The organism is Pedobacter sp., assembly GCF_045627485.1.
In the GTDB taxonomy this organism is placed as follows: Bacteria; Bacteroidota; Bacteroidia; order Sphingobacteriales; family Sphingobacteriaceae; genus Pedobacter.
In genome coordinates this window covers 1-40,622 of record NZ_JAZQNU010000037.1, presented here as the reverse complement: position 1 = coordinate 40,622, position 40,622 = coordinate 1, and the positions used below count along the sequence as shown (strand labels likewise).

Genomic DNA, 40,622 nt, shown 5'->3' with positions numbered 1-40,622 from the left:
AAACAAGGACAGTCTGATGAGAAAATTGATGGCTTTACCCCTGATCAGCGCTTCTTCTTGTCGTGGGCACAGGTATGGCGCGGTAATATCCTGGTCGACAGTGCTGCGGAGTTGATTAAAACTGATCCGCATTCTCCTGGTCCGTATAGAACGATTGGCGCGCCTGTGAACATGGATGCCTGGTATGAGGCATTTGATGTGAAACCTGGTGATAAATTATACAAAAAACCAGAAGACAGAATCAGAATGTGGTAATTACCACGATGACATAAAAATGGGTTGTACCGAAAGGTACAACCCATTTTTTTAGACTATTTATTTTGAGCAGTTTAAAACCCTGCTTTTCTACCATTGCACCTCAAAAAGCGGTAATTACCGCTAAGCATATAAAGCCTGTATTTTTTTAGGTAATTTCCTGATAACTAATACCCTGGAAGCTGCGATAAGTTCACCCAACTCCCCGTCGGAAAGCACATCAAGTGAATCAATAGTAACCCATTGTTTCTTGGCGAAATGGGCGGCCTGCGCAATACCATCACGGGCAACAAGTTCATCAAAATTTTCAGGGTCAATTTTAAATGAAACATTCCCATCATCAAGGGAAACAATAACATATATTTTCTCTTCAATCATAAAACAGAGATGTTCGCCCCACTTCATACCTTCAGTGGTTCCCGGCAGGTTAAGGCAATATTCCCGAAAGCTTTCAATATCCATAAACAATGTATTATTTCTTAAAGTTAAGCCAGTTTCTGCTAAATTTGAAGAAATGAATAAAATTATCCAGACTGCCGACGGCTCTAATACTTTATATAATGAAACCATCGGCGAGAACTACCATTCAAAACACGGTGCCCTGCAGGAAAGCCTGCATGTCTTTGTGACCGCAGGTTTAAAAAAAGCAATGGAAATTGCCGAAGGGCAACCGCTGGCAGTGTTAGAGGTTGGTTTTGGTACCGGACTTAACTATTTACTTAGCCTAAACCATTGTGTAGCTACGCAACAAGCCATGACTTACACCGGTATTGAAGCTTTTCCGATCAGTTTGACTGAATTGAAGAGCACCGAGTACGGGCAGTATGTTCCTGAATCCATATGGGAAGCTTTGCTTCACCATTATGAACCTGCCATTGGCCATCAGGTGACCTTATTTGAAAATCAGCAGCTGGAAATAGCGCATACCACCTTGACTGAATTCCACAGCAGCACAGCATTTGATTTAATATATTTTGACGCCTTTTCTGTGCAGCATCAGCCAGAAATGTGGACAGATGAGGTGATTGCCCATACCTGCAGTTTTCTAAAAACCGGCGGCATTTTTGTTACTTACGCCATTACCGGCAACTTAAAAAGGGCGCTTAAAAAAGCGGGGATGACCATAGAAAAACTTCCCGGAGCCCCCGGAAAACGTGAGATGCTGCGTGCAACCAAGCTTTAATTGACCTGGTAACGACAGTATAAAAACACCCAGCGCCTACATTTGTTATAACAGCTACCTTAAAGATTTATCATGGAAAAAAGAAAATTAGGAAATTCAGACTTATTCGTATCGCCAATTACTTTTGGAGGCAACGTTTTTGGGTGGACCATTGATGAAGCCAGGTCGTTTGAAGTATTGGACGGCTTTGTAGAAGCAGGATTCAACTTCATTGATACCGCTGATGTCTATTCAAGGTGGAAACCGGGAAATCAGGGCGGAGAATCTGAGACCATTATTGGTAACTGGATGGCATCGCGCAATAACCGGCAGCAAGTGATTATTGCCACTAAGGTAGGCTCAGACATGGGAGACGGCAAAAAAGGTCTGTCTAAAAAATACATTACCCAGGCTGTGGAGGATTCTTTAAAGCGACTAAAAACAGACTATATAGACCTATATTTTTCACATTATGAAGATCCCGAAACACCGATTCTGGAAACCTTAGAAGCTTACGACAGCCTGATCCGTGCTGGTAAAGTACGCTGGATCGGCGCTTCCAACTATACTGCAGAATCTTTATTGGACGCTCTGGAAACCAGCAAAAAGCATAGCCTGGCCAAATACCAGGTGTTTCAGCCTGAGTATAACCTTTACAAGCGGGAACAATTTGAAACGGAGTACGAACAAATTTGTTTAGAACATCAGTTAGGCGTAACCAATTATTATGCGTTAGCCAGTGGTTTCCTAACAGGAAAGTACCGTTCTGAAGCAGATTTAAACAAAAGCCAAAGAGGTGGAGGCATGAAAAACTACCTGAACGAACGAGGATTTCGCATTCTTAAGGCTTTAGACCAGGTGGCCGAACAATATAATGCCACTCCGGCCAGCATAGCACTAGCCTGGTTAATTGCACGTCCTTCGGTAACTGCACCGATAGCCAGTGTAACCAGCCTTGAACAATTAGCAGACTTCAGTAAAGCCGCATCGATCAGCCTTCGAAATGAAGACATTGCAGTGCTTGATGAAGCCAGCAACCCATAAGTAAAACTTACACCATATAAATAACATTTATAATGCCCAATAACATTCCACCAGTCACCGCACCTGATCCAGCATCCGCTTTTTTAAGGTTGTTAAACGTGCTCGACACTTTACGTACACAATGCCCATGGGATAAAAAACAGACCATGGAAACCTTAAGGCACCTGACGATCGAAGAAACCTACGAACTATCGGATGCAATACTGGAAGGCGACCAGCAGGAGATTAAAAAAGAGCTGGGTGATGTGATGATGCACCTGGTGTTCTATGCGCGGATAGCAGCAGAAAACAAGGAGTTTGACATTGTTGATGTGTTGAACGGAGTTTGCGACAAACTCATCCACCGCCACCCGCATATTTATGGCGATATAGTGGCCGAAGACGAAGCAACAGTTAAGCGCAACTGGGAAAAGATAAAACTGAAAGAGGGAAATAAATCTGTATTGGGTGGTGTACCTGCGGGACTTCCTTCCCTGGTAAAAGCCAGCCGTATTCAGGAAAAGGCTCGTGGTGTAGGTTTCGACTGGGAAGATAAAACTCAGGTATGGGAAAAAGTGGAAGAGGAACTACAGGAGTTTAAAAACGAGTTTAATGTAGCGGATAACACGGCTATAGACCATGATAAAGCAGAAAGCGAATTTGGCGACCTGCTGTTCTCTTTAATCAACTACGCACGCTTTATTAACATCAACCCGGAAAATGCGCTGGAAAAAACGAATAAAAAGTTCATTAAACGCTTTCAATACCTGGAAGAAAAAGCCAAAGAAAACGGCAAGGCCCTACAGGATATGACACTTGCCGAAATGGATATTTATTGGAATGAAGCGAAAACCAGGTAATTAGCTGTGTTTTTTCTTCATCGTCATTTTTGCCTTCTGGCCTATCCCATAATTATAATCTTTGGTGTTGCCTTCCTTTTTATCATGGTAGGCACCACCACCTTTGGGTAGGTCGGTTGTTTCTTTTACAATTCTACTTTTATCGATAGCGGCTTTTTTCTTCACCATCTTTTCTACCAACACTTCTTCTGGCAGCTCCATCACCGGAATCTTGGCACCTATTGCCTGTTCGATTTTACGGATATCAACCAGCTCCGCATCTGTAGCAAAAGTAATCGCCACCACTTCTTCATCTGTTGATTTAACCACCCTACTCAGGAAAGTTTCTTTTTGTTCGGGAACTTCCATGTGGAAGATAAACGGAATACCAGAGAGATCCAGGGTACCAGAACCTTCATTCGCTACAATCAGTACGCGTGCTTCAGGAATAGCCTTAAAGTCCTCGATATGGTCAAATCCGTATTCCTCATCAAAAAACAATGGATTTAGAACACTCACCTCTCCTGGCCTGCGGGAGGTTAAGCTTTTACCTAACTTTTGGGCAGTTAAACGGGTGTTCACGAAAACAACGACTTTGTCAAACACTTCGTCATCACGCAACAGGTGGTTTAATAAATTGATTTTAGTTTTAAAATTTTGCACCTGATACAACAGCAACTCATGGGTAGCAGCTTTTGCATCCCCTAACTCTTCTACCTCGATCAAGGTTGGAAAATTAAGGAAACGGTCCGTCATCACCTGCAATTTTTCATGGTACACCGTTGTAAACACCAAATGCTGGCATTTTCCGGCACTTCTTGCCAGTTCGTTAACAGGTAACTGCATACCTTGTTTCACGATCTCTTCAGCATCATCTACAATAAACATTTGCAGTTTACTCAGGTTTAAGCCAAGCTTTAAATAAATGGCCCTTGCCCTTGTTGGCGTAGCTACAACGATATCCACACCATCAAGGAGGTCACTGATTACCTGGTCTGTACCCCCATTACCATAAAGACCCATGATACGCAGATCACGATTTTTACTAAGCAGCATAAACTCGGCGATAACCGCCTCCACCCTTTCTGCATCGGGAACAAGAATAAGGAATTTAGGCGCCTCGTCAGTACCATATTTTAAACGCATTAAAACCGCAAGCACGTAATTTGTGGTTTTACCACTTCCTTCGGGGGCTACGGCAATAATATCTTGACCGCCTAAAATACGGGACATGGTTTTAGCCTGAATTTCTTTTGCTGAAATATATCCGGCATCAGTCATAGCACTTACCAACGACTTGCTTAGTTTTAATTTATCTAACGACACAGTTTCTCAATTTAAATATTGCCGCAAATTTACGCAAATTAGAAGGTTCTACACACATAAATCAGGTATAGTTTTTGTAACTTTAGGGTATGGGCATACGGGCAGAGAAGAAGAAAGTAATACAGCAAGTCGTAAATAACGAAGACAGCGGACTGCCTTTGGTTCCCGATGCCTTGTTAACGCCTACCGATTTGCATTGGTTCCAGGCCGTTACCCCTCAGCAAAATTCTGAAGAAAAAGACAAAAAGGAAGATATGTCTCCGAAAAAACAGGGGGAGTAGTCTTAAGTCTACACAGTTTCAAAAAGCACAAAACCATTCTGTACAGTCGTTGTTAATTAACCACAATCATGTAGTTAATTAAAATATGTTAAAAAAACAATGCACATGCTAAATGTAATTTTGGCTGACGATGACACGCTGGTGCGTGAGGGTTTAAAAATGCTGCTACTATCAGATAACTCTTTTCAAGTTGTTGGCGAAGCTGGTAATGGTCAAGAAGTACTGGATTTAATTAATGGAGGTTTGGCTGTTGATATCGTGCTTACTGACGTAAATATGCCGGTTATGGATGGCATAGCTTTAATAAAACCACTTAGGGCATTAAATGAAAAAATCAAGGTGATTATTCTTTCGATGGTTGATACTAATAAATCGATTGAACAGGCTTTTACAGCGGGTGCTTCAGGTTACCTGCTTAAAACGGTAAGCCCTGAGGAACTTCTTTTTGCCATCAAGAAAGTAAACCAAGGCAAAAGATACTTATGTTCAGACCTCACCCTGAAATTATTGGAACGTTCCATGGAGGCAGTAGCTGTGCAAAATACGGACGATGAGCTACCATTAGATTTAACATCCAGGGAAAAAGAAGTGTTATTTTTAATTGCAGAAGGTTTAACAAATAATGAAATTTCAGACAAGCTTTTTCTCAGCAAAAGGACCATCGAAGGACACCGGCAAAGTTTAATTGAAAAAACCGGCTGCCGCAATACGGCATCACTAATCAAATTTTCCATTTTAAATGGAATAATACAGTAATATACTTTAAAATCTTTTATCTTTAGGAGAGTGGAGCGATAAACTAAGCGTTTCACTTTGTGCAACATGAACAATCCTGAGTCTATACTTCTTGCACTTGCCAACCATGATTATAGGGCATATTTTGCCTTCAACATAACTACTAATACTTTCGTATATCTAAATCCAGCCTTTCATTCTCTTTTCCAGCTTCCAGAAGAGGAAACAACGCCAGAAATGCTTTTTTCCATGGTAAACCTGCAAGACAAGCATTACCTAAAATCTGTTTACAGCAACATGAAAGCTGGCGACTTTGTCGATAACATCGAGTTTAGAATCCTAGTAAACGATGGTAAAGAATACTTTTTGCGGTCAAGCATGCTACTAAAGGAACAGCCCCAGCAGGAACGCGTATTAACTGGCTACATTGAAGATATCACGGATCGCAAAGCAAATATCGAGAAAACACTGGCCCTGACGAGTAAAAAAAATGCCATCCTCAATATCCTTTCTCATGATCTGGCAGGCCCTTTAACCGCGGTTCAAAACTTTGCTTACCTGCTTGGTAAAAGAACAATGTCTCTGGAAGATCAGCGTGTCAATAAAATGGTTACCTCTATTGAAAGGATCAGCAAAAGATGCATCAATATGATCCAGGACTTCATCAAAAAGGAGTTTATTGAAACCGTAGGTGTGGACCTGGTAAAAAGGCGTGTCAATTTAACGGAGCGCATTAAGAATTTTATGGTGGAGTATTTCCAAATCGACAACGAAACAGGAAAGCGCTATTATTATGAGTACAACAAGGAAAACATTTTTGCTGAAATAGACGAAGATAAATTCATGCAGGTACTCCATAACCTGATCTCCAACGCCATTAAATTTACACCTGACGGTGGTTCCATCACCCTGAATATGCAGGAGGAAGCCGGGAAAGTTTTAATTGCCGTAAGTGACACCGGTGTGGGCATACCTGAAAAATTTCATGCCACACTTTTCGAAAAATTCTCTGATGCCAGAAGAACAGGATTAAAAGGCGAACCTTCAGTAGGCCTGGGCATGTCTATCATTAAAACCATTGTAGAGTGGCACGAGGGAAAAATATGGTTTATAAGTAAGGAAAATAATGGCACTACCTTTTATGTGGAAATACCTGCCAGCCTGTAATTTTATCCGGAATAAGTCGTATAAATAACAATTCTTTCGCGTGAAAACACGTATTTAAAAAATCAAGGCTGGCATGGAATAAATATTGTTCTTTTCCAGAAATGAAGAAAGAAGACATTAAATGGGACGACTGGCACCGAATTTTAATTGGCTCTGCGCCAACAGATTTTCTTACCGAAGTCCTATTCAGAACCATTATCATGTATATCGTGTTATTGGTCATTCTGCGCTTATTGGGCAAGCGAATGGGCGGTATGCACACCAATTCAGAACTAGCCATCATGGTTACTTTGGGGGCAATTATATGTGTTCCTATGCAAATTCCCGACCGTGGTATAATCCAGGGCATATTCGTTTTACTTTTTGCCCTTGCTTTTCAAAGAGGGCTCAACCTTATCGGCTGGAAAAGTGAAGGCATGGAACGCCTCATCCAGGGAAAGGAATCTATGGTGCTTAAAGATGGCGTGATCCTGGTTGAGGAACTTGAAAAAACTAAAATAACCCGGCAGCAGCTTTACGCGGTGCTTCGAAGTCAGGGCATAAGAACCCTGGGTGAGGTAGAAAGGGTGTATATTGAAGCATGTGGCTTATTCAGTGTGTTTAAATATGAGGAGCCAAAACCAGGGTTATCCATTCTTCCCCCCAAAGACCCCAACATTAACCAGGTGCAACCTGCCCCTGATCAGGAAGCACTGGTATGTGCTAATTGTGGAAAGATCATTTCCAGTTCTGATGAAGAGGAAATAAATTGTGAAAACTGCCATCACCATATTTTCCAGCATGCAATTCTCTAACCATTAATGTCAACCTATGAAACCTGAAGAAATCCATCTTGGTGACCTCAACCGTATTTTAATAGGCGAAATACCTGCCAGTTTTTTTGTTGAGTTATTGCTCCGGGCCTTACTCATTTATGTCTTACTCATTGTATCCATGAGGTTGATGGGTAAACGCATGGCCACACAGATTGGCAGAAATGAGATGGCTGCTGTAACTTCCCTGGCGGCAGCTGTAGGTATTCCACTGATGAATCCTGACCGGGGTATTTTGCCACCAATTATAATTGCGGGTGTTATCATTTTTTTCCAACGAATCATCTCCACAGCCACCGTAAAGAACCAATGGTTTGAGTCCTTAACCCAGGATGATTTAAGTATTCTGGTACGAGATGGCGTGATGGACCTCAAGAAAATGAAAAAAACCAGAATCTCGAGGGACAGGCTTTTTGCGCAGCTGCGTGCCATGGGTTTAATGACATTGGGCGAGGTAGACAGGCTATATCTCGAATCAAACGGGCTATATAGCCTGGTACCCCGTAAAGAAAAACAAAGGGGTATATCAGTTATCCCCCCATGGGATGATGAATTCAAAGCGAAGTTAAAGGTGAGCGACGTTGACTGCGGATGTTATGAATGTGGAAAGCTCCACCCGAAAGCCTTTCAAAATACGCCCCTGCGGTGCGAAAACTGTGGTGCTTCCAGGTGGACCGATGTGCTCGGGTATTCTGATAGATAAGCTATGGTATCATAAACATTCTCGGCGTTGACGAATATCCAGCTCCCTTTTTGGACTTGGTCTATGGCCTTTTTAATGGCCTCAAACTCGTTAGAAATTACCTGCACGGGCAGGCTTTCATGAGTCTGCCTGATACCTTGCAGCAATAAGGACGTCATCTTTTCTTTCGTGTCTTCGTTCAGGTCCCTGTCGTGACGAATAATGATCTCGTCAAAAATCGCAGCAGCAAGTTTTCCCAGGTTTACCATATCCTCATCTACCCTATCTGCTACAGCAGCAATAATCCCAACTTTAACCGATGCCTTTAATTGATCAGCATACTTTTTAAGTTCCTGGTAACCGGCCTCATTATGCGCATAATCAACCAGCACAGTAAAACCTTTAAATCTGAAGGAATTCATTCGACCAGGTGTAAAACGTGGAGAGGGAATAAATTTCTTTAAAGCAATACGCATGTCTTCTAAAGGCATCTTTAGAAAAAATCCTGTTAATAAAGCTGGCAATATATTTTGTGTCATGCAGTCAGATTTGCCTTCGAAGGTGAGCGGCACATCTTTTACTTTAATCAAGGGTATTTTCTCCCTGTTTTTATACAACACAAAATGACCGTTTTCGACCGTTGCACCAAGTTTACCACGTTCAACATGCATCCGGAATCGCTTACTTTCAGCATGCATACTAAATAACGCAACTTCACAGCATAAACGCTCCGCCATTTGATACACCAACTCGTCATCAGCGTTTAATACCGCACAACCTGTCGGGAAAGTTGTTCTGGGAACAACCGCCTTCACACTGGCTAGTTCCTTTATAGTATCGATATCATCCATACCCAGATGATCACGGGAAATGTTAGTTACCACACTTACATTGCAGTAATCAAAGCCTAACCCTGCGCGCAATATGCCACCACGGGCACATTCTAAAACAGCAAAATTAATATCTGGATTTTTTAACACCACCCTGGCACTCTGCGGGCCGCTGCAGTCGCCCACATCCACCAGCTCATCTTGTATATATATACCATCTGTGGTGGTCATGCCAACCTGGTAGTTGGCGTAGGAAGCGAAATGTGCAATAAGGCGGGTGGTCGTGGTTTTACCATTGGTACCGGTTACGGCAACCAGGGGAATCCTTGCGGGTAAGGGATCTGTAGGGAAGCGATTATCTATACCCCGGCGGAAAACATGCTGATTGGCACCGAAACCAAAAAGCAGCGTATCACGGTCCAGCTGTGTAACTGGAATCCCCCTTTTGATGGCATCATAAACAATAACCTGTACCTCTGGGCTTATGCTATCACGTTCATGAATCTTTTTCAAACGATGAACAGCGGTAGACAATTGAAAGGGCTGCTCTTCCAGTAAGGCGTTAACTAAATTCACGGCGGTCCGCCCGGCATAAATCCCTGCACGTTCGATGGTATAAGAAAAGATGACTTTAGCTACCAGGGGTTGAGCAGTGGATTGTACTACAGTATGTGCACAATCCATTCCTGCTAAACATTGAATTTCTATGGCTACCTGTGCTACCACATCCAATACGGATTTGTATGCTTTCAGGTGATATAGAGAAGGCTTCAATTTTTCTAGCTTGTTACCTAAGCCATTAAGAGCTGTTGCCTCCAGTGCTTTTTCTTTTTCTGTGAGTTGAATGGTTAAGACAATAAGCCGATGTCTGTGGATCGACCAATAGTTTGGACCCCTCATGACACGGGTCTTTATAATTTCCATATTTAATGAACAGTTTGCTATGATAAGAACAATAAGATAGCCAACTCGTTCTCCATTAAATACGGTATTTACAGAGATAAACCACAGATATTTGCAGCGATCTACGCAGCCCTTAACGCTTCGAACTTCCTGAACGCGAAAGCAAGGTATAGGCTACAGTAGCCAACGCCACGGTAACCAGCACCTTTGTTGCCAGCCCCTTTGGATTATGCTTAAAATCTGCCTTTATGCCTTTCTCAGCAAAGATATTGGGAATATGCCCATGTTTAAAGTCATCTATAATTCCTTCCACCACATTCACCCGGTCGGCAAGTAACAACGGCAGCCAATGTCCATAACTTGATTCGCTGTATTTAAATGCATAACGACGCAGTGCACCACTCAAGCCAGACAATGGAACAGACGTGCCATAAACTGCCGACAATGAAGGCCGCTCATTGGACTTTAAAATCCCGGCGATCTCAGGCTGTAACGGTGGGCGCTCCCAATTGATGCGTTGATGGTCATCGCCGGTATAATGTTTCATTGGGTAGGTAGGCTCATTTTTAGGGTCTGCATCCACGCCCCAGCCTTTTATTTGTGAGTAATCTGTCTTTTTGTTTTCCATGGTTTCTTAGTTTTACATTCTTGCCGATGGCGGTATTAATATGGGTTTAATACAATTGTCGAGTTTGGCCGAAAACATATGATACGCATCAGACACCTCTTCTAAAGGAATGCGGTGCGTAATCAACTCTTTTGGATTCAGGTGCCCTGCACGTATATGTTCAATTAATCTTGGAAGTAACCTTTTCACTGAAGCCTGGTTAGCACGGATGGTTAAGCCCTTGTTCAACACATTTCCAATGGGCACCAGGTTATCTGTAGGACCGTAAACCCCTACAATGGATACGATACCCCCTTTTTTAACGGAGTTTACCGCCCAGTGTAAAGCCGTTGCCGACCCCGCCTGTAACAACAGTTTCTTTCCAGTAATGGTTTGCATGGCGTTACCCGATGCATCACCACCAACAGCATCAATGCAAACGTCGGCACCAAACCAGTCTGTAGTCTTTTTAAGGAACAATACCGGATCTCCGATCTCTTTGAAGTTATAAGCTTCGCAATGCGCATATTTACGCACAAAATCAAGTCTGTATTCTAAATGGTCGATAACAATCACCCTTGCTGCCCCAAAAAGCCAGGAACATTTGGCCGCCATAATTCCTATCGGACCAGCGCCAAACACCACTACAGTATCGCCTTTTTTTATTCCACCCATTTCAGCAGCCTGGTAACCCGTAGGCACAACGTCAGTTAGTAGTACGGCATCATCCGGATGCAAATCCGGTGGGATCACCATTGGACCAACATCAGCATAAGGCACACGAACGTATTCTGCCTGTCCGCCGTCGTAACCGCCTGCTGTATGTGAATATCCGTAAATGCCACCTACAGCAGTGGCAGATGGGTTTGACTCGTGGCAGTTACCAAAAAGACCTTGTTTACAAAAAGCACATTTGCCACAGGCAATATTAAAAGGCACCAGCACATGGTCGCCTACTTTTAAGTTTTCTACACCCGCACCAACATCTTCGACCACGCCAATAAATTCATGTCCGAATGTGGAACCTACACGCGTATCCGGCACCAGGCCATGATAAAGGTGTAAATCTGATCCGCAAATACAGGACCTGGTAACCCGAACAATCGCATCCTGTGGATGCAGAATCTCCGGTTGTGGTTTTTGAGCTGCACGGACCCTGAAAGGGCCCCGGTAATTCATTGCTAACATACAATTGCGTTTAAGTTCAAATAATTACTTTAATAAACCCCCGGTGCCGTTTAAAAGTTTGAGTGATTAATACTTAATCTATAGCCATAAATACGGGAATGTATCAAAAATTTGATACAGGAAACAACTCAGGGGGTATTCTAATCACTATTTTTACCATGGAATAAATCCAATTATATGAAAAAACTTTTCCTTCATCTTTTCCTATTAACCTGCACAACTGCAGCAATTGCACAGGATGCGGCCAGCTATCAGGCACCACCCCAGGAAATGGCAGACTTGCTATTAGCAAAACCTACGCCGGGCGTCAGTATTGGCAGCAAGGCACAGTGGATGCTGTTAAGCGATAGAAATCCTTATCCATCTGTAGAAGAGCTTGCAATGCCTGAATACCGCATTGCCGGACTTCGCATAAACCCCGAAAATTATAGCCTGAGCCGCCAGACCTATATCAACGGTTTTACGCTCATCCAGGTGAGCACCAATAAAGCAACCGCCTTAAACGGACTTCCATCACCACTCTTTGCCGGAAACGTACAGTGGAATCCAACAGGCACCAAAATTTCTTTTACCAATACCACAGGTACGGGTGTGGATCTGTATGTTATAGATATTGCAACTGCACAAGTAACAAAAGTGAATAAACAACCTTTAAACGTTGTTCTCGGTAATGGCATCAGCTGGATAGACAACCAGACGCTTCTGTACCAGGTAGCGGTGCAACCAGCCTCCGCAGCACCTAAAAAACCTTTAATGCCAAAAGGTCCTACTACACAGCAGAATCTGGGTAAGGCAGCACCAAGCGCCACCTACCAGGATTTAATTAAATCGCCTTACGACGAGACGTTGTTTGAGTTTTTCGCCACCTCGCAACTGGTTAAAAATACTAACGGTGTAGAAACGCCAATCGGCAAGCCAGCAATTTACCTGAACGTAAGCGTGTCGCCAGATAAAAACTACCTTTTGCAGCGAAAACTTAGAAAACCATTCTCTTACCTGGTTTCAGCATATGGCTTCCCGTCGTCAGTAGAAATTACAGACCTGAATGGCAAATCAGTTAAAGTATTAGCAGAATTGCCTTCGGCCGAAGGCAGACCTTCTGGCTATGACAACCTGCAAAACATTGCCCGCAATTTCGACTGGCGCGATGATGTAGCGGCTACTGTAACCTGGGCACAACCATTGGACAGTGGTCTCATCAAAAAAGACGTGGAATTTCATGATGCGGTATTTGCCCTTGCAGCACCATTTACGGGAAAAGCCAATACCTTGTTTAAAACCAAAACCCGTTTCCGCAGTGTCATATGGGGTGATGAAAACATCGCTTTGGTGCAGGAAGGGCTGCGTAGTAAACAAAGCACCAAATTAAGTCGCCTTAATCCAGCTACCGGAAAATTGGAAACTTTATATGAAGGTAACCAGACCGATGCCTATAACAACCCTGGCTTTCCGGTAATGGCTAAAAACAAATATGGCCGTTACGTAGTAAAAACGGTAGACAATGGCAAAAAACTATTGATGAATAATACCACTGGCTCTTCTGCTAAAGGTGATTTACCGTTCCTGGCCAAGTTTGACCTCAAAACAAAGAAAAACGATATCATCTGGCGGAGTGCCGAAGGAACTTACGAATTTGTAGCCGATGTACTTGATGCCGATAAACTGGTGTTGTTAACCCGCAAAGAATCACAACAGGATGTGCCGAACTACTACATTAAAAACTTAGTACTTCGCATTGCCGACCAGAAATTAACCAGCTTTGAGAATCCTTATCCAGCAATGGTGGGCGTAATCAAAGAAAAGATTTCGTATAAACGTTCTGATGGTATTGACCTTACCGGCGACTTGTATTTACCGAAAGGTTATGACAAGGCTAAAGATGGTGCACTGCCTTTAATCATCTGGGCCTACCCTAGAGAATTTAACTCGGCAGCAGATGCTGCACAAATCAGGGGTTCGAAACACCGTTTCACCACCATCAGCTGGGCATCGCCGATCTATTGGGTTACTCAGGGTTACGCTGTATTAGACAATGCCGAAATGCCAATTGTTGCCGCAAATGGCAAGAAGCCAAATGATACTTTTGTAGACCAGTTGAAGATGAATGCTGAAGCCGCCATTAATAACCTGGCCGGACAGGGCATTGCCGACAAAAACCGCGTAGCTGTTGGTGGACACAGTTACGGTGCATTTATGACCGCCAACCTATTGGCCCATACAAATTTATTTAAAGCAGGCTTGGCCCGCAGTGGTGCCTATAACCGTACACTTACGCCTTTCGGTTTCCAAAATGAAGACCGTACCTATTGGGATGCACCTCAATTATATTTTGAAATGAGCCCTTTCAGTTATGCAAATAAAATTAAAACACCCTTGTTGTTAATTCATGGTGATTCTGACGATAACCCAGGAACTTTTCCTATTAACAGTGAACGTTTGTTTAATGCAGTAAAAGGTTTCGGTGGTACTACACGTCTTGTATTCCTTCCTTATGAAGCACACAGTTATAAAGGCAAGGAAAACATTTTACACATGTTGTGGGAAATGAACGCCTGGTTAGACACCTATGTAAAAAAAGCTAAATAAATTAATGTAACATTTTTAAAAAGACCCACTCCTAGCATTATGGAAGAAACGAGAAAATTCATTTCTAATAATGCAATATGGTTGTGGGTCTTTATTTTACTAAAATTCACCATACAATACTTTCTTGTTCATCCGGATTTCGATTTACACCGCGATGAATATTTACACCTCGATCTTGCCAAACACCTGGCCTGGGGTTATACCTCAGTACCACCGGTTACCTCCTGGATATCTTACGTAATCGGTTTATTAGGTAACGGCTTATTTTGGGTTAAGTTTTTCCCGGCATTATTTGGTGCCCTGCTCATGCTTACCGTATGGAAGATTACCGAAGCATTAAATGGAAGTTTATATGCCCGGATCCTGGCCGCAACAGCAGTAACCTTTTCCGTAATTTTCAGGATTAACACCCTTTACCAACCTAATTCTTTAGAATACCTGTGCTGGGCATTACTGTTTTACGCGTTGATCAAGTATGTTAACAGCGGCCACCAGAAATGGCTTTGGGCACTAGCTGTTGTGTTTGCCCTAGGCTTCCTCAATAAATACAGCATTGCCTTCCTGGCCCTGGCCATGGTGCCTGCCATGCTCCTTACAGAACACCGTACACTATTGGTTAAAAAACAATTCTTGCTGGCTGTTTTACTCGCCATTCTGCTTATCTCTCCTAATCTCTACTGGCAATACCAGCATGGATTCCCCGTGTTTACCCATATGAAGGAATTGCAGCGTACGCAGCTGGTTAATGTGAACCGCCTTGACTTCCTTAAAGACCAGCTGTTATTCTTTTTTCCTGCATTTTTTGTCCTGCTGGCAGGGATAATAGCCCTGTTGATTAATAAAGCCTTTTCCACTTACCGCTTTATATTATATGCTGCCATTTTCACTTTGGCATTATTTACCTATTTCCAAGCCAAAAGTTATTATGCCATCGGATTACACCCGGTATTTATGGCCTTCGGTGCGGTTTACCTAGACCGGCTGCTTCGGCAACCCTGGACAATATATGTCCGGGCCGCTGCTTTAACCTTACCGCCACTCTTATTCTTCCTCACCATCAGGATTGTTTACCCAATCGATAAACCAGAAACCATGGTGAACAACCAGGCCCTCTATAAAAAATATGGGATGCTACGTTGGGAAGATGGCAAGGACCACCACATGCCGCAAGATTTTGCAGATATGCTGGGTTGGAAAGAGCTGGCCGAAAAAGTTGACCGCGTGTATGCGGCCATCCCAGAAAAGGAAAATATATTAGTCATCTGTGATAACTACGGCCTGGCAGGTGCCATCAACTATTACAGCAAACATAAAAATATGGCAGCGGTATCTTTCAATGCCGACTATAAATACTGGTTTGACTTATCGAAAGAAATTACCACAGTAATCACTGTAAAAACGGATCATAATGAAGATGCGGCGAATGAAGAAGAACATAATTTGTTTGAGCATGTCACCTTTAAAGGGAAAGTCGAAAATCCATACGCCAGGGAACATGGTACCGTGATTTATTTGTTAGAAAAGCCGAAAATGTCGATCAACACTTTTATTGCAGATAACCTGGATAAAAAATAGCCAGAACTAAAAAAGAGCTTCCATGGCTATCTGACTACCGGCATCTGGAGCATTATTTAAAGCGTATAGCCTTAAGCGGTGATATTTTACTCACCAATAACGAAGGGATAACCAGCACGATCAAACAAATAGCCAGTGTGGCAATATTTAACAAAATGATATCCATTAAATGAAACTCGATGGGTACATAAGTAAGGTAATACGAACCCTGGTCTAAATGAAAGATATGGGTGTAATATTGCAGAAAGCCAAGTCCTAAACCCAGGATGTTACCTAATAGCAATCCTATACCAACCAGGTATGCGGCATTATAAAGAAAGATTTTGATGATACTGTAATCAGTCATTCCAAATGCCTTTAACATGCCAATCATATTGGTACGTTCCAGAATCATAATCAACAAGGCCGTAATCATGTTAATTACACCAACAATTAACATCAGAATTAATAACACTTGGGTATTAACATCCAGCAGGGATAGCCATGTGAAAATATTAGGAAAATAAGACCTCACCGACTCGGAACGCAGATTGGGGTCGAGTTTATCGTACATCTGGTTGGCTGCCTGATCCAGCTGTGCGAAATCGTTGATGCGTATTTCAATACCCCCAATTTCGTTAGGTTTCCAGTTGTTTAAGCGACGAATGATGTTGATGTCGCCAATCACAAAACTTTTATCGATCTCCTGTACGCCAACATCATAGATACCAACAATTTTAAATTTCCGCTTACGCGGTGGGTCCTGCACAAAATGCATGATAAAATCGTCGCCTAATTTTAGCTTTAGACGTTTTGCGGTATAATCAGAGATCATCACCTGCTGTGTGGCCTTTGTACTGTCGGTAAAATCGATGGTGCGACCGCTAATCAGGTGTTTGTTAATATAATCCCAATTGTAAGTTTTATCAACGCCTTTAAAGTTGATTCCCTCCACCTCATCATTAGCTGAAATAATAGCAGGTTTGGTAGAATACGGCGAAAAGAAAGCAATATTGGGATTGTTACGCAGGTAGGAAAGCGTTTGGGCGCTCGGTTCAAAAGGCGCCAGCTCAAACGAATTATTAATATCGAGCTTAAATACCCTTACATCCCCAACAAAACCCCTTACCTTATCCTGAATCTCTGTTTTAAATCCTTTAATGATGGCCACAGAAAGCATCATCACAGCCAGACTCAGCATAACACCTGCAATAGCGATACGCACAATGAGTTTGGAGAATGTCCTTTCTGACTTTACAGAAATCCTTTTGGCGATAAAATATTCTATATTCAAATGTTTTGCAATAAATTGTACCTTAGCAAAAATGCTATTTTGAATTGGATAAAGCATATTTATTTAAAAAGAAACACATGAAATCTACTTATTCTCTCTTGTTGCACCTTGGTTTAGGTGTTATCACTTTACAGGCTTGCGGGGCAACAAAAACGCCCGCCCTACCCCCTACTGTTCAAACCAATCAAACGACCTTCATAAATACACCAGACCAGCCAAAACAACAAAAAATGTTAACCGGTGCAGAGCAAACCGACAAATACCTGCCTTTGCTTAAAGGAAAACGTGTGGGTATGGTGGTTAATCCAACCTCTATCATTGGCAACGAAACAGCTGTTGACAGCCTGCTAAGTTTAGGTGTTAACATTGTGAAGATATTTGGCCCGGAGCATGGTTTTAGGGGCGATGCAAGTGCAGGAATTCATGTGGCCGATGACGTTGATGCCAAAACAGGTATCAAAGCGGTTTCTTTATATGGCAAACATTCTACACCAACCGCAGCTGATTTAGCAGATGTGGATGTTATGATTTTCGATATACAGGATGTAGGCGTTCGTTTTTACACGTATATCAACACCTTGCAGCATGTAATGGAAGCCTGTGCGGTAAACAATAAACAATTGATCATTTTAGATCGCCCTAACCCTAACGGCTTTTACATTGACGGCCCAATACTTGACCCGAAATTGGCTTCGGGCATCGGTTTACAACCCATTCCAATTGTTCATGGTTTAACTGTTGGCGAATACGCGCAGATGTTAAACGGCGAGGGCTGGTTAAAGGACAAAGTAAAGTGTGACATTAAGGTAATTACCATGGCAAACTATAACCACGATATGCCTTATAACTTGCCGGTTAAACCATCACCTAATTTAAATACAGATCAGAGTATATTATTATACCCTACACTTTGCCTGTTTGAAGGAACCTATGTGAGCCAGGGCCGCGGCACGCAATATCCATTTACTGTACTTGGTGCACCTGCTTTAAAAGGTAAATACGCTTTTAATTTCACACCAAAAAGTATCAAAGGCATGGCCGAAACGCCACTCCACCAGGATCAGGCGTGTTATGGTTTAGACCTAAGAAACTACGATGTGGCAAACATTAGAAGAGATAAAATGTTAAACTTAAACTGGTTAATTGAATTGTACCAGGCTTATCCTAATAAAGCTGATTTTTTCAACTTTAAACTAAGCAAGCAAATGGGCAATTTCGATAAACTGGCTGGTGTTTCGACTTTAAAGCAACAGATTATGGACGGAAAAACGGAAAAAGAGATTCGTGCCAGCTGGGAACCAGGTTTAACCCAGTATAAAACGATGCGCAAGAAATACTTGCTGTATCCTTAAAGATCAGCCCATGAACTCTGAACCAAAAAAGAAAAATGAAAGCCCTAGCAGCAACTTTAAGGAAGAAGTTCCAAAAGGTAAAGTTCCTGCGGGAGAAAAAGTGGTAAAACAACCTGAAGATGAAGATTATCAGGCCGAAGAACCAGAATTTGACGATATGGTTCACCGCAAAACGACTGATGAACAACCTGTTCAACCCATTAACAAACCACCAGCAAAAGGTTAAACTAAATCTTTCTGCGCCTTTTTCAGGAATTTCATGAGTACTTTCTCATCATTTTCCATTGCAAATTGTGTATGTGGTTTCTCCGTATTAACCTGTTTGAGGTATTTTGAAAGCCTGTCGCTTTCAAATGCCTCAAGCAATAACGGGTAAACATAAGAACTTTTACATACCGCCCTGGTATTGCCTAACTTACTGGCCACACAATCTAATACTTCTACTACAACCTTCTTTTTAGGTTTTTCAAGTGCTTCGGGATCTACGAAACATTTGGCTAACTGCCTTAAAGCCTCTAAAGTACCACCCCAGGTTCTGAAATCCTTGGCTGTGAAATCGCTCCCTGTAATTTCCTTGATGTAATTATTGATCTTGCCCGAATCAACCGCCCTCCGTTCGTTATTTGTGGTATAATATTGAAACAACTCCTGCCCTGGAATGTCCCGGCATTTCTTTACGAGCCTGGCAAGCGTTTTATCATTTAAGGTGACCTCATGGTGCACCCCCTTTTTACCAATAAAATCAAGTGTTAAGGTATTACCGTTAATTTTTGCGTGTTTATCACGCAGCGTACTTAGGCCATAACTGCCATACAATTGTTTATACGATTCGTTACCTACCCTGATTAAGGTTTTTAACATCACCTGCACGCATATGGCCAACACTTTTAGTTCGTCAAGTTCTTTGCGGCGCAAATCTCTGGCAATACGCTTACGCACCTGTGGCAGCACTTTACCAAACTCTAAAAGCCGGAAGTATTTACTTTCCGAACGCCTGGTGGTCCATTTATGATGGTATCGGTATTGTTTTCTACCGGCAGCATCAATACCGGTAGCCTGCAGGTAAGCATTATTTTTAGGGGCAATCCACACGTTTGTCCAGGCAGGGGGCAGCACAAGGGCCTTGATTCGCTCCATGGCATTTTCGTCACTTACCCGTTTACCTTTGTTATCTACATAATAAAAAGCGCCAGGTTTACCTTTTCTATAAATTCCAGGCGTACTGTCGCTCATGTATATTAATCCGCTTAATTTAATTTCCTCGGTTGTCTCCATTTATTAGAAATGATTTTACCATCAGCGTCATACGAATTCATGTGGTCGGAAAAAAGCTTCTTAAACCTTTACAGCTGATAAATACTCGCTGTTGAAATGAAGATATGCGTTAATTTTTTAGTTATTTTTGCTAATTAAACACAGGACAATGAGAATAGTTTTTATGGGAACCCCCGATTTTGCAGTAGCCTCTCTGGCAGCTTTGGTTAATGCCGGATTTGAGATTGCTGCAGTAGTAACAGCCGCCGATAAACCAGCGGGCCGCGGACAAAAACTAAGTGAAAGTGCCGTTAAAAAGTATGCGGTTGAACATGGCCTTCCGGTACTGCAACCCATAAAACTGAAAGACCCTGAGTTTGTTGCCGCGCTTAAAGCCATTAATGCTGATTTGCATGTGGTGGTGGCCTTCCGTATGTTGCCTGAAGTCGTGTGGAGCATGCCACCGAAAGGAACAATCAACTTGCATGGGTCATTGTTACCTCAATACCGTGGGGCAGCACCAATTAACCATGCCATTATTAATGGCGAAAAGGAAAGTGGGGTAACTACTTTCTTCCTGAAACAGGAAATCGATACAGGTGATATTATTGACAGCAGGAAAGTTAGCATTGCCGACGATGATACTGCCGGAGATCTTCACGATAAATTAATGGCCGTTGGCGCTGATCTGCTGGTAGATACCGTCAAAGCGATCGAGACTGGAAATTACCAGGAAATCCCACAGGATCTGTCGGCGGAAATTAAACATGCCCCTAAAATTTTCAAAGATTTTTGCAAGATAGACTGGAACCAACCGGTTGATGTGGTATACAACCTGGTACGCGGGTTAAGTCCGTACCCTACTGCCTTTACAACCCTGAACGGTAAAAATCTTAAAATTTTCAAAGCAGAAGCAGAGCACAAAGAACCTGGAATTGCAGCCGGCGGTTTTCTCACAGATGGAAAAACCTATTTAAAATTTGCCACAAAAGATGGTTTTTTAAAGCTGACCGACGTGCAATATGAGGGAAAAAAGAGAATGACTGTAGAAGAGTTTCTTCGCGGAATCCGCTTATAACTGGTTCAGCAATGCACTCATATGTTTAGATATTTCATTGAAATAGCGCTTGCGACCATAGCCCATTACCCAGCGGATACCACCAATAGCATTGGTGATAAATACCTCTTCAGCCTGTCGTAAAACCTCAGGATTAAGTTGAGCTTCGATAATGGAAATATTATTGGCTTTAGCCAGTTGCATCACTACCCTGCGCATGACGCCTGCAATACAGCCTTCAGATAATGCAGGCGTATAGATCTGTTTATCGTACACTACAAAAATATTGGAGCTGATGGTTTCACAGATAAAGCCATGCTGGTTTAAGATGATGGTTTCGTCAAGCTTATGCTGCTTTTTATAAAGGCCAGCCATCACATATAACAAGGAACTGCTGGTTTTACAGTTAGACAACAAATTAACCGGTTTTGTTAACTCGTTATACACATCTACAATGAGTCCCTTTTTATTAAGGTCATACTGGTTGCTGTCCATTGGGGTAGCTTCCAGCACATAGCCGTATTTATTAATTTCCGGGGTATATAGCCCTTCACCACCGCGGTAAATAGAAAGGCGAAACTTTACATTGTCTTTTAACTTGTTTTTTTTACAAAGCTCAGCAGTTTTTTGCTTCAGAAAATATTCATCGAGTAAAACACTCCCCTCTATTTTAAGGGCCTTCATTCCCGCTTTCAGGCGGTCGACGTGATATTCCGGGAACTGCAATTTACCATTGCTCATGCGGATGGTTTCGAACAGGCCGTCGCCATAACGAAAGCTACGGTTGCTGGCTGTAAGTACCGGATGAGTTGTAGTAAAGAATTCGTCGTTGTGTAATAGGTATTGTAATTGCATTGATCTCTTTGGTATCGGGTTATTGCGGCTGTCCTACGTAATTTCTCCATTTATGAAGCACGGCTTCAAAATCACTTGGAAGAGGCGCTTCAAATTCCATGTACTTTTGTGTAGTAGGATGAATAAAACCTAAGGTCTGCGCATGTAAAGCCTGCCGGGGGATCAAATCAAAACAGTTTTGAACAAATTGTTTATATTTAGTAAAGGTCGTTCCTTTTAAAATTTTATCACCTCCGTAGTTGGTGTCACTAAACAATGGATGTCCAATATGCTGCATATGTGCTCTGATTTGATGCGTCCGGCCTGTTTCCAGCTGGCAGCTAATTAAGGTTACATATCCTAAACGCTCTAACACGGTATAATGTGTTACTGACCACTTACCTTTTTCCTCTTCGTCATAAACATCCATGATAATACGATTCTTGGCACTGCGGCCAATATAACCACTTACGGTTCCATCATTTTCCACATCGCCCCATACCAAAGCGAGGTATTTACGGGTGATGGTATGGTCAAAAAACTGTTTGGCCAGTTTAGTCATGGTGATCTCGTTTTTACTGATCAACAGCAAACCTGAGGTATCTTTATCAATACGGTGAACTAAGCCCGGACGGCCTTCATTGCCTGGAAGTTCGGGCAATTGCTCAAAATGGTAAGCCAGCGCATTAACCAGTGTTCCTGTATAGTTATTGTATCCAGGATGTACCACCATACCGGCTTCTTTGTTCACTACCAAAAGGTCTTTATCCTCGTAAACGATATCAATAGGGAGGTTTTCCGGGTAAACTTCCGTATCGCGTGGAGGGTGTGGGAAAACAATGGAAATTTCATCAGCAGGCTTAACCTTATAGCTTGATTTAATTACTTTCTGGTTTACTAAAACGTTACCCGCATCTATCGCATTTTGTATACGATTGCGTGATGCATTCTCCAAACGATGCATTAAAAACTTATCAACCCTTAATAACGACTGACCTTTATCGACAACAATATTAAAATGTTCATATAAATCCTGCTCCTCTAGTTCCGGTCCTGCATTGGTATTTTCCATGCTACAAAACTAATCTTTAACAATTACATATTTAAAAAGAAATTGGCTTACTATTTGTTGACTGCACCATAGGTGTGAAATATTTTGAGCACACCTTAAGCTAGCGGTAGCATCATGTCCAATAGAAAACTATAATCAGATGAAAAAATTAAAACAAAACGTTGTTATCATTCTCAATTTCTTCCCTTATTTAATTAGGAAGATTTACTTTAAGGCTTAATTAGCGGATTTCGATTCTATATTTGCATTAATGTTTGCAAATTATAACAGTCCTCTCCAGCAATTAAGTGATTATGATGCCCTTCGTCTCTGGGTTAAAAGAGACGACTTGATAGATCCCTACATATCAGGCAATAAATGGCGCAAGCTAAAGTACCTCATTCAAAAGGCTATTCGCCTCAACAAATTACACCTGGTTACCTTTGGTGGTGCCTATTCTAACCACCTCGTTGCTACCGCAGCTGCAGCAGCCCGTTCGGGATTTCGCGCTACAGCATTTGTGCGTGGAGAACCTGTAGATAACGAAATGTTATTACTTTGCAAACTCTATGGCATGAAGCTTATTTTCACCAACCGTGAAGAATATAAAAATAAAGCTGCCCTTTTCCAGTCCTTTTTTAAAGATGATCCTGAAGCTTTCTTTATTGATGAAGGTGGCGCATCTGCCGAAGCAGTAAAAGGTTGTGCTGAGATTCTGGATGAATTACCTCCAGATATTGATCACCTGTTTTGTGCTGCAGGTACCGGAACTACCGCTGCCGGATTACTGAAAGGAATAAAGCAACGGAAACTAAAAACACAGCTACATGTGGTGCCTGTGTTACGAGGTGGCGACTTTATTGCCAATGAGATTTATCATTACACCCAGGATGTGGAACAATTACACCTACACACCGACTACCATTTTGGTGGTTATGCCAAAACGCAACCAGAACTGCTAAACTTTATGAAAGCTTTTATTGCCAGGGAAGGTATACTGATTGATCCGGTGTATACCGCTAAAATGTTCTATGCCATTTATGACCTGGCAGGAAAAAATTACTTCCATAAAGAAGAAAAAATTGTTGCCCTGCATACTGGTGGACTACTCGGCATTTTTGGGAAAAAGGAAAAGTTGGAAGAGATTCTTTAAGAATCCAGATTAGGTTTGACATCAGTTGAGCCCATTGTCTATTGCCCGCAGGGCTAAGCAATTTAGCTGGTAAAACTAACATGAAGGGCATTTTACAAACCAATCTCCCACTGCATTTGATTCCTTACCTGTTTTTAGTACATTTGGTTATAACCAAAATAACCTATGTATAAGCTAAACATACCACCGGGAGAAGTTAAAGAAGTACTAAGCAGGCATATTTTAGCTGACGGCTACGACCTTACCTATGATATTGACAAAAGTGAAGGTGCCTATATTTATGATTCAAAGTATGATCGCAGGCTACTTGACTTCTTCACTTGTTTTGCATCGGTTCCATTAGGTTATAACCACCCTAAAATGATCAATGATGAAGCGTTTAAGCATAATTTATTGGCAGCTGCTTTAGCTAACCCATCAAACTCTGATGTTTACACCCAACAATATGCGCAATTTGTAGATACATTTTCAAGGGTGGGGATTCCCTCTTACCTTCCACATGCATTTTTTATTGCAGGAGGTGGTTTAGCGTTGGAAAACGCCATTAAAGTAGCTATGGATTGGAAGGTTCAGAAGAACTTTGGAAAAGGATATAAGGAAGAAAAAGGATTTAAGGTATTACATTTTGAAAAAGCCTTTCACGGACGCACGGGTTACACCTTAAGTTTAACCAACACCCTTCCTGATAAGACTAAATGGTTCGCCAAATTCGACTGGCCAAGGGTATCTGTACCTACGGTAAAGTTTCCTTTAGAAGGGGAGAATTTAAGTGTTGCTGAAAGTACCGAAGCGCATTCCATTGATCAAATCAAAGCGGCATTTGCTAACCATAAAGACGATATTTGTGCCATACTTGTAGAACCGATACAATCGGAGGGTGGTGACAATCACTTAAGAGAAGAGTTTCTTATTCAGCTGAAAAGGCTTGCTGATGAGAATGACGCTTTCTTAATTTACGATGAAGTACAAACAGGCGTTGGCTTAACAGGAAAATTCTGGTGCTATGAGCATTTTAGTGAAAAAGCACGACCGGATATTGTGGCATTTGGTAAAAAAATGCAGGTTTGCGGTATCCTTGTTGGAGATAAAGTAGACCAGGTGGAAAACAATGTATTCCGTGTTCCGTCCAGAATCAACTCTACCTGGGGAGGAAACCTGGTAGACATGGTGCGGGCCACTCAGATATTGCAGATTATAGAAGAAGACAAGCTTTGTGAGAATGCGGCTAGTATGGGAGCATACCTAAAAAAGAACCTGGAAACACTTGCTCAGAAATACGATATTATGGGAAATGTGCGTGGTAAAGGATTGTTGTGTGCATTTGACTTCCCTGAAAAGAAAATGAGGGATGCATTTCTACAAAAAGGGATGGAAAATAATGTGATGTTTTTGGGCTGTGCAAATCAGACTATCCGGTTCCGTCCGGCGTTATGTATTGAAAAAAAGCATATAGACGAAGGAATGGCGGTTATGGAAGATATATTACCTACATTATAAAAGAAAGAATAAGTAAATAAAAATGAGTAGAACAAATGTGATCCTGGGTTTGGGGGTGTTGTTATTAGTGGGCTGGATGTTAAAGGGAACATTTTTTCAACCGGGTATCGACGATTTGAAGGGTGAATTTAAAGAAGTAACCCGTTATAGAAATGGGAATAACACAGGCCCCGTTCAATATGTATTTATTGTAACGGTGAAAGATCCTGAAAACGCAGAAATGGAGAAATACGGTAACTTTATGCCTCACCATAAAGGTGGAAACACCAAAGTGTATTATTTCCTTGAGGGAGGACCCACTCCTGCTGAAGCCTTCCCAGGCGATGTTAATTTTGATCCGTCGTACAACGAGGCATGCATAGCTCTATATGAAAAAAGTGCTATGGGCAACACCAGCCTGGTTAGCAACCCATTTAACGAGCATTAAACAAAGGCAGAGAACCCCGTAATGGCTCTGCCTACAATTAAAGAGTTTATTTCTTTTGTTCCTTCATAGGAATAAATTGCTTCTGCGTCGGCCACGAAACGGGCTACATCATAATCCAATAAGATACCGTTACCGCCCATCACTTCCCTGGCCCTGCTTACCACGTCTCTGGTTTTCATGGAACAAAACACCTTCGCCAGAGAAGCATGTTCATCGGTTAACAGCCCCTGGTCCTGAAGCTGCGACAATCGGAAACATAGGGTTTGCATGGCGGTTAGATTAGACAACATCTCGACCAGGTGATTCTGAATTAGCTGGAAGGACGCGATGGGCCTTCCAAACTGCTTACGGGTTTGTGTATAAGCAAGGGCACTTTCATAGGCACCCCGTGCACATCCCACTGCTTGCCAGGCTACACCTGCACGGGTCATCTGTAATACTTTTGCGGTATCTTTAAAGGAATTGGCTTCCTGCAGACGGTCCGCCTCGTCTACTTCACAGTTGGTTAAAGTAATCAGACCGTTCTGCACAATTCGTAGCGCCATTTTATCCATCATCTTTTCTACGGCGATGCCTTTATTACCTTTACGCACCAGAAATCCCTTCACCTGATTATCATCCAAGTCTCTTGCCCAAATAATTGTTACGTCTGAGAATGTAGCATTACCTATCCATTTTTTCTGCCCGTTTAAAATCCATTTGCTTCCCACCCTTTTGGCCGTTGTTGTTAATCCGCCCGCAGCGGCAGATCCCACTTCCGGTTCTGTAAGACCAAAGGCGCCAATGGTTTTAAACTGTTGCATGGAAGGCAGCCATTCCTGTTTCTGCGCTTCTGAGCCTAACAAATAAATTGAGCCCATGGCCAGGCCACTTTGCACACCGAAGAAGGTAGAAATGGAAGTGTCTACCCTGGCCATTTCCATGGCCAGCATGCCCTCCATTAAATTGGAACGGTTAGGGCAACCGTAACCTCTGTAGGTAAGGCCGCAGATATTTAATTCGGCAATTTTTGGGATCAGCTCAAACGGAAATTCTGCTTTAAGCCAGTATTGATTGACTATCGGTTTAACTTCTTTTTCCAGGAAGGCACGCACCTTTAATTGCAGTGCGCGGTCCTCGTCTTTGAGCGCTTCATCACCGAGATGATAAAAATCACCTTCCACAGGAGGGAGCACACGTTCTTTAGGTGTACGGTCCAGCATCTTCATTAATCCCTGGAGTTGATTGTCGTCAAGGTGGGCAAAGGAATTGACAACTTTAGGTAAATCAACTTTCTTTGAGAGCGCACCCAGGGTATCGAAATCAATGCTCCTGAAGAGGGTAATGGCGTTTTTAATATTTGAAAATATATTAGACATAGTTTGCTGTTTAGTTTAAAAACAGCAAACACGCATTTTTGTTAGGTATTTAACGCAAATACTGGGCTATCTAAGCTGAAACAAGTCATCTACGCCCAAAAGCTTTCTCGAGGTAAAACCTTCGCCAAAAGTAGCACCAATGGATTTACCAAATTCCCTGGCTCTACCAATAACACTTTCAAAAAATTCGGGCGAAGAGATATAGGTCTCCTGTTCATGTACATCAGGGTTATAAAACTGCGTTTTAAATGCTTTAATAGACGCCAGTTTAGTATCCATGTGTTCAGTGATGTCAATAATAATATCGGGCTTGATATAACGGTCCTGAATGAACTGGAATATCAATCTTGGGCGAGTGGCAATTTGTTGTACCCCGTCTAACTCAGTTTTTACTTTTGGTAAACCCGCTAAAAAACAAGCGTCGTTGACTAAATCTCCGGAGCGACCATGATCTGGATGCCTGTCGTGCAGGGCATTGCTTAAAACAATTTCCGGCTGGTATTTACGAATCATCTTAACCACCTCCAGTTGATGTTCTTCGTCATTTCTGAAAAAACCATCCTTAAACCGCAGGTTCTCCCGGGCATGTACGCCTAATAATTTGGCCGAAGCCATGGCCTCTTCGTCTCTGGTTTCCGCAGTACCGCGGGTACCAAGTTCTCCCCTGGTTAAATCGACGATACCGACTTTTTTGCCAGCTGCAATATGTTTTAATATGGTGCCTGAACATCCTAATTCTGCATCATCAGGATGTACAGCAAACACGAGTAGATCTAATTTCATTGTTTAAGGTAGATTATAGCAAGCGTTGTATCCTCTTTTTTACTTTAGAGGACAATGGCTTGGTAAATGGGAAGAAATAATCGACGACTTCTCCCCTTTTGTTAATTAAATATTTATGAAAGTTCCACCTGGGGGTAGACTTTAAATTACCGTTCAGCTTAATATCACTTAGGAATTTGTATAAAGGATGAGCCATGTCGCCCCGTACCATAATCTTCTCAGATACCGGAAACTCTACGCCATAATTCAACTTACAAAATTCTGTGATCTGATCACCGTCCAAAGGCTCCTGGCGGCCAAAATCGTTAGATGGAAAGGCAAGGACCTCAAATCCCTGATCTTTAAACTCTTCTCGAAGTACCTGAAGCTCGTTCAGTTGGGGCGCGAATCCACAACCGGAGGCAATATTTACAATAAGCAAAACTTTATTCTGGTATTCGAACAGGTTCTTCTCGGAACCGTCAAGGAATTTCACCTTAAACTGATGGATACTTTTAGGGTTTTTTGTCATTAGTTTTATTGGTAATACCCGGATGAAATGATAATCGACTCTATATCCCGTTCTTCACGGGGATTATACGTGCTCTTTAAGTCATGGCCTACAACCCTGGCAACAGATTGATACAAAAACGCCTTCACCCCCCCTTTGTTTTGCTTAACTATATCATACGTTGTCCTTCCAAGCTCCCGATCAACTAATTTGGTTAATATCCTACCCTGGGTAATGGTAAGTTCCTTGATTTCTTTATTAAACATCTGCTTAATCTCTTCATCGCATTGTTTAACAAGCTTCTTTTGTTCTTTTTTATCAGCTGTTACAGCCAGATCGCGCTCCAATTGCTCGTAACGTCGTTTTGCATACATGGCATAGGGCATTACCTTGAGTACATTATAGCGCAGACGGTTAAAGGCAGCCCTTTCTTGTGGAGACTTAAATATCCGAGCCCCATAAATGACCACCTCATTCAATGGAATCCAGGGAATCAACTCCCCGTCAACATTTGTTGAAGCGACCCTTATGGTGTCATTTTTTCCCATCTCGGGTAATTTATAGGGTTTATCCTGAGCATAAACTTGAACTCCCACAATAATGACATTAAGCAGAATGATTAACCTATAAAATTTCATAAATTTATACCGCCGCAAAGTTAAAGCATTTTTATATATTCGGATCCATCCGAACTGCCAATTTTGTAATTGGAATATCAGATAAAACGCTATTAAATTCAATATAGCGCTTTAACGCAAAGCAAGTTATATTATTACGAAAATAATACAAATGAAGAACACATTGGTCATTGATCTGGAAGCAGAAAAGCAGGAAATATTAAAGCGTTACAGGGCGCTCTTGCGGGCTTGCAAGCCAACTATGCAGAAGGGGGATAAAAAGGAAATCAGAAAGGCATTTGACATGGCTTTAGAAAGCCATAAGAACATGAGGCGTAAATCTGGTGAACCTTATATCTACCACCCTATTGCTGTGGCGCAAATTGCCGCCGAAGAGATTGGCCTGGGTACTACTTCCATAGTATGCGCCCTGCTGCATGATGTGGTTGAAGATACCGACCTTACCCTGGAAGATATTGAGAGAGAGTTTGGAAAGAAAACCGCGAAGATTATAGACGGTTTAACTAAGATTTCGGGGGTTTTCGATTATAACAGCAGTTTACAAGCTGAGAACTTCAGAAAAATGCTGCTTACACTGGCTGATGATGTCAGGGTAATTCTGATTAAACTCGCCGACCGCTTACATAACATGCGGACCATGGATTTCATGCCTAGACACAAGCAGCTTAAGATTGCGTCAGAAACGATTTATTTATACGCTCCACTGGCTCACCGTTTAGGCTTATATGCAATCAAGTCTGAATTGGAAGACCTTTCCATGAAATACTTAGAACCAGACACGTACAAGTATATTGCCACCCAACTTAATGAGAAAAAGGCGGAACGAAACCTGTTTATTAAACAATTTGTAGAGCCTATTAAAGAAATATTAGCAGAGCAAGGCCTTACCGCCGACATCTTTGGACGTCCGAAATCAATTCATTCCATTTGGAACAAAATGAAAAAGAAAAATATACCTTTTGAAGAGGTATACGATCTTTTTGCCATCAGGATTATCCTGGATAGCCCACCGGAACAAGAAAAAGCGGATTGCTGGAAAGCTTATTCCATTGTAACGGACCTGTACCGCCCAAACCCCGACCGCTTACGTGACTGGGTTTCATCGCCAAAAGGGAATGGTTACGAGTCATTACACACTACCGTAATGGGACCAAAAGGCCAATGGGTGGAAGTGCAGATTCGCACGCAACGCATGAATGAAATTGCAGAAAAGGGTTTTGCCGCACATTGGAAGTATAAAGAGTCCAGTAACGACAATGGTTTGGACCAATGGATTATGAAAGTGCGTGAGATGCTAAACAATCCCGAAGCCAATGCATTAGACTTCCTTGACGACTTTAAGATGAACTTGTTCTCTGATGAGATCTTCATCTTTACCCCCAAAGGCGCTTTGTTGCAATTGCCTTTGGGTGCAACTGCATTAGATTTTGCCTTTGAAATCCATACCGATGTAGGTGCCCATTGTATCGGTGCAAAAGTGAACCATAAACTGGTGCCTTTATCGCACAAGCTTCAAAATGGCGACCAGGTAGAAATCATTACATCAGGTAAACAAGTTCCAAAAGAAGATTGGTTAAATATTGTTGTAACGGCAAAAGCGAAGTCGAAAATTAAATCTTCTTTAAAAGAGGAAAAAAGAAAGATTGCTGAGCAGGGCAAAGAGATTCTGGAACGCAAGTTAAAATCACTAAAAATAACATACAATACTGATAACCTGAATAAGTTAAGCTACTTCTTTAAGTTGCCTTCTACGCAGGATTTATTTATTAGTATCGCCCAGGGAAAGATTGAATTAAAAGACCTGAAGGATTACCTGGCGGCAGAAAAAGAAATTGAGAACCGCAGCAGTACAGAGAAAACTGAGCAACAGCAGATTGATCACTTATTGAGCCGGGTAAAGGGCCCTGAATCAGATACTTTACTTATTGGCGAAGATTTGCAGAAAATCGATTACACCCTTGCTGCATGTTGCAACCCAATACCTGGCGATGATGTGTTTGGATTTGTTACAGTAAGTGAGGGCATTAAAATCCACAGGACCAATTGTCCGAATGCGGCGCAACTTATGGCCAACTATGGCTATCGCATAGTTAAAGCAAAATGGAACAGTCAGAAAGAAGTAACTTTCTTAACGGGACTTCATATTATCGGTATAGACGATGTGGGCTTAATTAACAACATTACGAAAGTAATTTCTAACGACTTTAAAGTAAACATGCGTTCTATCACTGTAGATACGGATAATGGCATTTTCGATGGGTCAATAATGATATATGTGAATGACAAAGATCATTTAGACAAGCTGATTGAAAACCTGTTGGAAGTGCGTGGTGTAACCGGAGTGACACGATTTGACGCCTAAATGTTGGATTTTGTCACAAGGTTAATTTAAAAAATGGTACCTTTGAAAGGAGTTTGAAAACTATGTCTACAAATCACAACAGCGAACTGGTTAGAAAAATATTTGAGGCCTATCTGGAAAATAAAGCCCTTAGGAAAACACCCGAACGTTTTGCTATACTGGAAGAAATCTACTCAAGAGATGATCATTTTGATGTAGAGACTCTTTATATCCATATGAAAAACCAAAAGTACCGCGTAAGCAGGGCTACGGTTTATAATACCTTGGAATTATTGGTATCCTGCGACCTGGTAACAAAACATCAGTTTGGGAAAAACATGGCTCAGTTTGAGAAATCATATGGCTACCACCAGCATGACCACATCATCTGTATCGATTGCGGCAAGGTAGTGGAGTTTTGTGATCCTCGTATTCACCAGATACAAAGCATGGTAGGTGAATTGCTTAAATTCGACATCAAACACCATTCTTTAAATCTTTATGGCGTTTGCTTTGACTGCAAAGCGAAGTCTACGGCCAATCAAAACGCAGAAATACAACATGCAAGTTAATCTATTCAATTATAATCTTTCTTAATATAACATAATGACGCAAGTAGATGTGCTTCTTGGCCTACAATGGGGCGACGAGGGCAAAGGTAAAATTGTTGACGTTTTAAGTCCGCAATATGATTTGATCGCTCGTTTCCAGGGTGGACCAAATGCTGGCCATACTTTAGAATTTGATGGCAAAAAGTTTGTTCTTAATACGATTCCATCAGGTATTTTCAATGAAAAAACCATGAATCTGATCGGCAATGGAGTAGTGATTGATCCAATTATCCTCAAAAGGGAACTTGATAATTTGAAAGCTGCAGGACATGATCCAGTGGCAAAAGGAAAACTGGTACTTGCCCGTAAAGCGCACCTGATTTTACCAACACACCAATTGCTGGATGCTGCCAATGAGCAGAAAATGGGTAAAGATAAAATCGGTTCTACGTTAAAAGGTATCGGACCGACTTATATGGATAAAACCGGCCGTAACGGTCTCCGTGTTGGAGATACAACATTACCGGACTTTAAAGAACGTTACAACAAATTGGTAGAGAAGCACAAGGAAATGCTTTCTCACTTTAATTTTGAATTTGACCTTGCCGAAAAAGAAGCTGCTTTCTTCGAAGCGATTGAGTTTATCAAATCAATCCCTCATGTAGATAGCGAGCACTTTGTAAATGGGTATTTAAAAGAAGGTAAAAAAGTTTTAGCAGAAGGTGCTCAGGGAACCTTATTGGATATTGATTTCGGTTCTTATCCTTTTGTTACCTCGTCTAATACGACAACAGCTGGTGCTTGTACTGGTTTGGGTATAGCTCCAAATAGAATTGGCCATGTATATGGTATTTTCAAAGCTTATTGCACCCGTGTAGGTGGCGGACCTTTTCCGACAGAACTTGATGATGAAGTTGGCGAAAGCCTTCGCCAGATAGGTCATGAATTTGGTGCTACTACTGGAAGAGCACGTCGTTGTGGTTGGATCGACATACCAGCCCTTAAATATGCCATTATGCTTAATGGCGTAACTGAGTTGATTATGATGAAAGCAGACGTACTTGATGGTTTTGATACCATTTATGCCTGCACACATTATGAATATAACGGCGAAACCATTGATTATATGCCATATGACATCATTTCCGTTAAACCAACGCCGGTTTTAAAAGCGATTGATGGCTGGAAAACTGATGTAACTAAAGTAACTAAAGTGGACGAAATTCCTGCAAACTTAAGTGCTTACATCGCATTCCTTGAGAAAGAACTGGAAGTTCCGGTAAAATACCTATCTGTAGGGCCGGATCGTACGCAGACTTTAGAACTTAATTAAGCAAGCTCCTAGTTTAACAGATCATATAAGGCGGCTAAAACCGCCTTTTTTGTTTTATGAACATCAACGATCCAATTATTAAGGCTAAAGCACTGCAGTGGGCGGATGGCTTTGACGTCTGTTGTATATTGGATAACAACCAATACGAAGGCAACCCCTACCATGCTTATGACCTCCTGATAGCAGCCGGTGTAAAAACTGACGTCCAGGCCTCCTGTGGAAATGCATTCAGCACCCTGAAAGCTTTCTATGAAGAATCTCCTGACTGGATGTTTGGCTTGTTGAGTTATGAACTGAAAAACGAAACCGAAGCCCTCCAATCTAATAATCCTGACGAACTCCACTTCCCCGACCTCTATTTTTTTAGACCTTTATACCTTATTGCGTTTAAAGATGGGGTCACAGAAGTTTTAATTGGTCATCCTGCCGTTCTGGAAGATATTACTGCAACCGTTTTAAGCTCAGAAGAGCCACACAACGATATTTACATAAGGCCAAAAATGAGCAAGGAAACTTATTTGCGGCAGGTAGAGATGCTGCAGGAACATATTCAGAAAGGTGATTGTTACGAAGTGACTTTCTGCCAGGAGTACCGTGCATCTTCAGTAAAAATTAACCCTTTAGCCACCTTTAAACGGCTTAACGACATCTCTCCCGCCCCCTTTGCCAGTTATTTTAAAATCAAAGACCGGTACATTTTATCCGCCAGTCCGGAGCGTTTCCTTTGCAAACGCGGACAGCAACTCATATCACAGCCCATTAAAGGAACTACCAGGCGAAGTACAGACCCTGTAATAGACGAACAACTACGTCAGCAGCTGAAAAACAACCTCAAAGAGCAAACAGAAAATGTAATGATCGTAGACCTGGTGCGTAATGACCTGACAAAGAGTGCCAGACGGGGGACCGTGAAGGTAACCGAGCTTTTTGGTATTTACAGCTTTCCTCAGGTTCACCAGATGATCTCTACGGTTCAAAGCGAATTACAAACTGGTGTCCATTTTATAGATGCTTTAAAAAATACCTTTCCGATGGGATCAATGACCGGTGCACCAAAGATAAGGGCCATGCAGCTTATCGATAAATATGAACACAGTAAGCGAGGGGCTTATTCAGGCTCAGTAGGTTATATTACACCAATGGGCAACTTCGATTTCAACGTTCTAATTCGCACACTTTTATACCAGGCAAGCAGCGGATACCTTTCTTTTCAAGTAGGCGGTGCCATCACTTATGGATCTGATGCAGAGAGTGAATATAATGAATGCCTGCTCAAAGCGTCAGCATTGTTGCAAACGCTAAAAGGGCTGCCTAAGCAACCCTTTTAAGTATATATCTAGAAATAAAGCGAGGTTATTTTACCGGTTTGCCAGTTGTCGATTTAAAATATTTTTGAGCTTCTGGCAGATCTCTTTGAATCTGTGCGATCCGCGTGGCATCAGCAGGGTGAGTACTTAAAAACTCAGGTGGTTTCTGGCTTCCTGAACTGGCCGCAGCCATACGTTGCCAAAATGCTACTGCGTTGGTAGGATCGTATCCGGCCATAGACATAAAAATTAACCCAAGGTGATCGGCCTCTAATTCCTGTGTTCTGGAGTTAGGTAATATCGCTCCAGCCTGTGCACCTATACCATAAATCGTATTGATCATTTGTTGTGTGCCTGCTGATTTGCCTGAAGTGGCTACACCAATCAAACCACCACCTAATTCTGCTGCAGCAGCTCTCGATGCACGTTCAGACGAGTGCTTAGCTACCGCATGCGCAATTTCATGGCCCATAACCGTTGCTAAACCAGCATCATCCTTTGTGATAGGTAGAATCCCTGTATAAATAGCTACTTTCCCACCTGGCATACACCAGGCGTTAATGTCTTTACTATCTATTAAATTGAATTCCCAATTGAATCCTTTAATATCATCACCATAACCGTTTGCATTCATGTATTTTGTTACGGCAGCGGCTATTTTTTGCCCAACTTGTTTAACCCTAGTGGCATCGGCATTATTAATCACCTTTGTGGAAGGATCTTTAAGCAGTGCAGTATAACTTTGCGCTGCAGCATTCTGCATTTCGCTTTCACTCACAATACTTAATTGTCTACGACCAGTTAAAGGAACGGTAGAACATGAATGCAGGGTAACCATAGCTACAACAACACCCAATAACTGAATTTTTTTCATGGATAGTTTATTAATCTTTTTTTCTTTTAAACAGGTATACCTTAGATTCTTTGCCTTTTAAAAGTCGTTCGAGGTTTTTCTGGTGAGTAACCAATACGAGTACACATACGCACATACTGTATAAAACCTCTGACCTGATGGTTGAATGAAACAGAAATACAATTCCCAGCGGGAACGCGAAGCCAGCACAAATGGAGCTTAGCGAAACGTATTTCGTAGTGAGCAAAACAACCAAAAAGACAAGAACACAAAGCATCGCTGCTGGAAAGTTAACTGCTAAAATCATTCCAAAAAGAGTAGCGACCCCTTTTCCCCCTCTAAAACCGGCAAAAACAGGGAATAAGTGCCCAAGAACAGCCGCTAAACCTAAAGCAAGCTGGTAGTTAATAAACTGGGAAGAATTCTGAGGTCCGGTAACTGAAAGACCTATAAAATAGGCAAGTTTCGTTGCAGTAAAACCTTTCAGGATATCGATTGTCATTACCGCAATGCCCGCTTTTTTACCTAAAACCCTGAATGTATTAGTTGCGCCAGCGTTACCGCTTCCATATTCGCGTACATCAACACCATAAAAAGCTTGGCCGAGCCAAACAGCTGTAGGGATGGAACCAAACAGATAGGCTAAAATAACCGCCGAGATAGAATAGATAGACAACATTCTAGTAAGCCTTTAAACTCATATCTAAACTTTTTACGGAATGCGTTAATGCACCCATGGAAATGTAATCCACGCCACACGATGCATACTGCGTGATATTTTCTTCAACAATACCTCCGGAAGCTTCAGTTTCGTAACGATGGTCGATAAGTCTCACTGCCATGGTCAAATCATCGAATTTAAAATTATCCAGCATAATTCGGTTAACGTTTCCTGTATTCAGTACCTGTTGGAGTTCGTCAAGATTTCTTACTTCTATTTCAATTTTCAAATCTCTTGCTGTCTCCTTTAAATAAGAATTTGCTGCATTTATAGCAGCTGCGATACCACCTGCATAATCAACATGATTATCCTTAATCATGATCATATCATATAAGCCTATGCGATGATTTACCCCCCCGCCTATTCTTACAGCCCACTTTTCCAGATAACGTAGTCCGGGTGTTGTTTTACGGGTATCGAGAACCTGTGTTTTATAAGGTTGCAGTAATTTAACAATGCGCTGTGTGGTGCTGGCAATGCCACTCATACGCTGCATGCAGTTTAGAATCAAACGTTCAGCTAATAAGATCGAATGCGTACTACCGGATACCGTGAAGGCGATATCGCCATAATTAATTGCGGCACCGTCTTCCAAGAATATTTCTGTCTGTAAAGTCGGGTCTATGTGATTGAATATTTCCTGCGCCAATGATACCCCGGCGAGGACTCCCGGTTCCTTAATAAGAAGCTTTGCTTTACCTTGAGACCCTGAGGGAATGGTAGATAAGGAGGTATGATCTCCATCGCCTAAGTCTTCTGCTATTGCATTTTTTATAAATAGATCTATAAGTTGCTTGTCCAAATCTTCAATTTTAAACCAAAAATAGCATTTTTACCGCTAATGTTTAATTATTTCTCGGGATCAATTCTAAGTTCAGTAATTAAAAAAGCGTTGTTGGCCTTTTTTGAAGTAATGGACACCCTGTATCTACCTTGACGGGTTTCCAGGTTCAATATTCCAAACCTAAGATTCGGATTGGTATTAATTTGGTGAACTATTGTAGCGTTAGTAGCATAATGTTTTACAAAAAAATCTCTCAGAATTTGTTCTGCCTGTGCTTTTGAATACACATCTCCGTTATTAGTGATGCTTAACTCTACAGTAGAGTTAAAATTTTTAGCGATCTCCCTGGAATTTCCAGACTTGAAAAACATCGACATATCCGCTATGAAATCACCCTGGATGATACCTGGGGGAAGAAAAGGAGATATGATGATGAGAAGCGGAAACAAAAATCTGAACATGACTAAAAATATTTAAAAATATATAACATAAAGTATGCCACTTACAAACGATTAATTATAATTAAGTGGCCTGAGAAAGGCTAATACGCTTATATTTGTTTATTACTATACAACAATTTAAAACACGTTTGATGGAAGATAAAAAAGTAATGCTCCTTATTCTGGATGGATGGGGATATGGTAACCGCGATGAGTCGGATGCCGTTTATATGGCTAACACACCTTTTTTTGATAGTTTACTTCAGAAATATCCTAATTCGAAGTTAGAAGCATCGGGTGAAGCCGTAGGCTTGCCTGTTGGCCAAATGGGGAATTCAGAAGTTGGACACATGAACCTGGGTGCCGGCAGAGTGGTTTACCAGGAATTGGGCCGCATCAACAAGGCCATATCTGATCGTTCTCTCTTCAGTAACAATTCCTTATTAGCTGCTTTTAATTACGCCAAATCAAATAATAAAGCCGTTCACTTCATTGGTTTACTTTCCGATGGCGGTGTACATGCGCATATTAATCACCTTAAAGCCCTTTGTGATGCCGCCGATGAACAAGGACTTAAAAATGTATTTGTTCATGCTTTTATGGATGGTCGCGACACCGATCCCAATGGTGGTGTAGGTTATGTAAATGACCTTCAACAACATTTGCAGGCGAAGCAATCTTCGGCTCAACTGGCTACATTAATTGGTCGCTATTATGCCATGGATCGTGATTCTCGCTGGGAAAGGGTTAAAAAAGCTTACGACCTGCTTACAAAAAACGTAGGTGAGTTTGTACACAGTGCAACTGAAGCATTACAAAAATCATATAACGATGGCATCACAGATGAATTTATTAACCCACTGGTGTTAACAAAAGCCGATGGAAGCCCTATTGCTCATATACAAGATGGTGATGTAGTTATCTGCTTTAATTACCGCACAGACCGTGGCCGTGAAATCACCTCAGCCTTATGCCAGAAAGACTATCCGGAGTATGGTATGCATAAATTGAATTTACATTACCTCACCATGACAGCATACGATGAAAACTTCGAAAATGTACAGGTGATGTTCACCAAAGATGATCTTACAGACACATTGGGTGAAGTACTTGCTAAACACCATAAAAATCAAATTAGGATAGCAGAGACTGAAAAGTATCCTCATGTTACATTTTTCTTTTCCGGAGGCAGAGAGCTTGTTTTTGAAAACGAAAAACGTATCATGATCCCTTCGCCCAAAGTGCCTACTTACGACCTGCAGCCAGAGATGAGTGCTTATGGCATTACTGCAGCCATTCTAGAAGAACTGGAGATTGGATGGGCTGATTTCATTTGTTTGAATTTTGCTAACCCCGATATGGTGGGTCATACTGGTGTATTTGACGCCGTGGTAAAAGCGGTGGAAACCACCGACCGTTGTGCCGAAGCGGTTGTGACTAAAGGGCTGGAACATGGCTATGCTTTTATTATTCTTGCCGATCACGGGAATGCCGAATATATGTTAAACAATGATGGGTCAATAAATACAGCCCATACTACCAATCTGGTACCCTGCATCTTAGTAGGAACAGCGTATAAACACCTGGCTGATGGCAAATTAGGCGATGTTGCTCCTACCATCCTCAAGATCATGGGCATCGAGAAGCCTGAAATCATGACTGGTAATTCTTTAGTATAATGCATAGAAATTTTGGTTTATTTATCACGGTTCTCCTTTTTTCATCCTGTGAGCCTTCTGTTCCGAAAGGGATGGCCCCAGACCCATACTTTGATTTAAAAGGTTATATCGAAAAGGAAGTAAACCGGTTACAACAAATTAACCCAACGGTAGACAAAACCGTTACGGTAAATAACCAGTCGGAGCGTAAAGAATTAAAAATTGCAAACTGGACAGATGAACTTGCGGTATTTTCAGACGCAGACATTAATAAGTCTGCCTGGCAGGGGTTATTTGAAGTGACGAAGAATGACTCCCTTGAAACTTACCGCAGCAACGACGACAAGGTGTTTGTGAAATTGCTTCAAGTGGAACGTAAAAATAAGGAAGTAACCGGAATAACCATCTTGCTAAGGACCAAGAATTACCTCTATCAATCCACCGATACCCTGAGTTATTATCCCGATAGCTCGTATGAAATCAGGAAACAACAGCATATCAAATTGCTGAACCCAAAACAATACCGCATTAGCGGGAAGCTTTAAAAACAACAGCCTGCATTGACTTATGATGCAGGCTGTTTTGTTTCGTTACAATTGTTATTAGTGCTATGTAGCGGTAATAATCGCCTTGGTTAACCTGCATTTTAGTTTACAAGTGATATTACAAAGCAGATTGAGAAGTTCAGATAATAAGCTATTTAAAACTTATATTACTTTAAGCTGGTTACCTGCGCCTTCACATAGTCCATAAGCGAGATAATGTCTTTACGTTGAGGCTGGATCACTAGAATTTTCTGGAAATCGCTCAGTGCATTGTTAAATAACGAAATGCAAGCTGTTTTTTCTGCTTTCTTTTTAATTTTATAAGATTTAAAGATTGCATAATCCTTGTACGTAATCCCCCTGTTTTGCAACAGTTGCGCATCTTCTTCGCCATTTAACTCAATAGCTTTGGAAAAATCCTTAATCGCCGACATGTAGAAATTGTCGCGCATTGTATTTAAACTTCATCTGCTGGTAGCTGGTTCCATAACGCATCAAGGTTTCCAGAAAAGGTTCTCCCTTAGGGCCCGGCACAAAGAACTGTTCGCGCCGGATGCCGGGAGCAAAGCAGTCGAAGGCTCCACTCATGGCCAGACATTCCATTCCACTCCTCTTCAGGGCATTCATAGAAACCCTTTGTACGAAATCGTAGATGGAGGTAAATTCACCATTCTGTTCGCGTTCCAGGATTACGGCTTCTGCGGCTGCCGACCCCAGTCCCTTTATGGCTGCCAATCCGAAACGGACATCCCCTCCGGGGTCCACACTGAACTTGCGTCGACTATGGTTGACATCCGGTCCCAGACAGGAGATGCCCATCGCCTTGCACTCGCTCATCAGCTTCGTGATTTCCGTTATGTTGTCCAGGTTTCGACTCATATTCGCCGCCATGTATTCCGCGGGGAAGTTCGCTTTCAAGTAGGCCGTCTGATAGGCCACCCACGAATAGCA

Annotated in this window: 42 protein-coding genes; 23 read left to right on the top strand and 19 right to left on the bottom strand. The window is 41.9% G+C overall.

Features of this window, described 5'->3' with window-relative positions; genetic code table 11:
• Positions 1 to 255, top strand: a 255-nt coding sequence (locus ACR2F3_RS03045) for a M13-type metalloendopeptidase (protein ID WP_432708507.1), incomplete at its 5' end; no start/stop codon positions are given.
• A 123-nt stretch (positions 256 to 378) separates the two neighbouring features.
• Here ACR2F3_RS03045 and ACR2F3_RS03040 read toward each other — a convergent pair.
• Positions 379 to 717: an MmcQ/YjbR family DNA-binding protein gene (locus ACR2F3_RS03040; RefSeq protein ID WP_432708506.1), complete on the bottom strand. Its 339-nt coding sequence runs from the start codon at positions 715 to 717 to the stop codon at positions 379 to 381.
• Positions 718 to 769: 52 nt separating this feature from the next.
• On the opposite strand from ACR2F3_RS03040, the gene mnmD reads away from it, so the two are divergent.
• The 3 genes from mnmD (at position 770) to mazG (ending at position 3,300) form a co-directional block, all read left to right on the top strand.
• Complete coding sequence (gene mnmD / locus ACR2F3_RS03035; RefSeq protein WP_432708505.1) at positions 770 to 1,438, top strand: tRNA (5-methylaminomethyl-2-thiouridine)(34)-methyltransferase MnmD; 669 nt, start codon at positions 770 to 772, stop codon at positions 1,436 to 1,438.
• A gap of 72 nt (positions 1,439 to 1,510) precedes the next feature.
• Positions 1,511 to 2,461 (top strand): aldo/keto reductase, encoded by a 951-nt coding sequence (locus ACR2F3_RS03030; protein ID WP_432708504.1) that lies wholly within the window; start codon positions 1,511 to 1,513, stop codon positions 2,459 to 2,461.
• Between the two features lie 32 nt (positions 2,462 to 2,493).
• Positions 2,494 to 3,300, top strand: coding sequence for a nucleoside triphosphate pyrophosphohydrolase (mazG, locus tag ACR2F3_RS03025; protein WP_432708503.1), 807 nt, complete (start codon positions 2,494 to 2,496; stop codon positions 3,298 to 3,300).
• On the opposite strand, the gene ACR2F3_RS03020 is transcribed toward mazG, so the two are convergent.
• A complete protein-coding gene (locus ACR2F3_RS03020; protein WP_432708502.1) occupies positions 3,301 to 4,605 on the bottom strand; it encodes a DEAD/DEAH box helicase in 1,305 nt (434 codons plus the stop codon).
• Between the two features lie 89 nt (positions 4,606 to 4,694).
• Between ACR2F3_RS03020 and ACR2F3_RS03015 the strand changes: the two genes are divergently transcribed.
• From ACR2F3_RS03015 to ACR2F3_RS02995, 5 genes are all read left to right on the top strand, one after another.
• Positions 4,695 to 4,886: a hypothetical protein gene (locus tag ACR2F3_RS03015; RefSeq protein WP_432708501.1), complete on the top strand. Its 192-nt coding sequence runs from the start codon at positions 4,695 to 4,697 to the stop codon at positions 4,884 to 4,886.
• Positions 4,887 to 4,991: 105 nt separating this feature from the next.
• A complete protein-coding gene (locus ACR2F3_RS03010; RefSeq protein WP_432708500.1) occupies positions 4,992 to 5,642 on the top strand; it encodes a response regulator transcription factor in 651 nt (216 codons plus the stop codon).
• Between the two features lie 66 nt (positions 5,643 to 5,708).
• Positions 5,709 to 6,788: an ATP-binding protein gene (locus ACR2F3_RS03005; protein WP_432708499.1), complete on the top strand. Its 1,080-nt coding sequence runs from the start codon at positions 5,709 to 5,711 to the stop codon at positions 6,786 to 6,788.
• A gap of 101 nt (positions 6,789 to 6,889) precedes the next feature.
• A complete protein-coding gene (locus tag ACR2F3_RS03000; protein ID WP_432708498.1) occupies positions 6,890 to 7,582 on the top strand; it encodes a DUF421 domain-containing protein in 693 nt (230 codons plus the stop codon).
• Between the two features lie 16 nt (positions 7,583 to 7,598).
• A complete protein-coding gene (locus tag ACR2F3_RS02995) occupies positions 7,599 to 8,303 on the top strand; it encodes a DUF421 domain-containing protein (RefSeq protein WP_432708497.1) in 705 nt (234 codons plus the stop codon).
• On the opposite strand, the gene ACR2F3_RS02990 is transcribed toward ACR2F3_RS02995, so the two are convergent.
• From ACR2F3_RS02990 to ACR2F3_RS02980, 3 genes are all read right to left on the bottom strand, one after another.
• Positions 8,228 to 10,036, bottom strand: coding sequence for a Mur ligase family protein (locus tag ACR2F3_RS02990; RefSeq protein WP_432708496.1), 1,809 nt, complete (start codon positions 10,034 to 10,036; stop codon positions 8,228 to 8,230). The two genes, ACR2F3_RS02995 and ACR2F3_RS02990, sit on opposite strands and share 76 nt — an antisense overlap.
• A gap of 112 nt (positions 10,037 to 10,148) precedes the next feature.
• Positions 10,149 to 10,643, bottom strand: a complete 495-nt coding sequence (locus ACR2F3_RS02985; protein ID WP_432708495.1) for a hypothetical protein — start codon at positions 10,641 to 10,643, stop codon at positions 10,149 to 10,151.
• A gap of 12 nt (positions 10,644 to 10,655) precedes the next feature.
• On the bottom strand, positions 10,656 to 11,810 hold the full coding sequence (locus ACR2F3_RS02980) for a zinc-dependent alcohol dehydrogenase (RefSeq protein ID WP_432708494.1): 1,155 nt from the start codon (positions 11,808 to 11,810) through the stop codon (positions 10,656 to 10,658).
• Between the two features lie 177 nt (positions 11,811 to 11,987).
• Between ACR2F3_RS02980 and ACR2F3_RS02975 the strand changes: the two genes are divergently transcribed.
• Both ACR2F3_RS02975 and ACR2F3_RS02970 read left to right on the top strand, forming a co-directional pair.
• Positions 11,988 to 14,396: a prolyl oligopeptidase family serine peptidase gene (locus ACR2F3_RS02975; protein WP_432708493.1), complete on the top strand. Its 2,409-nt coding sequence runs from the start codon at positions 11,988 to 11,990 to the stop codon at positions 14,394 to 14,396.
• Between the two features lie 39 nt (positions 14,397 to 14,435).
• Positions 14,436 to 15,971, top strand: coding sequence for a glycosyltransferase family 39 protein (locus ACR2F3_RS02970; RefSeq protein WP_432708492.1), 1,536 nt, complete (start codon positions 14,436 to 14,438; stop codon positions 15,969 to 15,971).
• A gap of 52 nt (positions 15,972 to 16,023) precedes the next feature.
• Here ACR2F3_RS02970 and ACR2F3_RS02965 read toward each other — a convergent pair whose 3' ends face one another.
• A complete protein-coding gene (locus ACR2F3_RS02965; RefSeq protein ID WP_432708491.1) occupies positions 16,024 to 17,244 on the bottom strand; it encodes an ABC transporter permease in 1,221 nt (406 codons plus the stop codon).
• 77 nt (positions 17,245 to 17,321) lie between these two features.
• Here ACR2F3_RS02965 and ACR2F3_RS02960 point away from each other — a divergent pair, with 77 nt between their 5' ends.
• The gene (locus ACR2F3_RS02960) at positions 17,322 to 18,596 is read left to right on the top strand and encodes an exo-beta-N-acetylmuramidase NamZ family protein (RefSeq protein ID WP_432708490.1); all 1,275 of its coding nucleotides are present in this window, start codon (positions 17,322 to 17,324) and stop codon (positions 18,594 to 18,596) included.
• A gap of 10 nt (positions 18,597 to 18,606) precedes the next feature.
• A complete protein-coding gene (locus tag ACR2F3_RS02955; protein ID WP_432708489.1) occupies positions 18,607 to 18,822 on the top strand; it encodes a hypothetical protein in 216 nt (71 codons plus the stop codon).
• Here the strand turns inward: ACR2F3_RS02955 and ACR2F3_RS02950 are convergent.
• Positions 18,819 to 19,871 carry a DNA topoisomerase IB gene (locus ACR2F3_RS02950; protein ID WP_432708488.1) on the bottom strand — a complete coding sequence of 351 codons (1,053 nt, stop codon included), beginning with the start codon at positions 19,869 to 19,871 and terminating at the stop codon, positions 18,819 to 18,821. The two genes, ACR2F3_RS02955 and ACR2F3_RS02950, sit on opposite strands and share 4 nt — an antisense overlap.
• A gap of 148 nt (positions 19,872 to 20,019) precedes the next feature.
• Here ACR2F3_RS02950 and fmt point away from each other — a divergent pair, with 148 nt between their 5' ends.
• The gene (fmt, locus tag ACR2F3_RS02945; protein WP_432708487.1) at positions 20,020 to 20,928 is read left to right on the top strand and encodes a methionyl-tRNA formyltransferase; all 909 of its coding nucleotides are present in this window, start codon (positions 20,020 to 20,022) and stop codon (positions 20,926 to 20,928) included.
• On the opposite strand, the gene ACR2F3_RS02940 is transcribed toward fmt, so the two are convergent.
• Both ACR2F3_RS02940 and ACR2F3_RS02935 read right to left on the bottom strand, forming a co-directional pair.
• A complete protein-coding gene (locus ACR2F3_RS02940; protein WP_432708486.1) occupies positions 20,923 to 21,762 on the bottom strand; it encodes an aminotransferase class IV in 840 nt (279 codons plus the stop codon). The genes fmt and ACR2F3_RS02940 overlap by 6 nt on opposite strands.
• Before the next feature lie 19 nt (positions 21,763 to 21,781).
• Positions 21,782 to 22,813: an RluA family pseudouridine synthase gene (locus ACR2F3_RS02935; protein ID WP_432708485.1), complete on the bottom strand. Its 1,032-nt coding sequence runs from the start codon at positions 22,811 to 22,813 to the stop codon at positions 21,782 to 21,784.
• A 250-nt stretch (positions 22,814 to 23,063) separates the two neighbouring features.
• Here ACR2F3_RS02935 and ACR2F3_RS02930 point away from each other — a divergent pair, with 250 nt between their 5' ends.
• From ACR2F3_RS02930 to ACR2F3_RS02920, 3 genes are all read left to right on the top strand, one after another.
• Positions 23,064 to 23,945 (top strand): 1-aminocyclopropane-1-carboxylate deaminase/D-cysteine desulfhydrase, encoded by an 882-nt coding sequence (locus tag ACR2F3_RS02930; protein WP_432708484.1) that lies wholly within the window; start codon positions 23,064 to 23,066, stop codon positions 23,943 to 23,945.
• Between the two features lie 165 nt (positions 23,946 to 24,110).
• Positions 24,111 to 25,442 carry an L-lysine 6-transaminase gene (gene lat / locus ACR2F3_RS02925; protein ID WP_432708483.1) on the top strand — a complete coding sequence of 444 codons (1,332 nt, stop codon included), beginning with the start codon at positions 24,111 to 24,113 and terminating at the stop codon, positions 25,440 to 25,442.
• Positions 25,443 to 25,464: 22 nt separating this feature from the next.
• Positions 25,465 to 25,869 carry a hypothetical protein gene (locus tag ACR2F3_RS02920; RefSeq protein ID WP_432708482.1) on the top strand — a complete coding sequence of 135 codons (405 nt, stop codon included), beginning with the start codon at positions 25,465 to 25,467 and terminating at the stop codon, positions 25,867 to 25,869.
• Here ACR2F3_RS02920 and ACR2F3_RS02915 read toward each other — a convergent pair.
• The 4 genes from ACR2F3_RS02915 to ACR2F3_RS02900 all read right to left on the bottom strand — a co-directional run bounded on the left by ACR2F3_RS02915 (position 25,866) and on the right by ACR2F3_RS02900 (position 29,138).
• The gene (locus tag ACR2F3_RS02915) at positions 25,866 to 27,227 is read right to left on the bottom strand and encodes an acyl-CoA dehydrogenase family protein (RefSeq protein ID WP_432708481.1); all 1,362 of its coding nucleotides are present in this window, start codon (positions 27,225 to 27,227) and stop codon (positions 25,866 to 25,868) included. The two genes, ACR2F3_RS02920 and ACR2F3_RS02915, sit on opposite strands and share 4 nt — an antisense overlap.
• Before the next feature lie 66 nt (positions 27,228 to 27,293).
• Positions 27,294 to 28,010, bottom strand: coding sequence for a bacillithiol biosynthesis deacetylase BshB1 (gene bshB1, locus ACR2F3_RS02910; RefSeq protein ID WP_432708480.1), 717 nt, complete (start codon positions 28,008 to 28,010; stop codon positions 27,294 to 27,296).
• A 13-nt stretch (positions 28,011 to 28,023) separates the two neighbouring features.
• Positions 28,024 to 28,521, bottom strand: coding sequence for a glutathione peroxidase (locus ACR2F3_RS02905; RefSeq protein WP_432708479.1), 498 nt, complete (start codon positions 28,519 to 28,521; stop codon positions 28,024 to 28,026).
• A 5-nt stretch (positions 28,522 to 28,526) separates the two neighbouring features.
• On the bottom strand, positions 28,527 to 29,138 hold the full coding sequence (locus tag ACR2F3_RS02900; RefSeq protein ID WP_432708478.1) for a DUF4294 domain-containing protein: 612 nt from the start codon (positions 29,136 to 29,138) through the stop codon (positions 28,527 to 28,529).
• 151 nt (positions 29,139 to 29,289) lie between these two features.
• Between ACR2F3_RS02900 and ACR2F3_RS02895 the strand changes: the two genes are divergently transcribed.
• The 4 genes from ACR2F3_RS02895 to ACR2F3_RS02880 all read left to right on the top strand — a co-directional run bounded on the left by ACR2F3_RS02895 (position 29,290) and on the right by ACR2F3_RS02880 (position 34,691).
• On the top strand, positions 29,290 to 31,500 hold the full coding sequence (locus ACR2F3_RS02895) for a RelA/SpoT family protein (RefSeq protein WP_432708477.1): 2,211 nt from the start codon (positions 29,290 to 29,292) through the stop codon (positions 31,498 to 31,500).
• Positions 31,501 to 31,562: 62 nt separating this feature from the next.
• Positions 31,563 to 32,051, top strand: a complete 489-nt coding sequence (locus ACR2F3_RS02890) for a Fur family transcriptional regulator (protein ID WP_432708476.1) — start codon at positions 31,563 to 31,565, stop codon at positions 32,049 to 32,051.
• A 34-nt stretch (positions 32,052 to 32,085) separates the two neighbouring features.
• A complete protein-coding gene (locus ACR2F3_RS02885) occupies positions 32,086 to 33,363 on the top strand; it encodes an adenylosuccinate synthase (protein ID WP_432708475.1) in 1,278 nt (425 codons plus the stop codon).
• A 56-nt stretch (positions 33,364 to 33,419) separates the two neighbouring features.
• Positions 33,420 to 34,691, top strand: coding sequence for an anthranilate synthase component I family protein (locus ACR2F3_RS02880; RefSeq protein WP_432708474.1), 1,272 nt, complete (start codon positions 33,420 to 33,422; stop codon positions 34,689 to 34,691).
• Between the two features lie 25 nt (positions 34,692 to 34,716).
• Here the strand turns inward: ACR2F3_RS02880 and ACR2F3_RS02875 are convergent, their stop codons facing one another.
• From ACR2F3_RS02875 to ACR2F3_RS02860, 4 genes are read right to left on the bottom strand one after another with little or no spacing between them, the layout of a single operon-like run.
• Entirely contained in the window at positions 34,717 to 35,544 is an 828-nt protein-coding gene (locus ACR2F3_RS02875; RefSeq protein WP_432708473.1) for a M48 family metallopeptidase, read from the bottom strand.
• Positions 35,545 to 35,554: 10 nt separating this feature from the next.
• Positions 35,555 to 36,202 carry a glycerol-3-phosphate 1-O-acyltransferase PlsY gene (gene plsY, locus ACR2F3_RS02870; RefSeq protein ID WP_432708472.1) on the bottom strand — a complete coding sequence of 216 codons (648 nt, stop codon included), beginning with the start codon at positions 36,200 to 36,202 and terminating at the stop codon, positions 35,555 to 35,557.
• A 1-nt stretch (position 36,203) separates the two neighbouring features.
• On the bottom strand, positions 36,204 to 37,046 hold the full coding sequence (nadC, locus tag ACR2F3_RS02865; RefSeq protein ID WP_432708471.1) for a carboxylating nicotinate-nucleotide diphosphorylase: 843 nt from the start codon (positions 37,044 to 37,046) through the stop codon (positions 36,204 to 36,206).
• A gap of 47 nt (positions 37,047 to 37,093) precedes the next feature.
• The gene (locus ACR2F3_RS02860) at positions 37,094 to 37,489 is read right to left on the bottom strand and encodes a DUF4783 domain-containing protein (RefSeq protein ID WP_432708470.1); all 396 of its coding nucleotides are present in this window, start codon (positions 37,487 to 37,489) and stop codon (positions 37,094 to 37,096) included.
• A 131-nt stretch (positions 37,490 to 37,620) separates the two neighbouring features.
• Here ACR2F3_RS02860 and gpmI point away from each other — a divergent pair, with 131 nt between their 5' ends.
• Entirely contained in the window at positions 37,621 to 39,147 is a 1,527-nt protein-coding gene (gene gpmI, locus ACR2F3_RS02855; protein WP_432708469.1) for a 2,3-bisphosphoglycerate-independent phosphoglycerate mutase, read from the top strand.
• Positions 39,147 to 39,671 carry a hypothetical protein gene (locus ACR2F3_RS02850; RefSeq protein ID WP_432708468.1) on the top strand — a complete coding sequence of 175 codons (525 nt, stop codon included), beginning with the start codon at positions 39,147 to 39,149 and terminating at the stop codon, positions 39,669 to 39,671. The genes gpmI and ACR2F3_RS02850 overlap by 1 nt, the downstream gene beginning before the upstream one ends.
• Positions 39,672 to 39,838: 167 nt before the next feature.
• On the opposite strand, the gene ACR2F3_RS02845 is transcribed toward ACR2F3_RS02850, so the two are convergent.
• Both ACR2F3_RS02845 and ACR2F3_RS02840 read right to left on the bottom strand, forming a co-directional pair.
• Positions 39,839 to 40,123, bottom strand: a complete 285-nt coding sequence (locus ACR2F3_RS02845; RefSeq protein ID WP_432708467.1) for a hypothetical protein — start codon at positions 40,121 to 40,123, stop codon at positions 39,839 to 39,841.
• Positions 40,092 to 40,490, bottom strand: a complete 399-nt coding sequence (locus ACR2F3_RS02840; RefSeq protein ID WP_432708508.1) for a hypothetical protein — start codon at positions 40,488 to 40,490, stop codon at positions 40,092 to 40,094. The genes ACR2F3_RS02845 and ACR2F3_RS02840 overlap by 32 nt, the downstream gene beginning before the upstream one ends.
• Positions 40,491 to 40,622 lie beyond the last annotated feature (132 nt).

Bases quoted from the DNA above. Each gene is read 5' to 3' on its own strand.
- ACR2F3_RS03040 (WP_432708506.1), bottom strand. From the start codon at position 717: ATGGATATTGAAAGCTTTCGGGAATATTGCCTTAACCTGCCGGGAACC.
- mnmD (WP_432708505.1), top strand. From the start codon at position 770: ATGAATAAAATTATCCAGACTGCCGACGGCTCTAATACTTTATATAAT.
- ACR2F3_RS03030 (WP_432708504.1), top strand. From the start codon at position 1,511: ATGGAAAAAAGAAAATTAGGAAATTCAGACTTATTCGTATCGCCAATT.
- mazG (WP_432708503.1), top strand. From the start codon at position 2,494: ATGCCCAATAACATTCCACCAGTCACCGCACCTGATCCAGCATCCGCT.
- ACR2F3_RS03015 (WP_432708501.1), top strand. From the start codon at position 4,695: ATGGGCATACGGGCAGAGAAGAAGAAAGTAATACAGCAAGTCGTAAAT.
- ACR2F3_RS03010 (WP_432708500.1), top strand. From the start codon at position 4,992: ATGCTAAATGTAATTTTGGCTGACGATGACACGCTGGTGCGTGAGGGT.
- ACR2F3_RS03005 (WP_432708499.1), top strand. From the start codon at position 5,709: ATGAACAATCCTGAGTCTATACTTCTTGCACTTGCCAACCATGATTAT.
- ACR2F3_RS03000 (WP_432708498.1), top strand. From the start codon at position 6,890: ATGAAGAAAGAAGACATTAAATGGGACGACTGGCACCGAATTTTAATT.
- ACR2F3_RS02995 (WP_432708497.1), top strand. From the start codon at position 7,599: ATGAAACCTGAAGAAATCCATCTTGGTGACCTCAACCGTATTTTAATA.
- ACR2F3_RS02990 (WP_432708496.1), bottom strand. From the start codon at position 10,036: ATGGAAATTATAAAGACCCGTGTCATGAGGGGTCCAAACTATTGGTCG.
- ACR2F3_RS02985 (WP_432708495.1), bottom strand. From the start codon at position 10,643: ATGGAAAACAAAAAGACAGATTACTCACAAATAAAAGGCTGGGGCGTG.
- ACR2F3_RS02980 (WP_432708494.1), bottom strand. From the start codon at position 11,810: ATGTTAGCAATGAATTACCGGGGCCCTTTCAGGGTCCGTGCAGCTCAA.
- ACR2F3_RS02975 (WP_432708493.1), top strand. From the start codon at position 11,988: ATGAAAAAACTTTTCCTTCATCTTTTCCTATTAACCTGCACAACTGCA.
- ACR2F3_RS02970 (WP_432708492.1), top strand. From the start codon at position 14,436: ATGGAAGAAACGAGAAAATTCATTTCTAATAATGCAATATGGTTGTGG.
- ACR2F3_RS02960 (WP_432708490.1), top strand. From the start codon at position 17,322: ATGAAATCTACTTATTCTCTCTTGTTGCACCTTGGTTTAGGTGTTATC.
- ACR2F3_RS02955 (WP_432708489.1), top strand. From the start codon at position 18,607: ATGAACTCTGAACCAAAAAAGAAAAATGAAAGCCCTAGCAGCAACTTT.
- ACR2F3_RS02950 (WP_432708488.1), bottom strand. From the start codon at position 19,871: ATGGAGACAACCGAGGAAATTAAATTAAGCGGATTAATATACATGAGC.
- fmt (WP_432708487.1), top strand. From the start codon at position 20,020: ATGAGAATAGTTTTTATGGGAACCCCCGATTTTGCAGTAGCCTCTCTG.
- ACR2F3_RS02940 (WP_432708486.1), bottom strand. From the start codon at position 21,762: ATGCAATTACAATACCTATTACACAACGACGAATTCTTTACTACAACT.
- ACR2F3_RS02935 (WP_432708485.1), bottom strand. From the start codon at position 22,813: ATGGAAAATACCAATGCAGGACCGGAACTAGAGGAGCAGGATTTATAT.
- ACR2F3_RS02930 (WP_432708484.1), top strand. From the start codon at position 23,064: ATGTTTGCAAATTATAACAGTCCTCTCCAGCAATTAAGTGATTATGAT.
- lat (WP_432708483.1), top strand. From the start codon at position 24,111: ATGTATAAGCTAAACATACCACCGGGAGAAGTTAAAGAAGTACTAAGC.
- ACR2F3_RS02920 (WP_432708482.1), top strand. From the start codon at position 25,465: ATGAGTAGAACAAATGTGATCCTGGGTTTGGGGGTGTTGTTATTAGTG.
- ACR2F3_RS02915 (WP_432708481.1), bottom strand. From the start codon at position 27,227: ATGTCTAATATATTTTCAAATATTAAAAACGCCATTACCCTCTTCAGG.
- bshB1 (WP_432708480.1), bottom strand. From the start codon at position 28,010: ATGAAATTAGATCTACTCGTGTTTGCTGTACATCCTGATGATGCAGAA.
- ACR2F3_RS02905 (WP_432708479.1), bottom strand. From the start codon at position 28,521: ATGACAAAAAACCCTAAAAGTATCCATCAGTTTAAGGTGAAATTCCTT.
- ACR2F3_RS02900 (WP_432708478.1), bottom strand. From the start codon at position 29,138: ATGAAATTTTATAGGTTAATCATTCTGCTTAATGTCATTATTGTGGGA.
- ACR2F3_RS02895 (WP_432708477.1), top strand. From the start codon at position 29,290: ATGAAGAACACATTGGTCATTGATCTGGAAGCAGAAAAGCAGGAAATA.
- ACR2F3_RS02890 (WP_432708476.1), top strand. From the start codon at position 31,563: ATGTCTACAAATCACAACAGCGAACTGGTTAGAAAAATATTTGAGGCC.
- ACR2F3_RS02885 (WP_432708475.1), top strand. From the start codon at position 32,086: ATGACGCAAGTAGATGTGCTTCTTGGCCTACAATGGGGCGACGAGGGC.
- ACR2F3_RS02880 (WP_432708474.1), top strand. From the start codon at position 33,420: ATGAACATCAACGATCCAATTATTAAGGCTAAAGCACTGCAGTGGGCG.
- ACR2F3_RS02875 (WP_432708473.1), bottom strand. From the start codon at position 35,544: ATGAAAAAAATTCAGTTATTGGGTGTTGTTGTAGCTATGGTTACCCTG.
- plsY (WP_432708472.1), bottom strand. From the start codon at position 36,202: ATGTTGTCTATCTATTCTATCTCGGCGGTTATTTTAGCCTATCTGTTT.
- ACR2F3_RS02860 (WP_432708470.1), bottom strand. From the start codon at position 37,489: ATGTTCAGATTTTTGTTTCCGCTTCTCATCATCATATCTCCTTTTCTT.
- gpmI (WP_432708469.1), top strand. From the start codon at position 37,621: ATGGAAGATAAAAAAGTAATGCTCCTTATTCTGGATGGATGGGGATAT.
- ACR2F3_RS02850 (WP_432708468.1), top strand. From the start codon at position 39,147: ATGCATAGAAATTTTGGTTTATTTATCACGGTTCTCCTTTTTTCATCC.
- ACR2F3_RS02845 (WP_432708467.1), bottom strand. From the start codon at position 40,123: ATGCGCGACAATTTCTACATGTCGGCGATTAAGGATTTTTCCAAAGCT.
- ACR2F3_RS02840 (WP_432708508.1), bottom strand. From the start codon at position 40,490: ATGGGCATCTCCTGTCTGGGACCGGATGTCAACCATAGTCGACGCAAG.